Source organism: Bradyrhizobium sp. CAR08, assembly GCF_052871955.1.
Genome location: NZ_JBIXJX010000016.1, coordinates 111,490 through 168,348, shown reverse-complemented (window position 1 = coordinate 168,348; position 56,859 = coordinate 111,490). Strand labels below are relative to the sequence as shown.

Genomic DNA, 56,859 nt, shown 5'->3' with positions numbered 1-56,859 from the left:
TGGTCACGGTCCAGCACGGCTATGGGCTGAAGACTATTACCAACTTGCCGCGTTCATGGCGGATTACGCTAACCACATGGACCGGAGTTTTCGCCTCACTCCTGGCTATCGCCTTTACCATGAAGGTCAGCGACGAATTTTCTCGTGGCACGACAATCTCGTTCTATCTCTTCGGTCTCGTCACGCTCTCGTTTTGGAAGATCGCCGCCGCGCGCTGGACGACGAGATCGCTGCGAGCTGGCGCGTTTGCCAACAGCAAGGCAGTCGTTATCGCGGAGTGTGGGCTTCCAGCCTCTTCCGCCGCGATGATGGAGCTGCGGCAGCACGGCCACCGCATCGTGAGAACGATAGAGATCCGCGCCAAGGATTTGGGCTCTCCACTCCTGATGTCGCAAATTGGTCCTTCTTTCGACGACCTAATCTCCTATGCGCGGGAAAATAAGATCGAGCATATATTCTTGTTGATGAACTGGAGCCGGCAGCACGCAATTGACAGTATCCTAGACGGGCTGAAGATCCTTCCGATTCCGGTCCATCTCGTTCCGGATTCAAACGTGTCACATTTTCTGCGTTACCCGCTCGTCAACGCCGGGAATACCTTGACCGCCGAACTCCGGCGGGCGCCGCTTAGCTGGAAGGAGCGCGCGTTGAAACGCGTGCTCGACGCAGGCGGCGCCGCGGTCGCCCTAGTCATATTTGCGCCGATCATGCTGATCGCCGCACTACTGATCAAATGTACCTCGCCCGGGCCGGTATTCTTCCGCCAGACTCGCAATGGATTCAGCGGCCGCGCCTTCCTCATCTACAAGTTCCGGACCATGCGAGTTTTCGAGGATGGCCTCACCGTCGTGCAGGCCACGAGAAACGATCCTCGCGTGACGGCTATCGGCAAATGGTTGCGCAAGACCTCGATTGACGAGCTGCCACAGATCTTCAACGTGCTTAAAGGCGATATGTCGCTGGTCGGCCCGCGCCCACATGCCGCCGCCCACAATTCCGAGTACGAGCAGATCATCGGCAACTACGCCTTCCGCCATCATGTGAAGCCTGGCATTACCGGATGGGCCCAGATCAACGGTTACCGCGGAGAAACCCGGGCGCTCGAGCTGATGGAGAAGCGAGTGGAGCATGACCTGTGGTACATCAACAACTGGAGCTTGGCCCTTGACATACGCATCATCGCGCTTACCGCCGTTCGAGGATTCCGGCAATCTCAATCCTACTGAGCGCTATGTCTAATCAGCGAAAGAGACGTTTACTGTGACCGGGTTTCTCCCGTCTCTCTTGACGCTTGTACATCCGTCACAACACATTTGCGGACTAGCAAGGATATTCACAGGAGGAGTCAGCTCAGCAGCTTGTCGACAAAATTGATAAGTCGGGATTTGCGCTCCGATCGTTCCTCGCCTTTCCTGCAGTAATTAGAAGTGCGAAGCGAAGAAGCATACAGTGATATCTCCATGACGGATGCACTACTCACCGCCATCATTCTCACGAAGGATGAAGCGCTGCACATAACCCGGTGCATCAAAAGCCTTCGCGGCTGCGCGTCCCGGGTCGTGGTCGTTGACTCGTTTTCCTCTGACGGAACGGTGGAATTGGCGAAGTCCGCCGGCGCGGATGTGTATCAGCACGCGTTCCGCAACTACGCAGATCAGTTCAATTGGGCTTTAGATAACTGCGAAATTGCATCGGCCTGGACGATGCGCATCGATGCCGACGAGCATATCGATTCGGAACTCTCGTCCGCCATCGCCATGCAGCTCCCAGAGTTCCAGAGCAACGTTACCGGATTGTCCGTCACACGATACATCACGTTCGGCGGGCGCGTCATTCGGCATGGCGGCGTATCGCCCCAACAGCTGCTCAAAATCTGGCGAACCAATTGCGGCCGCATCGAAAGTCGCTGGATGGACGAGCACACCGTGCTCTCGCATGGCGACACCACCGCGCTTCCCGGCGCGCTGATCGATGACAACAAAAAGGACGTCAGCTTCTGGGTCGACAAGCATAATCGCTATGCGATCAGGGAGATGATCGACTTCCTGAACGCCGAGCACAAATTTTTTCAGGAAGATGCTTCCTTGGCCACGACAGGGGAAGCCAAGGCCAAGCGCTTCAAGAAACGATCGGTCTACAATCGGGCTCCACTGCTGTATCGCGCGCTCGCGCTGTTCGTTTATCGCTACATCTTCCGAATGGGCTTTCTGGACGGAAAGCAGGGCCTCTCGTTCAACCTCTTCCAGACCCTCTGGTACAGATATCTGGTCGACCTAAAGATCATCGAAGCGCGCAAGCTAGTTGCCCATTCCGGCATTGAAGAATTCAAACGAGTACTCAAACGAGATCACGGTTTTGAGCTTTGAGACTTCGGAGACCGGTTCACCTTGGTTTCAATTGCGGGAGGGCGCCGATCGCCCAGGCTGCCCTTCTCTCCAAAACCGCTGTCTGCATCAACCGTCCTTGCGAACCGGCATCTCTCTACCGTCCAAAGATCACGAATAGCGCAGCGCGTCGTATAAGCCCGGGAAAATCCGGCGAACAGAATTTGTGCCTACCTTGGCAATCCACAAGAACGCTGCCATGGCTCGGTTCATTTTGCTTTCTTCGACGTATATGCGCCAATGCTCCGCGTTGATTTGCCGCCGATGAGTGTCCCCTTGAGAAACTCCGCCCCTCTCGAACAGACAAACGTTGGCAGGGTACCGCAATGTCGATACCTTCGGATCGCTTAGCATTCGCGTCGTCAGCGCCCAATCAGATGAAAACTTGTACGAGAGATCGTATCCGCAGCCTAACGCACTCCGCAGGTAAAATATGGCCTGATGATGGGTGAACATCACGTAGAAATTCGCTTTGGGCGCTCGGGCTGGCTTCTGCCACCGCTGCTGCCCGTCCGTCTCGCAAGCATCACCGTATACAATCGTCGGGCGGCCATCATTGATGAGATGACTCACGCTTTGGAGGACGGACTGATCGAAGAAGCAGTCGCCCGCATTCATAAAAATGCAGTAGTCGCCGGACGACATTTTGATACCCTTATTCATGGCATCAAATATTCCGCGATCTTTTTCCGAGATGAATTTGACGCGCTTGTCATCAAGCTGCTCCAGCAACGCAGCCGTTCCGTCGGTGGATTTTCCATCGACGACTATCCACTCAAAGTTGTCGTAGGTTTGCTGAAGCACCGTTTCCAAGGTCTTCGAAAGACCTGGAGCATTATTAAAGGTGACGGTGATCACACTGAACTTGGGACTAGCGTCCGATCGAACCCGCATGGGATTATGACTCAAGATCATCATGCCCCCCGCGGGCACGCTTCGGCACCGCCGGATTGCCAACATATACCATTCGAGGTTCAAGGTCCTTGAATGTCACGCCACGGGCGCCCAATATTGCTCCCTCGCCCATCTTGACCCCCGGTCCTATGAAAGCCTCGGCCGCCACCCAACAGTTTCTCTCGATGACAATGGGTTTGGCCACAAGCTGGAAATTCGGATCGTCAATGTCATGCCCGCCAGCGCAAAGATGGGCTCGTTGAGAGATGATCGCACCAGATCGAATGGTAATCGGCGCCATGTTGTAACAGTTTACGCCCTCTGCCAAAATGCACCTCTCTTCCATCATCAGATGTGGAGGAAACCAAACGCGCGCGCTTCCACGAACGTCGGTGCGCTGTCCCATTTTTGCACCGAACAGTCGGAGCAAGGCACGCCTCCATCTGTGCATTGGTGCCGGCGTCCACGATGCCAGCAGTAGCCAGACCACATTCCACATCGCCCGTTGCAGGCGATTTGACAACGAAAAGCTTGCCCCACCATCCAAGGGTTTTGAGATCTTTGCGTCGATGATCGCCATATCGCTCGTCGCTCCCTGCGGCAACCGCTTCCCCAATCTAGACAAACTGCTCAATAGCGCCAAGCCGGGCAATCCCCCGCCACGGCACATGGGAGGATATAGTTACTTGGGTTACCGGACGCGCGGCAGAACCGAACCAGCGGCCGAACTTCGAAAGCAATTCCGACACCAACAAAGCCGGTCCAAATGGCGCCAGCCAACTGATGATTTCCGCCATTTATCCGGCACCTGGGCCATGATACAAGATGAGGCCGAAATCATTACTTGAATCCAGGGGATCGAAGCCGTTGTTGGCCCTAGTTCGCTGACAGATCGAGACAGACGGCCTTCGATGCTCGGCCGTCTTAAGAATAAACTGATCAATTGCTTTCAGTCATAAAGCACTGCTCTTAAATAGAAACTCTATACTTTCTGGATTGGCTCGCGATTCATGACGGCTAAGTACACTGTTTACCTCTGGGAGCCCGAAGTATCGCCCCACAAATTGCCCCTATACGAAGAATTGCTGCGCCACCCAAGGATTGCGCGTGCAACCTATATCGCCCAAGCGGACCTCCACGCCGGCCGCCAACGGGAGGGATGGCAAGTCGAAGTTGGGAACGAAATCCCTGTCTTGATCGCCCCAACGGCCGAACAGATTGACGAGATTGTTGCGAACTGTCCCAGTGACTCAATCCACATTTTCTCGGGCATGCATTGGGTCCCATGCATTGTAAGCGGACTACGAGCCGTCATAAAGCATCAGCGCAGGTTTGGCATTCTACACGAACCCCGCGTGCTGGAGGGGGTATCCGGCGTTGCGCGCCTGGGCCACTCTTGGCTGACAGAGGCCTCGCTCCGTCGACATGCGAGCTTCATCCTCGCGATCGGAGCTCACGGCCCAAGGTGGTTTCGGCTAACTGGCTATCCGAAAGCACGCATTTTCCCATTCGCCTACTTTTTAAGCAAACGCGCCGTGTCCGACGCCAGCTTCAACGTAGCGACCAACGCCGAGCCAGTCGTTACATTCCTGGGGCGATTGGAGGAGCTCAAAGGCATTCACTTGTTCTTGGCCGCCCTCAGCAAGATCACCAGCAAGGCGAAGTTCTACGTAGCGGGATTTGGGACCTGGTCTTCTCGGGTGGAGGATGCCCAACGCACGCATGCAAATCTTCAATTCCTGGGCGCGATCAAGATGGAAGAAGTTCCATATTTGCTGTCTAATACGGATATAATGGTGCTGCCCTCTATCACCATGGACGACGGGTGGGGGGCCGTCGTCAGCGAGGCACTTTTGGCCGGCGCGGCCGTCGTTTCCTCCAATAAGGTGGGCGCTTCAATGTGCCTGGCGGATCCAGCACGGGGGCGCATCGTCGACAGGCTATCGGGGGCTGACATTGCCCAGGCAATTGAGGATATCATCGATAGCGGATTGCTGAACGAAACCTGCCGTAAGGCCAGAGCCGAATGGGCCGACAAGCATCTGACCCAGCGCGCCGGTGTCGCGTATCTGCTTAACATTTTTGATCACGTTTTTAATGGGAAAGCTCGCCCGAATTCATTTGTCGCCGAACCATGACTTCTTCAGCACCAATTGACCCGCAGCAGAAATTGCTTCCTCGCAAGGTTTGGCCCTCGCCCTACCGAAGCAGCTCCAGCTCTGTGTCTTTCGGCCTGCGACATCTGGTTCTTTGCGCAGCTGCCGTCGTATTGATGTTTTCAAACGATGATAGCAATGCAGTCGCTTTCCAGGCGCTCGGCGTAATGCTTTTCGTCCTCTCGGGAGCCATGTTCTTTGTCACCGGCACCGACCTCACGCTGGAGATCACACCTTTCGATACTGTCGTGCTGATTTCGGTGCCTGTGTCCTACAGTGCGGCGGCCCTTTCCCAAGACAGCTATTCGCTGATGCACACGACGCTTTTCCTGGTCACCTACCTGTCCGCGATGATCATCGCCCGGCGCACGACAGCAGAAGAATTGATCATGTGCATACGTATTTCCACGATAGCCGTGCTTGCTCTTGTGGCTATCGTTTTCGGAGACACTTTGATTGCCGGTTTGATGCCAGGGCAACTCAAGCGCTGGGAACTGCGCGAAGCTCCGTTTGGAATGCACCCGAACCTTGCCGGCTTCAACTACGGCGGCTTCATCGTCATGGCCGCAAATTCTGGGCTGCTGAAGTGGCGATATAACTATTTGATTACCACAGCAATTATCGGCTTCTGCCTCGCCGTGATGCTCGTTGCATCGGCTCGCGGTGGCCTCTTGGCTGTCGCGCTGACGCTCGCGGTGTACGTATCAATAGAGATCCTCAGGGGCCAACGTTCGACAATCTATCTAATCATCATTGGCACGGCGTTCATCATCCTGTCGTTCTTCTACTGGGATAGCATCGTAGCCTATGCGTTCGAAATGCTGGATCTTGATTCAAAGCAGCGAGGGCTTCAATCGGGAGGGACCGGACGCTTCGAGATCTGGGCTCGCGGGATTGATTATATCTCCAACAGAAGCTGGGAGATATTCATTGGTAGCGGCCTGAGAACTGCCGGAAACATGGGCTTCCCTGTCGAGAGTTCCTACATTAACCTCGCCGTGGAGTCAGGTGTCTTCCTGACGGCGGCGATATTGATCAGCTTCTTGAGCGTATTAGCCAGATCTTATCGCAAACAGGGAAGCGGAAGTTCGTTTCATCGATTTGCGTTCTACACACTTCTCTTCGCGATGTTCCAGTCCATTTTCAATAGATATCTCATCGCAATCGGCAATCCGTTTTCATTGATGCTTCTGGTCATTGCATCGAAAGCTTCAATCAAGGGTAACCAGCGATATGGTGCAACTCCGGAGAACAATTTTACTGGCGAGCACGCTGCGGCTAAAGCCGATGCCGCAATCAACAAAGAACTTGATACTTCGACATGATTTGCAGCCAGCGGAATCAATTCTTGCAGATAAAATCAGCGGTCTGCTTTGTTCTTCTGACGTCACTACCGCAGCCTGCGATCGCGCACGACGATCGACCGCCACCAATCGGCGCGGTTACGCTTAAGTACACAAAAGTCGCCTTCGATTTCTATCCGCGTCTCGCTGACATCTCGCTTTCAGGACACGGAACGGCAGCAAAGCTATACAACGGACATTGGTGGACTAGATCGACTCCAAAGCCGTCGCTCTACAGCGAGAGCCCGGACGGTACCTTGGTGATTGCTCAGGGAGGCGCTGTGACTAGCGTACCCAAGACGATGGTCGAGGGTTCTCTACCTTTGCTCGCGGGTGACAAAGGCTTCTTCGTAGAATTCGAGGTTTCCCTTTCAGACGATCACGACGACCATTTTCCGGCCGTGTGGTTGATGCCGATTGAGCATAATCAACGACAAGAGGATAACTACCCACCAGATGAACGCGGCTTTGAGCGCTGGCTTGAAATCGACGTAGATGAGGGGGGCTTCACGCCGGGTCCAATGGCGACGGCGCTATCCTGGTCTGGAATTTGGCCGAACTACCAGCGGGTACGAAGCACCCCCAATCTGCGCAACGAAAAAATCGATCGTACCCAACGACACCGCTTCGGAGCTGGATTCGACCCCGAACATCTCAGGATTACGTTCTGGTATGACGACAAAATTCAATACGTCGCGTCAGGCGTATCCGTGCCCGAGATTGCCAAAAAGCAGCATTTTTATATCATCATGAATGCCGATGCCCACAAACTAAAACTCCCGTACGAACTCTACATACACAGAGTGCGCGCGTTCGTGCCCGAATGAGGAGATACGCCCAAGGCTTCGGCGGCCTCCTCAAAGGGAGTGAATAACTATCAAGCCGGCCGTTAGATTTCGCGCGTTAGCTCGAACGTTCCGTTCGTTAGCTCGAACGTTCCGTTGAAATGCTTCAATGAGAACCAAGATGGAGACATCGCGATCAGACCGGATGGAGTTTACCCAGCGGGGACCGACGAAGCCAAGAGGGCCCTCGCGGCACTTTTCGAGGAGCTACTGCGAATTCAGATAGCCAAGCTGGGGGGACCAACAACACGCTACACATTCTTCTCGACTAGGCTACTTGACAAACGTTCACTGGTCTATTGACGGAGCCCGCTTCGTTAGTGGTCTACACAATGAAATCAAAGTGCCACTAATCAATGGGTCTACAAATGATATCACCCAACGGCAGTTGCCCCGGTGCGAGATCAGGATAGAGCGCATCTTTTACGTTATATCCAGCTTCCGAATGAGCCCGATGACCTCACCTGCAGGAGCAGGGATGCCATATCATAGATCAATCGCAATCATCGGTCGAGCTGCATCCACCTATGAACCGTAGCAGCCTGATCCAGCCATCCGACGTACCCGAAGCCTGCCCTTCCCTTGGCCACAAGATCGGTTTTGGCATGCGATAAGATCGTTCGCAGGGTCTTGGTCATATGGGGCGGGACGAGCGGAAATCCCTCCTTGAAGATCACTTGCTGGTCGAGGCCCCCCTCGTATTGAGGCAGCCACGCGACCCAGCAGGGAACACCCAGAGAGGTAAATTCGCGGAGGCTTCCGGGAACGCCGCCCTCTGCCGACGACATCAACACGCCAACGTCGGAGCTCGCGATGATCTCCAGCAGCCTGCGCTTGTTCGAGACAAACCCGAGCGCATCGACATAGCTGCGTTTAGGTATCGCCCCTGGATCAGGACCAACAACGCGTAGCCTGATCCGCGCTTGCTCGGCGCCGGACAGAGCGTCCATCGCTTCAATGATCTGCGGGACCCCTTTGCGCGCGGCGTCCCGGCCTATGATCGTCAAGACCATCGGCCCAGCGGGCTGGACCGGGCGTCTATCGCGCATCGCGCAGGCGAGCTCGAAGTCGGCCCTGGACATGTTCAACCCGCGACCCGTCACGAAGATCTTCTTTTCGTCGACCCCGTATCGCTCGATCAGAGTGCCCCGGATCACCTGATCGTAGACGAACACACGACGTGCCCGTGTATATAACCTGGTCTCATTCTCGATGAGCTCTTCTCTCGCCTTATCTGTCAGAGTCCTTGCGTATTTGAATTTCTCAAGGAGTTGGAGGTACGTGGCGTCTCGATAGACGTAGAGTCGGCAATCGTCTGCAGCCTCTATCGCGCGCCACAACGAAGGTGCCATCAGGCTGGTGAAGCTGATGATGCTCGTGCCGCTCGATATGCCGATGGACGCGCCCCGGACGCTCGCCTCATGATAGTCCTTCGAAAAGAAGAATGCCGACTTCTCGAATGTTCCGGCCTTCATTCCCCAGCGCAGATAGCTGAACGGGATTTCAGTGATCCTCTTGAGCGGGATCGGCCGGATGAACGACCCATCGCGATCCCCGACCACCTCGCGCAGATTCTGCATGAAGTAGTACGGAGACCCCGAATAATGGATCGGGTCGCGCGCGGCGTAGATATAGACGCGATCGCGAGGTTTCAGCTCTATGTCGACGTTTCCGACCATCGTCCGTTTCTTGTTCTGACTATCAATGGGAAGCCGCACTGCGCGGCGGCATATCGTCCTGCACACCAAGGCAGGTCCGGAGCGTAGCCAACACCTCGGCCCCTGCTTTGGGATCGACGCGTTGCGCAAATTGCAGATAGGACGCGACCCTGCTCCTAGCCCGCGAACTGAAGAGAACGAGGCCGCGGGGATTTGCCGCAATTGCCGCCAACAGCAGAACCTTGGCGATGTCGTCAGGGGATCCGATCTCGATGCGGCAGAGCTCTTGCAGCCCTTCCCGGCAGCGTGCATCCGCCCGGACCCTGTCACCGACGGCTTCGATCGCGCCCAGGATGCTTCCATGGAATATCTGGTAGCGATCAGCGAACAGGTCCTCATCGGCCACGCGGACTGACCAAGGCCGTTGATACACCTCGACGTCCAGGCCAGCAGCCCTGATCTGCTTCATGCTTTCGACACTCGTCCCTATTCCCAGCCGCCGTACCTTTCCCTGGCGGACGAGCTTATGAAGCTTGTCGAGCAGTTCATCCGAGACGTCCCGCGGTCGCACCTCGTGGAGCAGCAGGAGATCGATGTAGTCGGTCTTGAGCTTCGCCAGCGACTTCTCGATCGATCGATCGATCGATGATGCTGAGAAATCCGTTTGGACCGGCGCGGAGTAGATTCGCTTGGCCGCAAGCTTCGATAGTCCCGGAGTCCATCGACGTAGCGGAGTGGCGACCAGGCGCAGGAGCTGCCTTCTGGAGCTCAGCTCGCCGTGGGGAATGCCGACCTTGGTCGCAATGGAGATATTGTGGCGCTCGCCCCGGAAGGCGGTCGCCAGCACCTCCTCGGATGTGCCGTGGCCGTACATCGGGGCCGTATCGAAATGCCGGACACCGAGATCATAGGCCAGGCGCAGCAGGCGCAGATTGGCTCGTGCCTCGAACCCCGCGGTGATGTGCGAACAACCAAAGCCGATCCGCTCCACAGCCCGTTCTGCCTTGACGTCCGTCAAAGTCATCGCTGCACCTGTCGCCTGATCGTCTCGGCCGTGCGTAGCGCCAGCGCCATGGCCGTGAAGGTAGGATTGGCAAAACCCGAGGTTGGGAATACCGCGGCACCCATGACATAGAGGTTCTCGCAGCCGAACACGCGGCACATTGGATCGACCACGCCATCGGATTCCGAGACGCCCATCCGTGCTCCGCCCATCTGATGAAACGTATCCACGAAGGAGGCGAGCAGCTCTGGCCCGCCGGCCAGCACCTGCTCCGGAATGGCGACCTTTGCGATCCCGCGACTCTCGAAATATCTCTTTGAGAGCGCCGCGGCGGCCTGGATGGTTCTAATCTCCGTTTCGCCGGATACGGCCCAGCTCAGTTCAGGTATCCGCATTCCATATTTGTCACAGACCTCCGAAAGCGTGATCGTGCTGCTGGGCAGCGGCACATGCTCCAGCATGACGCGAAGCTGGATGTTGCCGTTCATCGGCGACCAGATCCGCTGGTTCACAAGATAATGCCAAGCCATAGGAAACCCGAGACGTACAGCCGCCCAGATTTCCGAGGTCATCCTCCGCGGGTTGGACAAACGCCCCTTCAGCAGGCCGGCCAGGAAGATCTTTGCATTCTGTACATGCTCCTGCGCCTCGAACTTGACGTGGATTGCCGCGCCGAGAAGTTCGTCCTCGAGCTGACGCGCCTCGGACAATTTCAGGCGCGGCTGAAGCTTCATGCCTTGCAGGAAAACATTGTCGAAGAGACTCCTGAACAGACTCTTTTCGAGTGGCACGATGCTCGCGATCGTTCCCTCCAAATGGTCCATGAAACCGCGACCTAGCCAGGGATTGGCAGCCCACGGTGGCGCGTGACCGTCCGCGGTCTGATGCTGCAGCAGGCGGATCATTTCGATCGTGCCGTTGGCGAGGACGAGAAGGCGCGCGGCAACATCGACCGCCTTGGAACCGAATCCAACCGTTACTGCGGCGATTTCGCTGTTCGCGCCGATTCGCAGACTGGTGACCGGGGCATTCGTGACAACGGTGATGTTGGCATTGCCTTCGAGAAAGCGAGCGAAACGGAAGCGAAGGTTCTTCTCGGTCAGCCAACGCGTGTAGAAATATTCGAGATCGTCATCACGGTACTCAGCGGGTGTCTGCAGTTGCTTGATCACTGAGCGATCGTCGCTGAGCCCATGAGGCAGACCAAGCAGACTTTCACATTCGCCGTAGAACTGCTCGATGTCTTCGAGCTTGATGGGCCAAGCTGAATGCCCCAGCCAGGGACGCACTGTAAACACAGTACGATCGAAGCGGACCAGCTGCCCGCCCCAGAAGTTGGTTGTCCCCCCAAGTGCGCGGAAACGTCCCTGGTGCAGGCCCGCATGATTGCGGCCCCGCGACACCGCCGCATGGAAGATTGCTTGGGATTCCTGATCCAACTGCTCTGGTCCGGCCTCGAGCACCAAAACTCTGACACTCCGTGACGCCAGATACACCGCCGCCATTAGGCCGACCGCTCCGCCGCCGACAATGACAACTTCAGGCGAGAGCAGCGCCAAGTCGATCTGGTCAAACGTTACTATCACGATCGAACCAACGGCCATATTTGATAGCGCGTCCGATTGGGCCGATCATTCAACGCCGCGAAGGCCAGCAGTGTGGCGACCTCCAGCACGATGAGAGTAACAGCAATCCCGTCAAGCCCGAAAAGCTTGGCCGCCGGCCATGCCATGGGAGTAATTATGCAAGTGACGACGACGACCGCAAAACCGAACCTGACGTGCCGGTTGATGGACACCAGAAGGTTTGCGGAGAACGCCCAGCAGCCATGAAACAACGCGCCGATAGCGGTCAACCATACAAATGTCGATGGCGGATTGAGATGACCGTGCGTCCAGATGCCCACTAAATCACGTCCAAATAATCCGAATGCAAGACAGCCAGGAAGTAGGAGAAAGAGCAGCAGAAGCCGCATGATCCGGTCGATGACGTCGCGGGAGCGTTGGTTGTTAACGGCGACGCTAGCGGAATAGATCGGCATGGCAGCGCGGCTGAAAATGCCGACGAGTTGGATCACGACCCGGCTGGCTGTACGTACGGTAGCCAAGACCGCGGCGGCCGCCGGACCCATCGTGCTTCCCGCGATCCAGATCATACCTTGAAAGTTCAGGGCAAGCGCGATTGGCATAGCCATGGCCGCAAGCGCTGGCGCGAACAATTGCCGGAAGGTGCCCAAATCAAAGGCCTCGAAGCCCCAGGACAGCCAGCTCATCCGTCGGGAGATCAAGAAAATCAAATACCCGATATTCCCGACACGAATGCATACATAAAGGAGAGCGCAAACGAAAAACGACTTTCCTTCATAGGCTGCCCACAAAATCGCGACGCCCTCAAGGAACTGAATAGCATCGTAGACTAGGGTGGATTCCGCGTAGTGCTGGCCAGCTCTTAGCGAGGCGAGGAATAGCCTTGAGACTATAAGCAACGAGGAATAACAAGCGACAAGATAGAGTGCCGCCAGCGCGTCCGCGTTAAGCCGCACGCGCCCAATCTCGAAATGATCAAGATAGAGCACCGGCGTTGCGGCCGCGATAAGACCGACGCAAACGAAGAGGGTCATTGCCAATATGGTTTGAAATATCCGTATAGCCTCGGACCGTTGTCCCCTGGCGATTTCCATCGTCATCTGGGAGGCCGCCGCATCGGCAAATCCAAGATCAGCGACTGCGAGCAACGTGGGAAGCGACGTGATGAAAAGCCACTCACCGTACCTATCGCTCCCCCACCAAGCCAACAGAGCAGGCGGCAAGATCAACTGACCGATGATTCGCCAGAAGATGCTGCCGGCGCTCGCAATATTATTGGCCAGCATCTCCCTCTTCATGAGCGTTCCTCGCGTACCCCATAAAATATGCAAACGACACGCACGCTAGTTACTTCTGGAAAATGAAGAACTTGAAATGCGAAACTTTCGTCATCATTCCGAGAAACACGTCCTCGGTCTTGTAAGATCCCAAGTCGAAAGCCTTACAATGATCGTCAGTAAAATAGCAGACTTTTAGCTTTAAGATTCGAGGGCATCGATTCTCTAATCTAACCAAATGATCGACCAGGTCCGGGTTTACGGTGTGCGGACGAGAAACTCCAACCGCTTCGAGACAAGGGCGATTGAGCGCGTCTCTCACAGGGGCCGACCCAAAGCCTTCGGCCGGATCCTGGAATTGTGAACGAAGATTACCAAGCTGGGCTTGCGCCACCAGCTTTCCGTCCAACCCGAACAAAGCAACCCCAAAGAAAGCTACAACTAGATAAGTTCGCGCCAACATCGGAAAGAAGATTCTCATTCAGTTACGCCGCCAAGGCTGATCTGGAGTCGATACTCCGGGGACTTCGACATTGATGCCACTATTCCACAAAGCTCTCGCGAACATTTCACGAGCCGGCAGGTCAAGTCGTTCTAACGCAGCAAGAAGTCGTTCGCGGTGCATCCATCCGGCTCCCGTCAAGCTTGCTTGAGCCACCTCAAATAGCCCCGCGCCGACAAGCGCAGCGAATTCTGATACAGCCAGCTGCTGGTTCGTCGCGTCGAGAATCGGTAAAATGGCCAATGCTCGACGATTTCTTGATATCGCTATCCATCCCTCTCTTGGTCCCGTGGCGTAGGATTGCTGTAGGAGAGTTGCATGCTCGGCCGCAAACCCACTGTTCGCGTTCTGGAGCAGGTAGAGGTTGAGCCACAGAAATGAATCATCCGGATTTTGGGCTAACGAATAGCTGACCGCTCGCTCTGCTGTAAGCTTTCTTTCTTCGCTCTTACTGCCACCCAATTCAGTTGCACTGAATTCCGACGAATACAGAAGGATGACTGCTTGTGCTCGCGCGAGTTCGGGATCAGTTACATTTTTGACAACGTCGATCCAGGTAAAAATCTTCTCGATGTCACGAGGCCGGTAAGTATTGCCTCGGAGAAGCTGTGCAGCAACCTCTAGCTCTCCCCGACGCTTCCATTCATCGGGCAACACGGACATCGACCAGGTCACCCCAAAAACGCCGAAGCCGAGCAGCAAACACTGAAGCGTGAAGGAACGCTGACTTCTCACTCTACGTAGCCGTATCGGGAGTAATACTTCTGATAATAATATCTGCCGTGATATGACTCGTATCGCGACATTAGATTTGTATCAGCCTTGTTCAGCACTACGCCCAGAAGCTTCTCATGGATAGCGGGCGCGGTACGGAGATTGTGCATGACAACATCCGTCTTCGTCTTACCCCATTCGACCACAAACACGTATGAGTCGACGAACGATGATGTAACTCGCACATCAACCACCGGAGCCATCGGGGGAAGATCCAGCACAACGTAGTCAAACTGCGACCGCAGAATTGCAATCAACTCGCGCATGGCTTTCGATGCTAGTATTTCGTTAGTGTGAAGTAGCTTCGCGGTAACGACCGCTGGCAGCACAGCCAGGGCTGTTTCGGGGTCAATCGTCCACGCATCTTCCAATCGCGCTTTCTGCGCAATTACTTCGAGTAAGCCAATTTTCGCGTTGGGCAGGAGTGCGCGCGACAAGGATGGATTACGAAGATCAGCGTCAACGAGGACGACGCGAGCGCCACCATGAGCCATCAACTGGGCGAGATTGATCGAAAGGGTGCTCTTCCCTTCATTGGGCAAGGCAGAGGTCACCGCAATGACGCGGTTTTCTCGCGCAATCGAGTAAAGATCCAGACTTACCTTTAAAGAGCGGATGGCCTCTGAAAACCTTGAGAGCGGATGGTCCACGACGTAGCGGAGTAAACTTTCGCCGTCGGGGGATTTGTTTGCTCCGAGCAACTTCCGGGACGGCCGTCCGCCATAGATAGCAGGAACAATGGCAACACAACTCGCTCCCAGCTTTTCTTGAACCCTAGAAGTTGTTCGGAAAACATTGTCTGTGAGTTCGCGCGCAAGGGCTGCACCGAGGCCAAGCAGAAGGCCCGACAGAAGCCCCCCAGCGAGCACAACAAAAGTCTTTGGGTATGTTTTAGCTAAGGATGCGCTTGCCGACGTTATTACGCGTGCCTCGGTGATTGGGAATGACTGTTGCTGCACCGATTCCATATATTTCTGCAGGAAATTGTCATACATCGCCTGATAAGACTGCGCATTGCTCTCCAGTTCCCGCAACTGCACCTGAGCTTGATTGGTCAGTTGTGATTCAGACACAACATTGTTCAAACTCGTTTTGATGCTCTCCTCTCGTGTACCCGCAATATCGTAATCGCTCTTGTAAGACTCTTGGATGCGTTTGAGCTCGTCTGTGATATTCTTTTTGATTTCCGCCATTTGCCTGCGAAGATTCACAGCAGCGAGATGGTCGGAGCCATATTTCATTGACCAAATGGACTCCTTAGAGGCCATATCAACATACTGAGCGCGCAGCTTCACGATCGTATCGTTCTTGAGTGCGTCCGCGATGTTCGCGTCGGGAATATCTTGTCTAAGGATGTCATTCAAGCGATCAAGCCGGGCCCGGGCCTCGGCGGTAGATGCATGCGCTAGAATCAACTGACTATTCACCTCAGCGAGCTGCTGCTCATTCATAAGCCGACCACCAGTATCGACGATCTTGTTAGCAGTTTTGAAATCGACGACCGCTCTTTGCGCGGCGGAAGCTTGCGTCCGCAGCTCTTTGATACGATCTTGCAACCATACGCTCGCCCGTCTTGTTGACTGATACTTAGCTTCTAGCTGATCAACGATATACGCATCCGCGATTGCATTCGCGATGCGCCCCGCTTTTACTGGATCGCGGGAGGTGTATCCGATCTCCATCACATAGGTTTGACCAAGTCGCTTAACCGTACGACCAGCCTCAAATCGGCCCAACGCTTGCCGGGTCAATTGGAATTCGGACGACGCGCTAGCAGCCGAAAATAACTTTGAAATCCATCCGATAACGGACCCCACCAAACCTCCACCGCCCCCCGTAAACTCTTGATCATCGATAAGATGCAGGTCCCGGATAACTGCGAGGCTGACGTTCTCAGATTTTAGAATTTCCAGCTGAGTTTCGGCCGTCGCCGAGTCGAGAGCAACGTCTCCCAAGACTGACTGCTGTTGAAACAATTGCAGCTTCCGCGTGTCAATCACCATTGAGGCCGTTGAGGTGAACAGTGGCGCCGCGGTAAACAAATAAACGATTGATACGAGGAGCGCCGCCGCTGCGACGGCAAGCACCGTGGGAAACTGACGTCGAACGATGTCGACGTAAAATTTTATATCTTGGGAAGAGCTCTGCTCCCCTTCGGGGAAATCCCGGTTGATCTCGTTAGTCGGCCTATTCAATTGAAGCATATCCGAATCCTGAGACGAACCCCGTTTGCAAATCGCTAGAGGCAGCTGGCCTTCGCACGGGAAGAAAGAAGTACAATCCGCTGAGTAGAACTTATCTCACACGCAAAGACTATTAACATGGTCCATCCTCGAGCAGAACAGACTTGTTGCAGCGCAAACGCGTCGGCGCATCGAAAATCTTACGAAGCTTAATAGCTAAGATTAATAAGCAGCGGCGTCGGGGCGGCTTTAGTCTTATCAACCAGAGCAACGCCGGTTCGGAGCCGTTGCTGTTTGAGCATCGCTCTAAACGGTACGCGGTTCAGACCAACGAGGGTCGGCGCTATCCGGCGTACCGCTGATACACGCTCCAGTCGGGGTTGCTGGTCACCGCGACGGCTGCTTTGATCTCACTCGCAAGGTCACTATGGGCTCACGCTTGTCCCCGTCGAGCCGACGGATCCCGAAAAGCTCGGTGCCGTATTTGTATGGGGCGTCCCGCCGAACGTCGTAGCCGTCCCGCTCGATCCACCGTTTGCGGACCCGCTTGTGCCGGTGGCCCCGCCAGTGCCCGAACCACCGGCACCGCCGCCGCCGGTCGCGGCGATCGCCGCATCACCAGTTGCCGCCTGGTAGGCGGCGATCACATCTGCGTTCTGAGTACCAGCTATCGCGTTCTGGATCTCAGTGCCATAAGCTTGGTCAGTCTGCGCTGCCATGCGAGCGACCAGGGCAAGACCACCAACAATCGCCTTCATATGGTCCTTCGTGGTTGCCGGGTCCTTGAGTAGCGCGATCAGCCCCGGAAGCGTGGTGGGATCGGACGCGCCCAGGTCGGTCACACGTATGATCATCTGAGGGCCGCCGTTCGGATACTGCTGCAACAGGCTCTGCGGCGAGCCCTTGAAGTCAGAAATGACCTGGGCCGGCAGCTGACGCTGCGGCGGATAGACAGCGGCGTTCGCCACCGATGCAATCGTCACGACGAGGGCCACAGCCGCGGCCAAGCGAAGTGAAATCCTAATAATGCTCATAACATACCTCCGAAATCAGCTTTCCCTAGCTCGGGCAAAATGGCTGTGCAGTGCAGGAAAGTACCTGAAGACAACGGGATCGTCTACTTATTCTAAAGACTTCGTAAACGACGCAACTGCTTCAGATCTAGACACTTTTATGGATTTCCGAGACTCGCCGGCGACCCTCGCTGCAAGGTTTGGTCTCCGGCGGGTATACTCTACAAGTTCATTTTGGAAGCCTTGTGACCCTTTGCGTGTTCGGAAGGATTGAGCCAGCCCGACACCGAAAAGTGCAAAGAATGGAATAGCGTATCCGGAAATTTGGAGCGTGAAATCCAGACAGGAATGAAGCAAGGAGAGCGTCGCGGTGGCCGCTGCCGCCAAGGGTATAACGAGGTCTCTTCGCCGGCTAAAAACCCCGTTTGCGAGAACAGCCAACATACCAACCCAACCGGCCGCGATCAAAAGTGCCAAGGGGATGCCAACGTCGGAGGCTAACTCGAGCGGTGTGGAGTGAGCGCGATCCCAAACCCCGCTGATTGAGATGTTTGGGCTTCGATACGGAGGGAATGCCCATCGAAAGGTGCCCAGGCCGGTCCCGAACCAAGGGTTGTCAGCGATAATCCGAAGTGTCGATTTCCAGGCCTCTACGCGGCCCTCGTCGACCAGGCCTTGGCTATCGAAGCGGCTAGAGACCTGCCCGCCGAGCAATTGCAAGAGGCCAAGCGCAACGGCGACACCGGAGCCGAGCGATATCCAGATGCCAGTGCGTGGCGGCAAGTCCTTTCTAAGGAGAACGGTTGTCGAGACAATCATCGCGAGCAGCGAAAGACCGACGCCGGCACGCGAGGTCGTCATGAACATCGCCGTGAGGCAGATCAGGAGTGCCGCGAGCGGCGAAAGGACCTCGCGCGGCGGAATCGCACGCAACTCGAGCGGCAGACGTCGCCACTCGATGTGCCGTTCGGGCAAGCGATGGCGAACGTCCTCAAGGATCAAGAGCATCCAAATCACCGCGCAAGAGCCGAAGTAAGTTGCCGCCGTGTTACGGTTGATGAAGGTGCCGGTGACGCTGCCCATATAGGCCGTCTTGTCCCGCCACAGTATCATGGTTGGCTCGATCAGAAATGAGGCGATGCCGTAGAACGCATAAGCCGCGCCGGAAATCGCGATTACCCAGAGCAGCCATCGCGCCCGCTCGCGACTGGCGCCGACGGTGATGCCGAGAATGATGGCGAGGATGTTGGCGAGCGGAGCGCCGAGCGCGAAGAACGCCTCGTTCTTCACGATCGAGGCCGAAGGCGCGATCGGAACGCCCAAAAGGTCGGAAGCTTGCTTCCAGATTGGATTGAGTGGCGCCAGCCAGGGATGATCGGAGAGCTGCTCGTGCAGCATGAAGGCGTACCCCGCAACGATGACTCCTACGCCGGCGAGCAGCCAGACGTGCTGCCGGCGCAAATCGCCCGTCGGCGCGAAGATCAACGCAACACCGAGACAGAGACACCAGAACGCGATCGACAGGTCATTGGTCGAGCCGAATGGAAACGGCGCGCCGGCGACAACGAAGTAAAGAAGGAAGGCAGCCGGAAGGCTCCAGGACCAGCGGATGTGGGGAAGTCGAAGGCGCATCGTCGTCCAGGAGACCTTTGCTCTAGCTCTAGAGAAAGCAATCGATCGGATAGATCTTCAGATCCACGTTCAAGCGGCTAATCCGGGTCTGCGCCCGGAATGCATAGAATACCCCAAAGTTGTCACTCCCCGGCTCGAGTTTTATTCCAGGGGTTAATTCGTCGGGCGGGACTAGGACGCCGATGTGCCGGTTGACGGCGGAAATCTCGATCCGCCTCTCCCCCTCGGAAAAATGCCCGCCGAGCTGGGTCACGGTGACCTTCGGCAGGCCACGGCGCTGATGACAGAGATCCTCCTCCCAAAGTTTGGTCTGCGGGACCAGCGGTTTGCCTGCGCCATCGGGGACAACGATATCCGGGAATGAGGGGCGCAGCATGCCGAAGAACTTGCTCTCCTTGGAGTTCGCCGACAGCCGGACGGTGAACGACAGCTCCCCCTTGGCTCCGCGCAGGCGCGTTAGGCTCGGGGCATCAGGCTCGGCGGAGACCATCACGTCGATCCGGTGGCGGACGCCTAGCTCTGCAGCGGCTCCGCGAGCCTTCCCGTGCGGTGCAGACCCGAAGATGACTGGGACGAGAGCTAATAGACGCCAGAATATTCGAACGCGCATGAAGCCCCTTGCAACACTGCGGGGTGACCAATGACCCGGCGGGTCACCGCTCAGTGGCGCCTTGATCCTATTCCAAACTGCTCGCCGCAGCAGAATCGCTTGATTGCTAAACGAAAATAGCACCGGGACAAAGCCCCGGTGCCATCGTCTCGCGGATCAGGTTGGCTCCGGCCTTACGGCGCCAGCTTGATGTTGTTGCGGAAGATCAAGGCGTCGTTGGAGAGGTTCACGGCATCGCTGCCGGTCGCCATGATCACTCGCAGGAACTGCAGGAACTTGGCAGTTTCGACGTTGCGCGAATTCGAGACATAGAGCACGTCGCCATTCTTCATCATGACCTTGGTGGCCAGGAAGAAGCCACCCGGATCGCGGAAGTTCACGTTGAAGATGACCGGGATCGTCTCAGAGGTGTACTTGCTGACGTCGATGCCAAGCTGGGCAGCAACCTCACGCGGCTCGCGGCGATACAGATACACCGCAGCTGGATCGGCTTGACCATCCAAAAGACCGCCGGCCTTGCCGACCGCTTCGCCGAGGTTGATGCGCCAGGCATCGAAGTTGAATTCGCCGCTCTGACCGCTGGCACCGAACGCCAAGAACTTCTGCTGTTCGCGATAAACGTAAACGCTGTCGTCCGGACGAACATAGATGTTGTTCTCCGGGCTCATGACCAGGTTTTCGAACGGTACCGTCGCTCGCTTGCCGGCACGCTCCAGCATGACCCAGGTCTCGAAGCCCTGGCCCTTGATGCCGCCGGCGCGCGTGATCGCGTCTAGGACCTTGTCCTTGGCACCTGCCGCACTCGCCGGATAACGCGCCGGCGCGTTGACCTCGCCGAGCACGCTGATGAGCTGTGTCCGCTGCGACGACATCGCAACGACGACCTGCGGCTCGATAGCGCGATTGGCAATTTTCTCGACGATGGCACGTTGAATCGCGACCGCCGTAAGCCCGGCAGCCTTGACCTGACCGGCATACGGCACCGTGATGAAGCCGTCATTGTCGACGGCCTGGTCCGGAATCGTCACGAAGTTGCCCGGACGGACGCCGGCTTCCGCCGGAATGAACAGACCACCCGCGGCGGCTTCGAAGATGGTAACGCTGACAACGTCGCCGATGCCGAACACGATGCTCGCCGGCGGGCGACGGTCGGTAAATACGCCCGCGAGCCCCTTCGGCTCATGTGTGTGTAGGATCTTTACCGTGGCAGGATTGAGAGGGACCAACTCGTAAGCTGGCGCGCTGTCCGTCTGGATGTGGTTGTTGACGTCGTCGGTCAGGGGTCCCGACCCTGGGTTGGTCGAACAACCCCCAAGCGCCAAGCCCACGCTCAAAAGCGCCAGCGTCAAAACACGAGTCGTCGCAAATGCATGCATGAAGGCGCCCGGTGGTTCCCCAATTGACTCAATTGGTACGGTGCGCGGCGAACTGCGACAAGCCTTCGCAGCCCAAATGGCCGTTTGACAGTGCGATCGGACCGGGAGTGTTGCGCCCGCGCAACTAATCGGAACCCGCATTAACCCTTTGTGACCATTTGTTATATTCTGTGCTCGCCTTAATTAGGCAGCCGCCTATGGAACCGGCGCTCCCCAGCCGTCCAGGCATCTGCTAAAACTGAGCGCGTAACGATGGATGGTGTCTAAGTTGGTGCTTTTCGCAATTGCATTGCTCTTGGTGGGCTCGCAGGCCACATGTACCGGCGGGTCGGCTTCAAAGCAGGCTTGCCTCAGCCGACCTTTGATCCGGGTAGCCGCCCCATCCTCGATCTGGAAATTCACCCGCACCCAAGGCCCCAAAGAGGGCGAGAGCTTCGCTTCCATTTCCAAGACAGCCGAGACGATGCAGTCTGACCCGGAGTTCGCCGGCCTGATCGTCCGCTGCGCTCCCAAGGGCAAGATCGACGTGTTGGTCGCCTTGATCCGGCCGTTCCCGCCACGGAGCCACCCGCGAGTGACGATCTCCTCAACTGGCGGCGGTACCCAGACGTTCGAGGCCAGCATGGCGGCGGCCGGCGCTGCCGTCCTATTACCCGACGAAGTTTCTGCGTTCGCGGCCGGTAAGTGGCAGACGACGCCCTCGCTTTCCGTGGTGGTGAAGGAAAGTGACACCGAAATCAAAGGCGTGGTGACCCTGAGCGGGCTTCGTGAAGCCTATAATTCTCTGGCGGCAAGTTGCGGCCAATAGACAAAATTTAGCCATACGACTTAAGGGTCTTTTTAGGGTGGGGAACCTAAGGTCCGGAGCACGGAGTGTTTCGGATGACCGAGCTTTTGATCTTCAGCTTTCTCGTGGGCGCAGTTCTGGGCCAACGCTTTCGCGTCCTGGTGCTCCTGCCGCTGACATTCGTCATGCTGCTCGCCGCGATCCCGGTCGGCTGGATGGCCAATCTGGGCTTCCTTGACGGCCTGAAGGGCGTGGCGTTCGCGGCTATCGCGCTCCAGGCCGGCTATCTCTTCGGCTCGGCCGCCCGCTTTGCTCTCGCCGCCGGTCGTGCCGCCCGCGTGTTTGCCCGTCCGCTCAAGACCGCCCGCTGACCTCTTTGGCGCATCAAGAGTCCGTCTGATCCCCCGCACGCGACGCTGCCTTAATGTGGGGTTGGGTTGGGGTTGGGACCTGCGTTGGCTGCAGAGCTCTGTTTGAAAACTTGCCTCCGGCTTGTATGGTGGCCTGACCCTTTCAGGATTCCTTCCAGGCGCACGTTTGTCCTTCGCTTATTTTGCCCTCATCGTTTGCCTTGTTTCTGCATCCGCTCTCGACATTGCCGGCGCCAAATTCGGCGTACAGCTCGGGATGACGGCTACGGCCCTGGGGCTATTTGCAGCGGTCTTCAGCGCACGAAAGGCCGACTACGAGCACTATCTGCGTGCCACGGTCTGGGGCCGTTGGATCCTGATCGGCATTCCCCTTTGTATCGCGGCTCAGCTGGTGCCGCTGTGGCTGAGTTGGGCGCATCCGATCTGGGCGAGCAGCCACGATGCTCTGGCTGGCCTGTCGCTTGGGCCAGTGACGGCGGATCTCGGCCTCACCCTGAATGCGCTGTTTCAAGCCCTCGCAGCGATCTCGTTGCTCAGCGTGACCATCGTCGTGGTCCGTGACCGCAGCCGTGCCGAACTGGTGCTGTTCGTGCTGAGCGGGGTAACAGCGGTGTCGGCTCTGACCTTGGATTTGCGTCCGTTCTCATCCGCCCTTGCAACCGCCGTTCCTTCCGACCTGGCGACAACGATGGCCGGTCTTGGCGTCATGCTTAATATAGCCGTCATGCAGCTGGCCGCCGAGCGGGCCGAAACGCGCCACTCGGTCGTTCGGTCGGTCGCCATCGGCCTTTGCGGCCTTGTGGGCGCTCTGGCCAGCGCGGTCGCGGTTTTTGGCTTGTCGGGGACGAACAGCGCGATCGCCGCGGCCTTTGGCCTCGTGTTGATGTTGCTGATCCTTGTCATTCGAAGGATCGACCTATCCCCGTTGGCCGCAGGCGCGCTGTCCTTAGCCGCGCTGGTCGGAGCGATCATTGTCCTGAGCTTCTTGTTCGAAAAGAATGCAGGGCCGATTCTTTTGCGGCTCGTCGCGGAGGTGGGGGCCGAAACCAGAGCCGCGCTGGAGCGAATGTTGGCCGACACCAGGTGGTTCGGTGCGGGGGCAGGCACCTTTTCTGCCGTTGGCAGGATCTACCAAAGCGATTCCGGCGCGGCTTTGATGGCGCCCTCGACGGCTTTTGCCATCTTCGCGGATACCGGATGGATCGGTTTTTCCGCCGCGCTGCTGGCGGGCATGTTGGCTTTGGGCCGCTTGTTTTTGGGGGCTTTGCAGCGCGGCCGCGACTCGTTCTTCCCTGCGGCGGCCGCGGCCTGCCTTGTCTTCGCGCTGGTTGAGGGCTTCGCTGGTTCAGGACTGCTGCATCCGGCAGCAATCCTTTGCCTGTCAACGATCATGGGACTCGGCTTGTCCCAAAGCATCACCCAGTCCCCACGCGGCACGGGTCATTAGTCGTTCGTCGTTAGACGTCGCGATCAGCCAGTGACGCCCAGTAGGTCGGGTTCTTGGGCATTTGGATGCGGACCCACCGATAGGACTTTTTCGACCAGGGCAGGATGTGCCCGGTGAGGTTATCCAGCACGAGATCGCCGGCGAACGTGCGCACCACGACCACAAGATGATGCTCACCCCAGGTCGTCACGACCTCGCTGAGCAACACCGATCGCGCCGGGAAGCCCTTGGCAATCAGATCGTGGCGTTTTGTCACGGCGTAGTCGTTGCAGTCGCCGCTGGTGGGATGCAGCAGCCACTTCTCGCCGCGCAGCCCCTCCAAATTAGGCTCGGGTCGGATCGCGCTGTTGACCCGCCGATTGACCTCCTGAAGCTGGGCCATGCGCTCGGCCGTGAGCTTGAGACGTCCGCCCCTGAACACGATTTGCTGCGGTCGCGGCTTACACTCGCCCTCGTACTTCAGGCAAAAGAGCGTGAAAGCCATCGGCGCCAGGGTCGGCTGGTCGAACTTGATGTACTGGATGGCGCCGCGCAACGCCGACGGCGCACCGACAAAGGCGGCCTCGGCCTTGTGTTGAGCCGCCCCAGCCAACAGAGCGGCGGCAATCGCCAGGAACTTTAAAGTCTTGCGCATGTCGCGCTCCCCATTTCTTGTTGGGGAAACGCTACGGGACACGTCTTGAAATCCGGCTCAAAAGCCGAGCGATCCTTTAATCAAAACCGCTGCGACTCCGTCAGAAACAATTAAGAATACCGATGCGTAACTTGTTCTGCTATGAGCGACCATGCCCTCCATTCATGACGCCAGACCCGATTCGACCAGCTGATGGGCCTTTCCAAGCGTTTTCGTAAGAACGTCAAGCCGCGGCTCCCCGACGGCGTGAGGATCTATGCCATCGGCGATGTGCATGGACGCGCCGACCTGCTTCAGTCGCTCTTAACTGTCATCGACGCCGACCTTGCCCGCTCCGCTCCCGAACGAGCGATTCAGGTCTTTCTTGGCGACTACGTCGACAGGGGCCCGGACTCGCGCGCTGTGATTGATCTCCTGATCGAGCGCTCGAAGTCGCATGAGACAGTGTGCCTCAAGGGCAATCACGAGGTGTTCCTGCTCGAGGTCCTCAAGGACCCGGCGCGCCTGGAGGAATGGCGTCGCTACGGAGGCCTGCTGACCCTTGTTTCATACGGCATCAACCCGACGATGAATCCGACGCCGGAGCAGCAGATTGAATTGATCGAAGGGTTGAGGCAGGCGCTTCCGCGGGAGCATCTTTCGTTTCTTCAGCAGCTCCGCCCGTCCTTCGCGTGTGGCGACTTCTTCTTTGTGCACGCCGGCGTCAAGCCGGGCGTAGCCCTGGAACGTCAGAAGGAGGAGGATCTGCTCTGGATCCGCGAGGAATTCCTCGAGTCCGAAAGACGCTTCGGCAAATATATCGTCCACGGCCATACCCCGGTCAGCGTCCCGGATATCCGCTCAAACCGGATCAATATCGACACCGGCGCTTACGCGACCGGCAACTTGACCTTGCTCACGATCCAGGGCGATAGTCTGCTCGCAATTTAGGACTTTTGCAGAGTTGCTGGCCAACTCCTGCGCCCTTCCACACGGGCATCGAAATTCATCATGAGCCGCATGACCTTGCTTCGCATCATTGGCGCCTGCATCGCAGTGATGTTGCTGCTTTACGCAGCATTGGGGTTTTACGGCGATCTCACGCGGTCGAACTTTCGGGCGAGCGATTTGTTCTTGGGCGAGTTTCCGCCCGAGAAGGTCAACGTAGCCGCTTCGGGCGTTCTGGCGCCCCTTTCATTCGACGGCGACTTGCTGGCGAATTATGCGGCGGCCAAAGCCGCGGATTTTCTTCACCGTCCTGCAGCCGATGTGAACAGCAGGGCCGCCGAGAACAAGGCTGCCCAGGATGCCGTTGTTGCGGCTCTGAAAGTATCGCCCATCCGGCCCGCGCTTTGGCTGACGCTCGGCACGCTGAAGACGCAGGCGGGTGAGCTGGCGACGCCTGCAGTGAAAATGTCTTACCTGGCCGGCGCGGTGCCGATCGCCGTCGCCTTCGCACGGCTCCAAACCGTCACATCGAACGCGGCAGCAGCCGACGAAGAGATCAAGCTGCTGGCGCAATCGGACGTCCGCGCGGCGCTTGCCAACCGCTCTCGCTACGAGCAGCTCCTGATCGCTGCCTACCTGCAGGCCACGCCGCAAGGCAAGTCGCTGCTTCTGGAGACCACGCAGGGGACCGATCCCAAGTTCAATCAGATTTTGCGGCGGTACTGAAGTTCGAGCGCGAGTTAGCCTGCTGGCTTGCAGTCAATTTTTCAGCGCGTCGCTTTTGGTGCGATCGGCACGAAATCCCGCTCACGGCGCGGTTGATCCGGTCGCCCCTGGTAGACGAACATGCCCTTCTTGGTCGAGACGATGTCGCCGCGCTGCAGGCTGTCGTCGTTGAGGAGGCGTTCGGTCGCGACAAGGTCCGGATCCTCCGGGACCGGTTTATAGAGCTCTGGATGGTCCCGCCGCTCGCGCGAGAGCTCCTTGGCTCGTCGCCGCGCATCTTCGATGCGCTGACGCCACTCGTCACGGCTGACTTCCGGCTCGCTTGGTGGAAGATAGTCGCTGACCGAGGGCTCCGGTTCGGTCTGCGCAAAACACGAGGGCGGACTGGCGAGACCGAAGCCGATTGCACCGGCAACGGTCAGGACCACTCCGGCCAGCTGCCCAAGCCGCCTGGCATGAGCTAGAAAGGTGTGAGGTCGCGCGGTTGGCACGCTGTAACTCCAGGGCAGAGCGAGAAGAACGAGCAACCGCCGGAAACTTCTCGTCCATTCCCTTCAATCTATACGTTTGCCGATTGCACGAAAGCCAAATCGCGGGCAAGCTTCGTGCTTTAGCTCGCGAGGATATTGACCAGTGGTCCGCAACATTACTTTCCTGGTTCTGGTGATCTTTTTAGGCACTCACTTTGCGACAGCAGGCCAGATCGAATACCCGCAAGTGATCCATACGCAATACGAAGCCGTCGATCAAAAGACCGGGGGTCACTTCGTGCTGTGGTCAGAGCGGGAAAAGATCTTCTATGGCCTGGACCAGAAGCTTTTCCCGGGAGCTCGGTTTGTCGACATCACCCAGGTAACCCCAAGCGTGGTTCGATCACACTGACCTATGTCGAGGTGCGGACCGTCAGCAGCACGACGTCGGACTATCTGTATCTGGCAGGAAATGTCCGCTTTCGCGTCAGTGGGATGGCGCTCAAATCCAGCAACTTCCCCGCCGGCGGCGGAATGACACCCAACGCACAGTAGCCAGACTAACGCCTGCTCGACCCACTAGTCCGCGTTCTGTTGCCGTAATAGGGGCGCGCGCGCCCTCCACTGACCAGAGGCGGCTGAATCTGGCTCGGAATATTCCGCGTAGCCGTGCTCGGCGCGGGCTGCGAGGGATTGACGATAATTACATTTCGATCGGGGGTCGATGGATCATTGACCCCCTGGGCCCGAGCGCTGAGGGCCCACGTGCTTGCCGTCACAAGAAGCGTAAACGCGGTCAGGACTAATCGTTTCATAAGATGTCTCCCAAGCGAGAACATCGGGAGGCGATCACCGTTCCTTCACGGTTGCTTGGGTCGTCATTGCCGAGGCACGGCGATCAACTTGCCGTCTCTCCAGACCCCCTGAGCCGCCATCCCGCTCGGCAGCTTGCCCGGCGCCAGGTTTCGGGTGGCTGTGGGTCGTGAGGCGCTCTGGGCCGTTTGGGTTTTCTTCGTAGGGGTGGTCACGATACTGGTGCTCGTCAAATTGGCTTTGTCCTTGGTCCCTTGTGCAAAAGAAGGTTGCACCAGGAGAGCCACAAACGTGAGTGCTATGAAACCGTCGCGCATGATCAAAATACCGGAAAGAGGAGCTCATCGAACTGTCACAGCTTTCTGCCCAAAAGCAAGCCCCCGAAGCTGTTCGACATGGGCTCTTGCAAGGCTGGCGATCAGAGCGGCTTTCGCCGAGATAGGATTTTGACGCGGAAAAGCCTAGCGAAACAGCCTGTTCCGGGTTACTTGATCGGCCTTGATGACCGACCCCAGCGACACCGCCGCCGGCGCGCCAAATACGCACGCGATCAAGGCCGGGTTTGTGCGTCTCCTGTCCGGGCGGATTCGCGACATATCCAGCGACCCCCGGCAGATCCGCGAAATCGTATACGAGCTGGCTCGCATCAAGCTTCTGGAACAATTAACGCATGGCGACGCACGGGAGTCCCGCGAGCTCCAGCAAGTGCTTGAGCGCGCCATCCGGGAGGTTGAGCTTTCATTTGACCGTAGCGAGCGCGACGCGCTGTCCAAAGCGCCGGAGTTGGCGATAGACGTCGCTTCGCATCAGTCGCCACCCAGTCCCCCGGCTCCTCAGCCCGTTCCGCATCCGGCGCCCGTTCCGCCCTCGCCGCCCGTCCCGAAGCCTGCGGAAACAGGGCGCGGTTCTGTCGCACCGCCAAGCCCGCCCGACCAATCTCGGCGAAGCGGCATCCTCAACTCCCTCATCCGATTAGCCGCCATCCTGGTCGTCATTGCCGGTGCCAGCGCGGCGGTTACTTATTGGCCGCGGTTGAGGACACAATCCCTCGCATTGTGGCAGTCCGCGACGCTGTCCAAGCGCACCTCCACAAGCCCCGAGCCTCACCCCACCGGGGCTGTGACTCCATCGAGCGGTGAGAGCGTCGAACGGACACCGGATCAACCGAAGGAGCCGGTGACGCCTGCGCAACCCTCGATGCCGTTGCCAACGACCTTCGGCGTCTACGCCCTGAGCCAGGGCCAGCTCCAGGAGCTCAAGCCGGTCCCCGGGAAGATTCCGGATCGTCGTGTCGCGATCTCAGCAGCAATCACCACACCGAGCGCGACGACCCTGACAAGCGGAGATGTCAGCTTCATTGTTTTCAGGCCCGACGGTGGTGTCGATACAACCGGGACCGAGGTTCGAGTAGTCGCAAAAGTCTCCCGAGCGATGGGCGTCGATGCAACCGGGAAAGCGGCCATGGTCTCTGCCGGCGACACCTGGGTCATCCGCAGCATGTCCTTCCCTTACAAAGTAGGTCCGGTCGAGGATCAGCCGAGAATGCTATCGCTGCAGCCGGAGCAGGACGGCTTTACGCTTTCGCCGGGTCGCTACGTCGTGGTCGTCAAAGGTATGGGCTATGACTTCACGGTGGCCGGGATGCCGACTGATCCCAACCAATGCGTCGAACGCATCAATGCAACGAACGGCGCATTCTACTCCCCCTGCCCGCCGCGACGCTAAAGTGGCGCGACGCGTTCCGTTTATTTCTTGGCCTTGGCGTCTTTAGGCGCATCCGCGGGCGCATCATCGACCTTGCCGTTGTTCGTGACGCATTTGCTGAAATAATCGCGCCGCTCCTTGGCTGTCCCTGCGCTGCCGGCAGCGGGATTGCCGATTTGCTTTGGAGGAAAGGCCTTGGCCAAAGCTGCGTCGCATGCACGCGCTACTTCTACAGTGACGGCCGACGCCGTTACTGGCGCGCCAATAGCCAAAACAAATGCCAATCCCATAGACCTTTGCAAATTTCTGGAGATCACCTGGCTCGCTCCTTCAATCCGTCCGAGAACGCTGGACGGGACCATATCAAAACCGGCAGAAGAGCCAAACGGCAAAGCGGCGCCCGAATTGTCCCGTGGCAAAGCTGTTCAGCGAGAGATTATGCTTTTCGGACCGAGATATCCATCGTGCCCAAACCTGCTGCGTTTAGCAGACGGAAGGGTGCCGAGCCAAACCCTCGATCCTAGCTATTGAGCTGCGGCGGCTTCAGGTTCGGAAAGCGCGTGAGCATCGCGGTCCTGATAAACCTCAGATGAGCGATGGTGTTTGCCAATTCCTTGAGCCGCCGCTGGCCGTTGGAGATGTCGGCGGCAAAGAGATCTTGATGATGACTGTCGATCGGCTCCCGTTCGAGATATTCATCGGTGCCGTTTCCGAAGGTGACGGATGCACGCGCGAGTGCGTCATCAACACGTCGTCCGAGGCCGACCTGCTCCCTCTCCGCATCGCGCAATGCCGTATCGATCGCGACCATGACGGCATCGATTCGAACGCGGTCCGTCTCCGCATCGCGCTCGATGGTACGGGCCTTGAAGCCTTTGTCCTCACGGCGGGAGCTGAGAAAATTGTGTGCGCGCGCTCTCAGGAACAGCTGAAACATTTGGGCCATCCCACGTTCGAGATTTGGACCGCTAACATCGGTCAGACATAGTTAACAAAGCTTGAATCTTGTGGCTGCTCCGCCTGGCTTTGTACGATCCACGCCCGCCAGGCTCCTTCGTGTTTCGAATAAAGCTCAAGCCATCGAGCTTCGTGCGCCGCGGCGGCCCCATCGCCCGGACCGATTTGAACCGTCTCTCCCGATGTGATGTCCAGCGCTTCGAACTCCGCCGTTTCCGGAAGCGACAGCCCTATCAGCACCCGCTTCCCTTGCGCATCAACGAAATACCTGCGGGGCGCGTTGTGCCTTTCAGTCATTCGAATGAGCCTCGTCCATGATCCAAGGACCTGGAAGATCTTTCAGGTGTCGATCATAGGCGCGAACGAAAACCATCAAAATAACGATGCAAATTATCGCGCCTAGCAATGCAATCAGATACGTCATTTACGCCTACCCTAACGCGGGGCCCCGGAAAAATCGGGGCGGCTAAGCTTCCGCCGTGAATCGAGATGTTCTAGGTGGCATTGGCTAGGCTCTCAAGAATTGCGACAAGTTAACCTAACCGCACATGGTTATTTCGATAATGCTACAGAGATCGCTCGGCAAACAGGCCAGGCGCGAAATACCATCATTAGGAGGGCGACCGACTTCGTCCCGCCCCTGTTGCGGGAGTATAGGGCGCATAGAGACGATATCTTGCCGATCGCTTGCGTGAGCGCCACGCCCTCGCACCATAGCCGCAAGCAAAACCGCCCGCGAAGATCGAACCCAAAATCACAATTGCCAACATTTGAACGTCCCATTTTTTCGGCGCGTTCCTCCCATTGCATTTCATCTTGTCGTTGTGACGACTTCAAGATCGGCACCGCTGAAAGTGTTGCCAGCCGATGACGAAATTTGTGCAAGGAGCTGATTGAAGTTTGGTCGTTGCCGGACAGCCGCGGGCCGGGGAATGACAAAACGTCTCACTGATTGAAGTTGGATCCGGCCGGATGTTAATCGGGGTTCACGCAGTCCATGCAGCCTTCAGAACCGGCGCCCGACAATTCGGCTTCCAGCCATTCAAAGCGCGGTAACGGCCGCCGCTGATCAGCATTGACACCTCCGTGATAGTACGGAGCGACAAAGCCGGATTAGACGCGTTAAGGTTGAGCGGTTAGCTTAATCCGCGTTGTTTGTTGCGAATTCTCACTAATCACTTATCCCATCGTCTCACCGGGCTCCCCCAAGCTCGGCCCCACCCAAGCAAAGCCGTCGAGCGACATGGGTCCGCTTGGCGGCTTTGTCCTTGTCGCGACGAGAGGATGATTTCGGTTATGGCGCGCAAGCCCTGGTCGTTCAAGGAAGACCGCCGGCTGATGGAGTTGGCTAAGTCTTCGGCTTCATTGGAGGAGGCGGCGAAACAGCTCGGACGATCGCCCGATGCGATCAAGCGCATGGCCCTGCGCCTTGGTCTTTCGTTGAAAACGAAGGCGAGAAAAAAGGCCTAAGCGAGCGTGCGGCGGCGTTCCGCCAACGACGTCATGATGGCCGCGGGCGCGCGATCGCCGGTTCTGACGAAGAACGAATGCGTCGTGTTGCTGATCGGAGTAGAGCAAGGACCTCAAGGCAAGGTGAGGTCGCCGTCCGCCCCGAAGGCTAGACTCCGGCTACATGAAATAGATGCGCTCTAGCCCGGTTCGCCAGGGAACCGAACCAGCGCGCTCGCGTTGACTCCAACTTCGTCGCGAGGTCTGGCCGTGGCCCATCTTGCCATTTCCGTCATTCTGGTCTGGTTGGCTATCAATATCGCCTTCGTGGTCTTGCGCTTGCGAGCCACCCGGCCACAGCATGGTGGCAGCCCTCGGCAGGCTTCCATCGCGCCCTACAATCCCGCACCCGCTTCCCTCCGCCATCGAATGGGCCGCCAGAACTTGGGAGCGGAAGGTTAAGTAGCATTTTCGATAGGGTCCCCCGGTCCGGGGGCAGACGGGTCCCTCGCCTGCCCACCCCCAAAGGCCGGTTCCACATGCCTCGCCCGCGCATTAAACCCTATCTTAGCGCGTCCTGATTAGGATCGGCCGACGCTTCCCTCTGTTCCGCCGGGCCGAATGAGATTGCAGCGACCGACTTTCGTATTTGCGGCGTTCGTGCTCGCGAGCACGGCCGCGTTCGGCGTGGCTGGCCACTTTGCGGCAACTTCGTTCATTCGGTACCAGCAGGCCCACCAGCTCGACGAATTGACCGAGGTGGTTCTGCGTCGCGCCGAATTTGCGGTCGACTTTGCCGGCGCGAGCCTGGGCGAACTCGCGCGGCGCGATCTTGCCGATTGTGGGCCCGCGACGCTGCAGGCGATCCGGCTCCACGTCTACCAACGTTCCGCAATCAAGGATGTGCGCCTCGTCAACCCAGATGGCTCGGTGATCTGTTCGGCCTATTCCGAAACGCTGGAATTCGACAAGGGATGGATCGACCGCCGCGATATGCTTCCCTCGCACGACAAGAACCTTTCGCTCTTCCGTGTTGAGCAATTCGGCGGGGATGCTCTGGGCGTGCTCAAAGACATCAACGGCAATGCCGCATTGGTCGCCATTCTTGGCGTCAACGCCAGCCTGTTCGACATCATGCCCGCCGAGTTGCGCGCCCACAGCGAAGTGATCCTCGCGTTGAGCAACGGCGAGAAACTTGGCGAATTCCTGCTCGATCCCGACAAAGCCTTGCAGGCCCCGATCGATCTCGACAAAAATTCAGCTCGATTCCCACTCCATGCGACCATTCGCCTCGAACGCGGCATCCTCTCGACGTGGAACAACGAGGCTTACTGGCCGACGCTGGCCGTAGCATTTGCAATCGGCGCCCTTTTCGGCGGGCTTTTCGCGCGGAGCCGCCGCATGGAAGGGCCCGTCGCCGATCTCGACCGCGGGCTGGCCGCGAACGAATTCAAGCCGTACTACCAGCCCATCTTCGAGCTCAAGACCGGTCGGATCAAAGGCTGCGAGGTGTTGGCTCGGTGGCTCCTCAAAGACGGATCGGTCGTGCCTCCGATGAACTTCATCCCGCTCGCGGAATCCAGCGGCCGCATCCAGGTCATGACCTGGCAGATCCTGCGATCAGCGCTGTCGGATCTGCAGCCGCTGTTGAAAGCGAACAAGGATTTTAAGCTCTCCCTCAACGTCGTACCAAAGCATCTCTTGAGTGCGGGCTTCATTGAAACGCTCCGCCGCACGGTCATGGCGGCGCAAGTCTCCGCGCGCCAGATCGTCATCGAGGTGACCGAGCGCGACGAGCTCGACGACCTCGCACGCGCCGCAGCCGTAGTCAGCGAATTGCGGGACTACGGGTTTCGCGTCGCCATCGATGACGTCGGCGTCGGTCATAGCGGGCTATCCCGGCTCAAGGGCCTGGGCGCCAATACAATCAAGATCGACAAATTTTTCGTCGACACGATCACCGTGGACGCATCGACTGCCACGATCGTGGAGATGCTGGTCGCACTTGCGAAGGACCTCCAAATGACGGTGGTCGCGGAAGGCATCGAGACGGAGGAGCAGGTCCGGGCGCTTATTTCATCCGGCGTAGAGGAGGGGCAGGGCTATCTGGTCTCCGCCCCACTGCCCTTCCCTCGATTCAACGAGTTGGTCGAGTCACGCTGCTTGGCGCAGAGCGCTAAATTGCCGACCGACGCGGCGTTGGTGGCCTGAAAGGATTGAGCCGTTAACCCGGGACGGCAAACGCGCCGCGCCGCGCCCCTTGCTCAATCAGCCTTAACGATACTCTCATCTTTCAACGCGGCCTGGCTCCGGTCCGGCTATGGTCGTTCAATGCGCCGCAACCACCTTATCGCAGCCGCAGGCGTCTGCTTCGCGCTCATCGTCTATGCCACGCTTGCGAGACTGGCGGGGAGACCCGTGCTTATTGGCCATCACGACGCTTATTGGGTCGTCGTGATCGAGCGCTTCAGCGCCTACGGGTTGCTGGGATTTCTCTTGTCCTTCCTGTTGCCCGGTCGGCTCACCCTCGCATGCTCGCTTGTCGTGGCGGTCGCAATGGGGCTGGAAATCCTGCAAGCAATGACGCCCGATCGTGATCCGGGTTTCCTGGACGTGCTGCAAAAGGCAGCAGGCGGGACCGTCGGGGTCCTCCTCGCTCAAACAATCCTGGCCTTCTTACCGAGGCCGCCCTCCTGAGCAGATGCATGGCCTGCACGTCTGCATGGGAAGTGACCGTCCTTATTTTATCATTTGTCCGCGTAGTTCACCGCCCGGGTTCGCGGCCGTATGAATGTTGGCATACCATTTCCCAGCCAGCAGGTCCGCAGCCTGAGCTTCGGTGAGCGTTGCGCTCCCCTGAATCGGGCTTTGGACCGTCTTGAACGGCAGCACGATGCCGGCGTTCTTGCCGGGCTCCACCGGGCCGTGGAAATGTGCCCCCATGGCTGGCCCGGTCAAGCCGGCGAAGCTGACTGTGTAGGTCAGGGTTTTCGCCTCCGTATCGTAAGTCGCCTCGGCCTTGCCTGTTCCAGGCGAGTTGTTCGGAGGCACTTCATTGCTGCCTTTTAAATCGGCCTGCAACTTCACGAGCTCTGCATTTGCCGTTGCGGCTGTCATGATGATCAGCGCACCCAGCATCGCCGCTCCCAACAGTGTCGCGTAGCCTCGATCGCTGTCGTTCCTCATGGCATCCTCCTGCAGGCTCTACGGCCCGCTGCGGTTAAACCCCGGCCAGCAATGAAAATTCCGGATGGAGATTTATGCCTGATTCGGAACAACTATCGCGAGAATCTCGGCTCCCACACCCGGAGCCTGACCGATTGCGCGCGGGAGCTAAGCCGAGCGGCGCTGGCCCAGGAACTGGTTCGGCGTCAGGAGTTCTGCCATCTGCCGATGGGTGGCCTGGAGCGCCTCGATGGCACCGTCCAGATCAAAATCGGCGTCCCGGACAGAGGCGAAATATTTGGCCGTCAGCGCCAGATCGAGCTTGACGCGGGTTGCGCCGTCGCGGCTTTTGCGGCGGTCAAGTGACAAATGGATGGCCCGCATTCGTGCCTCGGCAGACGTGCAGCCGCTAAGCTCGGCGAGTTCGTCATAGGTCATCCAGATCTGTGCCATGTTTCAGTCACTCCTTTACTCGGCATCAGCTTAATTTTGGTGCTTAAAGCTTCGGTTGCCGCGATGCGCGCGCCCACCGTTTCGCAGCGATAGGGTCAATGCGAGCTAAACGAAGAAGGACGATCGTGCCGAGCCGCCGGTGGGTTGCATACAGCGAAGATCAATCTATGCTCACCAGATCGATCAACTATTGAACTGAGGCAATCGCATTGGGACAGGTCACTTCGGAAGCCCTCTCCTTGATTGATGTCGTGTCCCGTGGCGCCACGCGGCATGTCCTCGCCTTCCGCAAACGTCCCGCATGGCTGACGCTTGCGGTGCTCGTGCCGGGTGCCGATTTGGTGCTGGCCGCGGACGCATAGATGATCGTTGATTTCACCTCGAGGTAAGCAGACATGACCGACCGACCGACTGTCCTCGTTACGGGAGGCGCGGGCTATATCGGCTCGCATGCCTGTCGCGCCCTGACCGCCGCCGGCTATCAGCCCGTCGTTTATGACAATCTGTCGACAGGTCATCGCGGCTTCGTCGCCGGCCCGCTGGTAACAGGCGATCTGCTCGACGGCGCCACGCTGGCGCGCGCCTTCGCCGAGCACAAAATCACGGCGGTCATGCATTTCGCGGCGGCGAGTCTCGTCGGCGAGTCCATGACCGACCCGCAAAAGTACTACATCAACAATGTGCAGGGCACGCTGTCGCTATTGCAGGCGATGCGCAATGCGGGCTGCCATCGTATCGTGTTCTCCTCGACCGGCGCCGTCTACGGCAATGCCGATTCCAAGGAACTGCCGGAAGACTTCCCCTGCGCGCCGATCAACCCCTATGGCGCATCGAAGTGGATGATCGAGCGCATGCTCGCCGATTACCGCGCCGCTTACGGCTTCGGCGCGTTCTGCCTGCGCTATTTCAATGCCAGCGGCGCCGATCCTGCCGGCGGCATCGGCGAATTGCGTGACAATGAAACCCATCTCATTCCGCGCGCCATGATGGCATTACAGGGCCATGTCGATTTTGCCGTGTTCGGTCAGGACTACGACACGCCCGATGGCACCGCGATCCGCGACTACATCCACGTCACCGACCTCGCCGCAGCGCATGTCGCGGCGCTGAAGCTGCTGGAACAAGGGCATGCCGGCGGCAGCTTCAATCTAGGCACCGGCTCCGGCTTTTCGGTACGGGAGATCCTGACCGCCATCAGGCAGGAGACCGGGCGCGAGGTGCCCCACACCGTCAAACCGCGCCGCGCCGGCGATCCCACCTATCTGGTCGCCGATCCCTCCGCAGCGCGAAAAGCGCTGAATTTCGTGCCGCGATATTCGGATCTGCCGACTGTAATCCGCACCGCCTGGGCCTGGCACCAGAGGGCTCATCCGCTTAAGCAGCCCTGACAACATCCTCGAAGTCGATCAGGCGGGATAAGACGTGGCCTTATGGTCTATTCCGTTCTGAGCCGAGCGATCCCGGCGCAAACGGATGGCGCGATCGCGAACGGCCGTCGAGCCCCTTGGGCAGCTTGTCGGCGTTGAGCTTCACGACCGCACCTCGGGCGTCAACGGCCGGCACCTCGTCTTGGCTGTAGATGAGCGTCGCCTCGAAGGTCACATCGGGCGCCTGCTCGGCCGTTCCGGAACAGGTCGCCATCGCGCCGCTGCACACGCCCGAGAGCTTGACCTCGACTTCGTCGAGCCCGAACACGGTCGGCGGCCCCTCGGCATGTCGCCGCGTGGTCAGAACCGCCGTGAAACGCTGCTCGTCGATTCGGTAAGAGCCTCCATACGTGAAGAAGCTGTCGCTGCCGGAGATTCGTCCCTCCGCCAGATGCACGACGCCCGTGCCCTGACCGCGCGGGGTCCTGAACCAGGCCGCATATTTGCCGTCTCTCAGCATGAAAACATCCACCGTAAAACTCCAACGTATTTGCAACCAACTCTGGGGCGCGACAATGACCCGCGCGGGGAGCATTCTGCCACGGTTAACGCCCTGCAAAATCAACCCGTCAATTTGACGCCGAGGCGCAGCGACGCGGGCGCACGCTTCCCGTGCGGCGGGCAAGAAAGCTGGAGCTGGACCCTCGTTGCATACCGCGCTAAAAACGATCGGCGTGCCGACCTCGTTTGGCAGCACGCATATAACCGCTATCAACTCCAGCCAGCTCGTGACAGCTAGCCTGTCACGCTGGGAGGAAGTGGTCGAGATCGCCGCCGCTCAGCAGGCGACGCCGTATCAGAAGACCGAGGCTACGCTCGCGCCCATCATAGATATGGAGAGTGCAGCGGAGAGCCACCCGGTTGAGGCCGTCCCAGCCGAATGAAATTATCCATCCAGCTTGCCGGCGCACTGTCTTCTCGGGTCGCCGGCTTGAACCTCTTCCTGATAGAGTGCACCAATATCAAAGAGTGATTCCGGTCACACTTGCCTTGGCGTTTCGCTGCTAAGCATCGGGCCTGGATGGGGACCGGCAAATATTGGTCGAACTGGATGAGAATTGCCATGAAAAGCCTGATCGGCGCTGTTGTCGGCACATGCTGTCTTGCTGCTCCGGCTTTGGCGGAGAGCCCGACCGCCATCGTCGAGGACGTGCAAGGCAAGGTCGACGGTGTCGCGTTCATGGATTATGTGGTGCCGGGCAAGATCATCAAGCTGGGGCCCAAGGCAACCATTACGCTCAGCTATCTCAAATCGTGCCAGCGCGAGACCATCAGCGAAGGCGTCGTCATGGTCGGCACCGAGCAGAGCACCGTGCAACTCGGCGAGGTCAAGCGGGAAAAGGTCCCCTGCGATACCAACGCGGCAAAACTGTCGGAGCGCGAGGCGAACCAGAGTGCCGCGACGACCTTCCGCACCATGCGGTCGGACGCCAAGGGCAGCGCTCCGGCCAAGCTGCCGACGCTCTACGGTGTCGCGCCGTTGGTGCAGGCCAAGAGCGGCAGCACCCTGGTGATCGAGCGCACCGATGGCAAGGAGCCCACGATCAGCGTGCCGCTCAAGAGCGAGACCATGGTCGGAGGCAAGTTCTATGACTTCGCCAAGGCCGGGAAGTCGCTGACGCCGGGCGGCAGCTATCTCGCCATCCTCGGCACCAAGCGTTACGCCTTCCAGGTCGATCCCAGCGCCACGTCGTCGCCGACGCCGATCGTGGGACGCCTGCTGCGGCTCGAATAGGCAGCTAGCGACGGGGCGATGCGGCGGATCGGCAGACGGGACATCGTTGCAGCGATCCTGATTGCGCTTCTTGCAGGCGCCGTCGTCACGTCTCCGCCGTTCCAGACGCTGCAGGGCCTGTCGCTCGACATCCTCACGGCACTGCGCGGCAAGCTCGTCGGCGACCACCGCGATCCCGCGACATCACCGGTCGTCGTCGTGGCCATCGACGGCGAGACCTACGACACTCCGCCGTTCCAGGGGTCGCCGACGCTGACCTGGACGCGCGAGATCGGCCGGGTGCTCGGCAGCATTGCCGACGGCGGCGCCAAGGTGATCGGTTTCGATGTCATCTTTCCGAGCTCGATCGAGCGGTCGGAGATTCCCTTTGGCGATGCGCCGCTTGGCGCGCGATTGAAGGGATTCGACCGAGACTATCTCATCGCCTTGCGGAAACTCTCTAGTGACGGCAAGCTGGTGCTGGGCGAGGTCCTCAGCAGCGATCATCCGGACCGCGCACAGCAATTGGCTGTGGGGAATAACGTCCGCGGCCTCAACGTCTATACCGACACCGACCATGTAATCCGGCGAATGCCGCTGAGTTTTCCTGTCGGCGACATGCCAGCTCCCGCAATGGCCGTCGAACTCGCCACCCGCGCGCTCGGCGCAAAACCGCAGACCGCGCCTTCTGGCGTGACTGCTTTGTCCGGGTATACGATCCCGAGCGCGGTGCCGAACACGCTAACGCTCAATTTCCGAGGACTCGGCCGCGACGTGCCGACATATTCGTTCGCAGACCTGCACGCCTGCGTCGAGAAGAACGACCGCGACTTCTTCCGCCGCGCCTTCGGTGGCAAGATTGTGGTGCTCGGCACGATCCTCAATGTCGATGACCGCAAGATCACCTCGATGCGTCTTTCCGGCGGCTATGACGGAACGCCGGCCGCAAGATGCGCCCTGCCCGCACCGGCAACCACTGAACAAAAAGCCCGCAGCGACATCGCCGGTGTCTTCGTGCATGCCAACGCGGTGCGAAATCTGATCGAACGCGATGCGGTGACCGAGCTCGGCTTTCCACTGCGGAGCATTCTCACGATCGTGTTCGCAGCGATCGTGGCCTGCGCGGCCTGCGTGCTCGCACCGGGTGGCGCACTAATCGCCTGGTTCGGCCTCACCGCGGTATACGCCGCTGTGGCTGTCGGTGCATTCGTCCATGCCTTGGCGCTGCCGCTGACGGAGCCGGCACTCGCAAGCCTTGCCGCGCTCGCGATGATGATCGGCTACCGTTTCGTGCTGGCCGATCGCGACGAGCGTTTCCTGCGCAGGAGCTTTGCGTTCTATCTCGCCCCCGAAGTGATCGACACCATGGTTGCCTCCGGCAAGATGCCGGCGCTCGGCGGCGAAATGCGCAACGTCACCATGTTCTTCTCCGACCTGAGTGGCTTCTCCTCCATCGCCGAGACGATGACGCCGGGCGAACTGGTGACGCTGATGAACGAATATCTGTCGGCCATGACCGACATCATCGAGAGCCATGGCGGCTATGTCGACAAATATATCGGCGATTCCATTGTCGCCATGTTCGGCGCGCCCGCCGACGATCCCGCGCATGCGCGCCACGCCGTCCATGCCGCGCTGAAATGTCACGCAAAGCTGGCGGAGCTCAACGCCGGCAGCGCCGCTTTCGCCGGCCGCGGCCTGTCGCACCGCATCGGGCTCAACAGCGGCGAGGCTGTCGTCGGCAATATCGGCTCCCGCCGCCGCTTCAACTACACCGTGATGAGCGACACCGTGAACGTCGCCTCGCGGCTCGAAGGCGCCAACAAATATTATGGCACCGCAATCATGGCTTCAGAAACGACTGTCGCGCAGACAGGCAATACTTTCACCTGGCGCGAGCTCGACGCCATCAAAGTGATAGGACGCGGCGAGGCGATCAAGGTGTTCGAGCCCCTCGCGGAGAAGGGCACGGAGAGTGCCGGGCAGACGAAGGTTGCCGCCGCGTATGCGGAAGGGCTGGCGTGCTGGCGGGCAAGGGAGTTTGCGAAGGCGGCTGATGCGTTCGGGCGAATGGCGGAAATGGATCCGGCGTCAGCGCTTTTTGGCAAGCGCGCGACTGCGCTCGCTACAAATCCACCGGGGGCGGATTGGACGCCGGTGAACATCCTAGAAGGAAAGTAGCGCAGCGTCCCACCGCTTTTCGGGTCCACTCCCCGCTAGAACGGCAACCCCACGTAATTCTCCGCCAGCAGACGCTGCGCCGTCTCGGACGACAGCAGATACTCCAGCTCCGTCTGCTGAAGCCTCTCTTCATACTCGGAACGGTCGGGGAAGCGATGCAGCAGCATCGTCATCCACCACGAAAAGCGTTGCGCCTTCCAGATCCGCGCCAGCGCCTTGGCGGAATAGCCCTGGAGCCCGGAATCATCGCCGTTCTGATAATGCGCGAGCATGGCGTGGTAGAGATAATAGATGTCGGAGCCGGCGCTGTTCAGCCCGCGCGCGCCGGTCGGCGGCACGATGTGGGCGGCATCGCCGGCGAGAAACAGGCGACCGTAGCTCATCGGCTCGGCGACGAAGCTGCGCAACGGCGCGATGCTCTTCTCGATGGACGACCCCGTGATCAGGCGGTCGCCGACCTCGTGCGGCAAACGGCGCTTCAGCTCGGTCCAGAACGCATCGTCGCTCCAGTCCTCCACCTTGTCGGTGAGCGGCACCTGGACGTAGTAGCGGCTCAGCACTTGCGACCGCAAGGAACACAGCGCGAAGCCGCGCTCGTGCTTCACATAGATCAGCTCCGGCGACACCGGTTTCGTGCGCGACAGCACGCCGAGCCAACCGAACGGATAGATCTTCTCGTATTCCCGCAGCACGTCCTTCGGGATCGACTTCCTGCTGACGCCGTGAAAGCCGTCAGCGCCGACGATATAGTCGCAATCGACTCGGACGGTTTCGGCATTCGAACGATAGGTCACGTACGGCTGGTCCGAGGTCAGGTCATGCGGCGTCACGTCCTCGGCATTGTGCACGACGTTGCCGCCAAAGCGATCGCGCGCCTCGTAGAGGTCGCGCGTCAGCTCGGTCTGGCCGTAGACCAGCACCGAATTGCCGCCGGAATGCTTGTGGAGGTCGATCTGGGAGAGCACCCCGTCATGGGCGATCTCGAATCCCTTGTGGATCTCGCCCTCGCGGTCCATCCGCTCGCCGCACTGTGCCTCGCGCATCAGCCTGGCGAAGCCGTGCTCGAGCACGCCGGCGCGGATCCGGGCAAGCACGTGGTCGCGGCTGTACTTTTCCAGCACGACCGTGTCGATGCCCTTGAGGTGCAGGAGCTGGGACAACAGCAGCCCGGACGGCCCGCCGCCGATGATACAGACCTGGACTTTCATTTTTGCGTCCTCCTCGGCGCTTTCTTGCAGATTCAGCGCCGCTGACGGATGGAGGCTTTCGTCTTTGTCTTGTACTATTCGAACATGAGAAACCCAGCCCCCGCCCCGGCAATCCGGGTCTACAATTTGTTCGGCGAATCCGGTGATCTGCCCGATGTCGTGCATTGCGAGACGATAGCGTCGCGCTCCGTGCTGCACGATTGGACGCTCGCCGTGCACCGCCATGCCCGGCTGCACCAGGTGCTGCTGATCGAGCGCGGCGGCGGCGAAGCGACGCTCGACGGGCGCGTGGTGCAGCTGAAGCCGATGCAAATCGTCAACGTGCCCGTCGGCCACGTCCACGGCTTCCGTTTCGTGCCTGATACCCAGGGCTGGGTGCTGACCATCGCCGCGGAAATATTGGACGAAGCGCTGCTCGCCTCCGAAGGGCTGCGAGGTGCCTTGTCGCGCTCGGCCGTGATACGCGGCACGCCGCAGATTCGGACCACCATGAAGCAGATCTTTGCCGAACACGCCGCGCGCGATTTCGGCCGAGCGCATGTGCTGCGTGCACTTTCGGCGGCCATGATCGGGCTGGTGGCCCGCGCGCTCACCGGCGAGAGCGGTGGCAACGGCACGGCTGAAAGCGGACTATTCCGCCGCTTCGAGGCGCTGCTGGAACAGCATCATCTGGAACGCTGGAGCGTTGCGGGTTATGCGGGCGCGCTGTCGATCACGCCGACCCATCTCAACCGTGTGACCCGGGCAGCAACCGGCGACACCGCCTCGCACCTGATCCTCAACCGGCTGATCCGCGAGGCGCGGCGCAATCTCGTCTACACCAATTTACCGGTCTCGACGATCGCCTATGCGCTTGGCTTCGAGGACCCCGCCTATTTCAGCCGGGTCTACGCCGCCGCCACGGGCGTGTCACCGCGGGCCTTTCGTGCCCAGCTTCATGGCGATGAAGGCTGACACACCGGCCGATCGATCAGCCGCGCCTGTGGTCGAAGGCCACGCTGGGAACCGCAATGGCCTTTGTTGCCAGCGCTGCCACTTAACCTTCGTATATGGGGCCCTATCCTTTGGATAGGCGCCCTTTACCTCAGTACAATTGAGTAGGGAATGCGCGCGCCTTAGCCTGGCTGCATTCGGCGCCCTGGCGCCGGTGGCATTGTATCCTCCCTAACCTGGGCGCAAGACGGCCGCCCCTGTCCGGTCGTCTGCGCTTCTTTTTCGGCAAGCCATCGGTGCCTTCAATGTTTTTCCGGCCGACACACCGCCCCCGGCGGTTGGACCGGCCACCTTTCGCGTACAACTGGAGATTTGTGCATAATGTCTTCGATTGAGAAGATCGCACTCTTTATCGATGGCTCCAATCTCCATGCCACCTCCAAGGCGCTCGGCTTCGACATCGACTACAGGCGACTGCTCGGCGAATTCCAAAGCCGAGGTGCGCTGTTGCGGGCCTTCTACTACACGACCGTCGTCGAGGATCAGGAGTATTCGTCAATCCGTCCGTTGATCGATTGGCTCGACTATAACGGATACACCGTCGTCACGAAACTCACGAAGGAATTCGTCGACGCCATCACCGGCCGCCGCAAAGTGAAGGGCAGCATGGATGTCGACCTCGCCGTAAATGCGATGGAGCTCGCCGAGCACGTCGATCAGATCGTGTTGTTCTCGGGCGATGGGAATTTTCGTTCGCTGGTGGAAGCCCTGCAACGCCTCGGTGTCCGCGTGACGGTCGTCTCCACACTCTCCACTCAGCCGGCAATGGTCGCTGACGAGCTGCGCCGACAGGCGGACATATTCATCGATTTGGCAGAACTGAAACCAAAAGTGGGGCGCGATCCGGCCAATAGGCCGGGATCGCGCGAGATGCGTCAGTCACCGCAATTCCACGCGCGCGTAGCGATCGATCGCAGCGACCAGGTGGAGTGAACCTTCGGGCGGCGGCTCTCAGACGTCGAAGAACATCGTCTCCTCCGGCCCCTGCAAATTGATCGTGAAAGCATACACGATCTTGCCGCCACGCTCGCTGCGCTTTGCGATCAACGTCGAACGTCGCACCGGCTGCTCGATCAGGCTGAGCACGGGGTCGGCGGCGTTCGCAGTTCCTTCATCGGAGAAATACACCCGGGTGTTGAGCCCGATATTGATGCCACGCGCGACGATCCAGATGTTGACGTAAGGCGCGCATTTGCGGCCCGCCTTGTCGGTGATGGCCCCGGGCTTGATGGTCTCGAACGTCACCAGCCCGCTCTCGAAGTCGGAGCCGGCGCGGCCCCAGCCACGAAATTCCTCGTCGAGCGCGCCGGTCGACCGATCGGCCGGATGGTTGTAGCGGCCGGCCGCGTTCGCCTGCCAGATCTCCAACAGCACGTCACGCAGCGGCGTGCCGCTGCCGTCGAACACCTTGCCCTCCAGCGTGATGCGTTCGCCTTGCGTGTTCGGCGTCACCAGCACGTTGGAAAAGTTCTTCTCGAAGATGTCGAAGCCGGCCATCGCCGGCATCAGGCCGATATGGACGTAGGGCCCGGCGGTCTGCGAGGCGGTTTCCTTGAGGTAGTTGAGCGGCTGCGGCATGGACCTAGTTCCCTGCGGTGCGATTTTCAAAGTAAGTGGAGCGCTGGCCGCGCAAGACGATGTCGAAGCGGTAGGCGAGCGAGTCGAACGGGGTCGATGCGTTGAGGTCGAGCGGCGCGATGAGGCGCTCCAGCGCATCCTTGTCCGGGATCGTCGTCAGGATTGGGCAGACCGGGATCAGGGGATCGCCCTCAAAGTACATCTGGGTGATCAGACGCTGTGCAAAGCCCGAGCCGAACACCGAGAAGTGGATGTGAGCGGGACGCCAGCTGTTGACGTAGTTGCGCCAGGGATAGGGTCCCGGCTTCACGGTGCGGAAATAATAGTAGCCGCTGTCGTCGGTCAGCGCGCGGCCGCAACCGCCGAAATTCGGATCGATCGGCGCCAGATACGTGTCCCTCTTGTGCCGGTAGCGGCCGCCGGCATTGGCTTGCCAGAACTCGACCAGCGTGTTCGGCACGCCGCGGCCGGTCTCATCCAGCACGCGGCCGTGGACGATGATGCGTTCGCCGACGGGATCGCCGTCCTTGGCGTAGTTGCGGATCAAATCATTGTCGAGCGGGCCGAGATCGTTGTGCCCGAACACCGGCCCCGTGATCTCCGAGACCGAGTTCTCAAGCGACAGCAACGCCTGGCGCGGCGAGCGCAGCACCGAGGATTTGTAGCCCGGCGCGTGCGCCGGCGGATGCATGGAACGGTCGCGCTGGAAGAAGCCGCCGTCACCGAGCGGCGGCGTGAACGGCTCGGGACGGTTGGGGCGGGATTCCCGCAAGGCTGGCGCCTGGGCATGCATCGGCGTTGTCTCTCCCTCTGGCGCTCCCGTTGGGGCGCACGGCTTATCGGGAGATGATGGCGCCGGCTATTCTCAAGATAAATAGATCGATTATAATGCATTCCATGAATAAAATCGATCATTTGGCGCTCGATGGCCACGCGCTGGAGCTGTTCCTGGCCGTGTTGGAAGAAGGTTCGGTGACGGCGGCCGCAACGCGGCTCGGCCTGACGCAATCCGCGGTCAGCCACGCCCTGAACAAGCTGCGGCGGATCGTCGGCGATCCGCTGTTTGCCAAATCCGGCCGCGGCATTGTCGCTACGGCGCACGCCCAGGCGCTCGCGGCAAAGGCGCGAGCGCTGATCGACGAGATGCGCAGCTTTGCCGGCGGTGTCACGTTCGAGCCGGCGAGCGCGCAGCTTTCGCTGACAATCGCCGCCAATGACTTCCAGCGCGACCTGCTGCTGCCGCGGTTCTTCGATCATGTCGCAGCGCAAGTGACGAGCCTGAACCTGCGCGTGATCCCCTCGCAGTCGCCCTCGCCGGCGATGCTGCGCGAAAACCGCTGCGATCTGCTGATCACGCCGCTGCCGCCATCCGGCGTGGACATCGTGCAGAAGCGCCTGCTGCAAGACCATTACGTTTGTTACTACGACCCCAAAGCGCGCGCGGCGCCGGCTACGCGCGGCGACTATCTCGCGGCGCGTCACGTCACGGTGGTCTACACTGACAATGAGCGGCTCGACTTCGATCGCCGGCTTGCAGCCAACGGCTTCCACCGCGACATCGCGATCTCCGTGCCGAGCTTCTCCGGCGTGCCGTCCTTCCTGCGTGGCTCGCAGATGCTGGCGAGCATGCCGAGCCTGCTGGCGCCCGGCGTGATGCACGGCTTCGCGCGTGTGCGGATTCCGCTGGCCTCGCGCACGCGAACCCTGGCTGAGTTGCCGATGTTCATGGTCTGGCACCAGCGCTATCAGAAGGACCCCGCGCATCGCTGGATCAGAAGCCAACTCGAGACCGTGGCGGCGACGGCCTCGCACCCCGCCCCCGCGAAAACCTGATCCCCGTCAAACCCACTGGTTGCGCCGCGGCCGCCACGCTAGAATTCCCCCATGACAGTGACCGACATTGCGAGCCGGACCTACAATCACAGCTGGCGGCTGGATCCCATCATCCGCAGCCTGCTTGATACCGACTTCTACAAGCTATTGATGTTGCAAATGATTCGGGAAGCTTACCCGAATCAGCAGGTGACATTCTCGGTCATCAACCGATCGCGCCATGTCCGGCTCGCCGAAATCATCGACGAGGGCGAGCTGCGCGCCCAGCTCGACCACGCCCGCACCATCCGCTTCACCAAGAAAGAGCTGATCTGGCTTGCCGGTAACACTTTCTACGGCAAGACCCACATGTTCTCGGCGGACTTCATCCGCTGGCTCGCCGAATTCCGGCTGCCCGAATACGAGCTGCGCAAGGTCGAAGGCCAGTACGAGCTGCACTTCCACGGGCCGTGGAGCCATACCACGATGTGGGAAATTCCTGCGCTCGCCATCCTCAACGAATTGCGCTCGCGGGCGGCGATGAAGGGCCGCGGCCGCTTCGAGCTCGACGTGCTCTATGCCCGCGCGAAGGCCAAGCTGTGGACCAAGGTGGAACGCCTGCGCAAGCTGGATGGCCTCCGGCTCTCCGATTTCGGCACCCGTCGCCGCCATGGCTTCCTCTGGCAGCGCTGGTGCGTGGAGGCCGTGAAGGAAGGCCTGGGCCCGTCCTTCATCGGCACCTCCAACGTGCTACTCGCGATGGACAATGATCTCGAAGCCATCGGCACCAACGCCCATGAACTGCCGATGGTCGCGGCTGCGCTGGCCAAGGACGACGAGGAATTGCGCTGGGCGCCCTATCGCATCCTCGACCAGTGGCGCCAGACCTATGGCGGCAACCTCCTGATTGCGCTGCCCGACGCTTTTGGCACCAAGGCTTTCCTGCGCGATGCGCCGGAATGGGTTGCCGACTGGACCGGCTTCCGCCCCGACAGCGCGCCCCCGATCCAGGCCGGCGAGGAGATCATGAAATGGTGGGAGCAGAAGGGCCGCAATCCCAGGGACAAGCTGCTGGTGTTCTCCGACGCTATGGATGTGGGCTCGATCGAGGAGACCTACCACCACTTCGCCGGCCGGGTGCGGCTCTCCTTCGGCTGGGGCACCAATCTCACCAATGATTTCGTCGGCTGCACGCCGGACGGCTCGTTCAACCTCGATCCGATCTCGCTGGTCTGCAAGGTGTCGTCGGTCGACGGACGTCCGGCCGTCAAGCTTTCCGACAATCCCGAGAAGGCGACCGGCCTGCCTTCGGAGATCGAGCGCTATTTGCGCGTCTTCGGCGACGCCGGCCGCGTGCGCAAGCCGGTGCTGGTCTAGCGCCAGAGCAATCTCTCTCCATCAAGTAAACCATCTGGGGCAAATGCGCGACATCGGCTCGCCGATGCCGCGTCAGTTCCGGTTCGACGGCATTTGCGACGATCTGCAAGCATCCACTTCACAACGCCTTCACCCTGCGACGCAGTCTCCTGGCATTTTCAAGTCGAGTTAAGCACCTTTCGCGCGTAATCCGCGTTATGAGCGGATCGCTCCGCTGGGGTCGTTGAGCGACTTGGGGAACGCAAAGTGTTTCGCAGAACAGCGCCGTCAACGAAGGGACGAAGCTTCCTTCATGTCATCAAGCTCGTTTCGCCTTTCGTCACGGTCGTTCTGCTGCAGGCGGCGATCGCCGGATTCAGCCTGGAGGTGATGTCCTCGGTCCGCGCCTATGTCGCGGGCGAAGCGTTGTGGTCGCGCTCGCAGAAGAACGCCGTCTATTTCCTCAATCTCTATCTGCATTCGGGCGACGCCAGCCAGTTTGCGCAATATCAGACCTCGCTGGCCGTTCCCATCGGCGACGAGTTCGCGCGCTGGGCGCTCGAGCGCGATCCGGTCGACGTCGAGGCCGCCCGCATCGGCTTCCTGCAAGGCGGCAACCATCCCGATGACGTGCCGGGACTGATCTGGCTGTTTCGCTACTTCAAACAGGTCAGCTTTCTCAAGGAAGCGATCAGCGAGTGGGCTGCCACCGACCCCATGCTGCTGGAGCTGAGCGTTTTCGGCGAGGTCATCCGGTCAGAGTTGAAGAGCGGACCGGTTCAGGACGGCAACCGCCTGCAATTATTGTCGTCGCGGCTTTCGGAGCTCAACACTCAGTTCACGGTGCACGCCAAGCGGTTCTCCACCGTTCTCGGCGAAGGCTCGCGCGCCATCAAGATGACGCTGACTGGCGTCAATATCGTCACAGCCATGACGCTGATCCTGCTCCCGATCTGGCACACGCGGCGATTGGTGCTGCAACGACAGGCGTTTGAGGATGCCCTGCATGCCGAGAAGGAGCGCCTAGTCTGGCAGGCGTCGCACGACTGGCTGACCGGCTTGTCCAACCGGCGCGCGTTCGAGGCCCGCCTGCAAAGCGAGTTGGACGACACCGCGGCGGGTTCGCTGGGCCTGGTCCTGCTCGATCTCGACCAATTCAAGGACGTCAACGACAGCTGCGGTCATCTCGCCGGCGACCGCCTGCTCTGCCAGATCTCGCGTCTCCTGCAACAGGAACGACGGCCGCATGACCTGGTGGCCCGGCTTGGCGGTGACGAATTCGGCCTAATCCTTCCACAAAGCACGCCGTACGACGCCGTGGATATCGCCGAACGGCTGCGCCGGTCGCTCGAGCTATCCGTCTTCGCGTGGGACGATCGTTGCTTTGCAGTGACCGCCAGCATCGGCGTTGCCTGCATCACCGACGGCAACACCACGCTCGAGGACGCGATGCGGCGCGCGGATGCCGCCTGCTATCGCGCCAAGGAGAACGGACGCAACCGTGTTCAGGTCGACAACGGGACGACGGACGTCGTCGTCGTCACCTCGCGGCACCGCAAGGCCGCCAGCGCGTAGCAGCGCTCCACACTTTATCGTACTGGCACAATCCCGAGCCCTGCGAGATGCGCATCCAGAAACTGATCGACCTGCTGGCGCAGCATCTGCGGCGGCACGGCTACCATGCGTTCTTCGAGGCCGAGCGAGATGATCCCGTGCACGGCGGAAAACAGGGTGCGTGACAGCAGCGCGATCTGCACGTCGTCTGCATTCGGAAGCAGCCGCACCAGGGGTGGATGCATCAGCGCGAAGGCGTCCATCACCATCTGAAGGATGTCATCGGGGTAAGGGCGGTCGTCCTCCATCCGATGTTCGAACAGCGAGCGCAGCAGATTGGCGTGCTCCGCAAAAAATTCGAGGTAGGTCGCGGCCAGCCCGTAGAGCTGGCGAACGGGATCCTCGGCGGGAACCTGGCCCAGCCGCACCGTCAGCTCCTTAACGGTCTCCCGATTCACGGTCAGGATCACCCCGTCGAAGTCGCCGAACTCGTTGTAGACGCTCCCAACCGAGCAGCCTGCGGCGTCCGCAACATCCCGGACTTTCAACGATTTCAGCCCCTTAGTCGCGATAATGCTGCGAGCGATCTCCACGATCTGCTGCCGCCGGCGAGATTTTTTTCGGTCTCGTAACGATTCGTCTTGAACATTGTTCATTTTCAAGGTACTCATTTGAACAATGTTCAAATTAACCTGGAGATCTGCAAAATGCAAACCCTCGCTGTTGATATCGCCTCCACCTTCGTCGATGACGCCACAGCTCTCGTGACCGGATTTGGCCGCGCCTTCCTGCGGTTCGCGACGGGGCCGATCGATCGCATTGCAAATGCCTGCGACATTGCCGGCGTCCTGACCGAGCGCCGCGTGACCTTCCCGATGTGGCGGGCCAACCGCGACCGCGCCCGTCATGAGGGCCGCCGCATTAGCCTGCTCGGCCGCCTCTCGCCCTTTCGCCGCCTTGCCCACCTTACCTGAGGCGCGCACGCCTCCTTGCCGGGGCGTGATAGAGCCGCGACCAGCCATTTGCGAACCAAACGTCGCCACGCGGAGACCAACAGGATCGGAAGGTAAAGGCGCAGAGCAGGCCGGGGCGATCGTTCGTCAACCCGCAAATGCCCGTCGCATCTCCTCGGGTCCCGACGCCCATCCGACAATGAAACAACCTCAGACAGCGTTTCCAAAACAGGACTAGTCATGATCAGGGATTTGATGTCGTCACGCCGCTTCGCGCCGCTGTTCTGGGCGCAATTCTTCTCGGCGCTGAACGACAACGTGCTCAAGAACGCACTCGTCATCATCCTGCTTTACACTGCCGCGACCGGCCACGGTGATGCGCTGGTGACGGTCGCGGGCGCGGTGTTCATCTTCCCCTATTTCATCCTGTCCGGGCTCGGCGGCCAGCTCGCCGACAAATACGTCAAATCCGTCGTCGCAAGGCGGCTCAAATTCGCCGAGATCTTTGCCGCGGGCTTTGCCGCGGCCGGCTTCTTCCTGCACTCGGTGCCGCTGCTGTTCGCAGCGCTCGCACTGTTCGGCGTCATCGCCGCGCTGTTCGGACCCGTGAAATACGCGATGCTGCCGGACCAGCTCGAGCTCGGCGAGCTCGCGACCGGCAACGCGCTGGTCGAAGGCGCGACCTTCATGGCCATCCTGCTCGGCACCGTTGCCGGTGGCCAGTTCGTGGCCGGCTCCGCGCATATGGGCTGGGTCGCATCGGTCGTGGTCGTGCTGGCCCTGCTGTCCTGGGCCTTCGCCTCCCGCATACCAGCGACGACGCCGTCCGCACCCGATCTGCCGGTCAATCGAAATCCCTGGACCTCGACGCTCGGCCTGTTGAAGACGTTGCACGCCGATCACCGGCTGTGGGACGGCACCGTGATCGTGTCCTGGTTCTGGCTGGTGGGCGCCATCGTGCTCTCGCTGCTACCGGCGCTGGTCAAGGAAGTCATCGGTGGCACCGAGGGCGTGGTGACGTTGTGTCTCGCGATCTTCGCAATCGGCATTGCCATCGGCTCGCTGTTCGCCGCGAATCTGAGCCACGTTCGCCCGAACCTCGCGCTGGTGCCGATCGGCGCCATCATGATGGGGTTTGCCGGCCTCTACCTCGCTTGGGCGATCGGCGTGACCACCAAGGGGCAGGACATCACAGCGGGCGACTTCGCAACCTCGTTCGCGGGATTGCGCATGCTGGTCGATTTCGTTGCCTTCGCATTCGGCGGCGGGCTGTTCGTCGTGCCGTCCTTCGCCGCCGTCCAGGCCTGGTCCGCCCCCTCCGAGCGCGCCCGCATTATCGCCGCCGGCAACGTGCTGCAGGCCGCCTTCATGGTGGCCGGCTCGCTGTTCGTCGCGCTGTTGCAGGCCGGCGGATTGCACATCGGCTGGATCTTCTTTGGCCTCGGCGTCATCAGCTTCGGCGCAGTCTGGTTCGTGCTGACCAAGTGGGGCAAGGAAGGCGTGCGCGACTTTGGCGGGCTGCTGTTCCGCGCGCTGTTCCGCACCGAGGTCCGCGGGCGGGAGAACCTGCCGCCTGCTGGCACGCGCATGCTGATCGCGCCCAATCATGTCAGCCTGATCGACGGCCCGCTCCTGCACGCCGTGCTCCCGATCGACGCGAGCTTCGCGGTTGATACCGGCATCGCCAAGGCCTGGTGGGCCAAGCCGTTCCTGCGGGTGGTCAAGCACTACACCATGGACCCCACCAAGCCGCTGGCGGCGCGCGACCTCATCAAGCTCGTCGCCGCCGGAGAGCCGGTGGTGATTTTCCCGGAAGGACGCATCACTGTTTCCGGCTCGCTGATGAAGGTCTATGACGGCACCGCGATGATCGCGGACAAGGCCGACGCAGTCGTCGTCCCGGTCCGCATCGAAGGCGCCCAGCGCTCGCATCTCAGCTATCTCAACGGCAGCCAGATCAAGCGCTCGTGGTTTCCGCGGGTGACCGTCACCATCCTGCCGCCAGTCAAGCTTCCGGTCGATCCGTCGCTCAAGGGCAAGGCGCGCCGCAACGCCGCGGGCGCAGCACTTCAGGACGTGATGATCGACGCCATGGTGAAGAACGCCATGCTCGATCACACCCTGTTCGAGGCGCTCGGACACGCCTATCGCGACCGCGACACCGGCAAGGTCATCGTCGAGGACGCGCTCGGTACCAAGCTGACCTATCGCAAGCTGATCCTGGGCGCGCAGGTCTTGAGCCGGAAGCTGGAGAACGGCACCGCTATCGGTGAGAATGTCGGTGTGCTGCTGCCGAATTCCGCTGGCGTCGCCGTCGTCTTCATGGCGCTGCAAAACATCGGCCGGGTGCCGGCAATGCTCAACTTCTCGGCGGGCCCGGTCAACGTGCTTGCCGCCATGAAAGCCGCGCAGGTCAAAACCGTGCTGACGTCGAAAGCTTTCATCGAGAAGGGCAAGCTCGACAAGCTGATGGCGGCGATCTCCGCGGAAGTTCGCGTGGTCTACCTCGAGGACGTCCGTGCTTCGATCGGCACGGCCGACAAGATCAAGGGCCTGCTCGCCGGCACCGCGCCCCGCGTCGCCCGCCAGGCGAGCGATCCGGCGGTCGTGCTGTTCACGTCGGGCTCGGAAGGCACGCCCAAGGGCGTTGTGCTGTCCCACCGCAATATCCTTGCGAACGCCGCACAGGCGCTGGCGCGGGTCGATGCCAACGCCAATGATAAGGTGTTCAACGTGCTGCCGGTGTTCCACTCCTTCGGGCTGACCGGTGGAATGATGATGCCGCTGCTCGCGGGCATTCCGATCTACATGTACCCCTCGCCGCTGCACTACCGGATCGTGCCCGAGCTGATCTACCAGACCGGAGCCACGATCCTGTTCGGCACCGACACATTCCTCACGGGCTATGCACGCTCGGCCCATGCCTACGACTTCCGCACCTTGCGCCTGGTGATCGCCGGCGCGGAGGCGGTCAAGGATCGCACCCGGCAGGTCTTCATGGAGCGTTACGGCATCCGCATCCTCGAAGGCTATGGCGTCACCGAGACGGCACCGGTGCTGGCGATGAACACGCCGATGGCCAATCGTCCAGGCACGGTCGGCCGCCTGTCGCCGCTGATGGAAAGCCGCCTCGACCCGGTCCCCGGCATCGAGGAAGGCGGACGCCTGTCGGTGCGCGGACCCAACGTAATGCTCGGATACTTGCGGGCCGAAAATCCCGGCGTGCTCGAGCCGCTCGCCGACGGCTGGCACGACACCGGCGACATCGTGGCGATCGACCCGGCCGGCTTCATCACCATCAAGGGTCGCGCCAAGCGCTTTGCCAAGATCGCCGGCGAAATGGTCTCGCTGTCGGCGGTCGAGAACATCGCGACAACGCTGTGGCCGCAGGCCGGTTCAGTCGCCGTGTCGATCCCGGACCAGCGAAAGGGCGAGCGCATCGTGTTGCTGACGACGGAGAAGAACGCCGAGCGCAGCGCCATGCAAGGCCACGCCAAGGCGATCGGCGCGTCCGAGCTGACCGTTCCCGCTGCGATCATGGTGGTCGACAAGGTGCCACTGCTCGGCACCGGCAAGACCGACTACGTCACGGCAACGACGATGGCCCGCGAGCAGGCGTCTGGACCAGAGCGCGAGGTGGCATAAGAGAGATGCACGAGGCGCCTCAATCAGGCGAGGCGCGGTGCCCCGATCGGCCGCTTCCGCGCCGCCTGAATCTCAAGAACCGGCTTCTCCGCGTCGCTCCTGCGCATAACGCACCAGCGCCGCGAAGCGATAGATGCCGTGCACGAACTTGCCGTAGGGCATGGTGATGAACAGCGCGAACACTGCACCTAAATGGAGTGCCAGCAGCGGTCCCATGGCGGCAGTCTCCCGCAGAATCAGAAGCAGCATGCCGGTGAACCCGGTCAGGAACAGCATGGCGATGAAGCCGACATCCATGCCGTAGCGCTGCTCGTCGAGCAGCGCCGGATCACGCCGCATCTTGGCGACGAACAGGCCGATCGGCCCGATGATCAGGCCGATGCCGCCGAGCGTGCCGAGAACCACCGGCAGATCCCACCACGGATACGGCGCCTCGCGGCCGAGCAGATAGTGATACAGCGTTGCGGCCGAGGTCGCGGCGAAGCAGAGCAGGAAGCCGTAGAAGGTCAGGTGATGGAAAAGCTTGCGCCGGTCGGTCGGCTTGTCATCCTCATTGTAGCAGCCGACGCCGCCACCATGGAGGTAGCGCAGCTCACCAGCGTCGCGCATCGCCTGAAAGATCGAGCCGCCGTCCGCACGGCCGCCGATCGGCGGGCCGATATCCCGCCAGAAGGCACGCACGCTCATCACCAGCGCGAAAATCGCATAAAGGAAGGCGGCGCTGAACAACGCTGCCATCGCGTTGTGCGGCATCAACTTGTAGAACGCGCCGGGGCCAGTGTGCACGCCAAACAGCACGCTGCGGTCGTTTAGGGCAGCGAAGCCGAGTATGAAGGCGGCCATGCTGAGCGCGGCGACGATGCTGATGACGAGACCATTGCGGGCGAAGGCACCGGACAGCGCCTGCGGCCAGGCATAGGTCGCATAGGATTCCGCGCGCGCGATCGCCAGCGTCTGCGGGACGTTGACGTTGAATTCGTGCGGCGGCGAGAACTGGCAGTCGACGTAGCAGGCGCCGCAGCCATGGCAGAGATTGGCGAGATAATTGAGGTCGCCGTCGGAGAAGGCGCGGCGCATCTCCATGGCGGGAAAAACCGCGCAAAGGCCTTCGCAGTAACGGCAGGAATTGCAGACCGTCATCAGGCGGTCGCCTTCATCCAAAATTCTGCTTCCGTGCATGGCTTTACTTCGTCAGGCCTTTGCCCTCGAGCCATTTCTGGATCAGGGCCGCGACCTCGAGATTGTTCTTGTCCATCATCACCATATGCGAATTGCCCTTGATGCCTGTCTGCGGGAGATCGATGATGTCGACGCTGCCGCCGGCCGCCTTGATGGCGTCCGCAAAGGCGATGCCGTTGGCGCGGATCTTGGGCCAGCGCGAATCGCGCTCGATATAGTCGCCGTAGATGATGAGGGTCGGGACGTTCTTCAGCACATCCGCTTTGGCGGGATCGCCGATGCCGGCCGGCTCGATCGCAATCAGCGCCTTGACCTTGTCAGGGCGGGCTTGCGCGACCTTGAAGCCGAAGGTGCCGGCCTGGCTGTGGAACAGAAGCACCGAGGGGCCGACGCGATCGATCTCAGCGATATAGGCGGCGATGGTCGCATCGTCGGTCGTGGTCCAGCGCGGTACGTTCTGCTTGACGAAATTCTCGTAACCCTCGACGGGGAACTGGTTGCCCGGCAACAATTTTCGCTTGGCGGGATCGGGATCGTACGAGTTCGGCCCATCGCCGATGCGGAAACGCTCGAACGGGTTGGCCGTGGTCAGGAAGACCGGCTCGCCTTTGAAGATATCGGGATATTGCGCCCAGCCCGCGCGTCCGCGCTCTACTGCGTCGGAGTTATAGACCCCCCACCCCATGCGTAGAAAATAATTCAGCCAGCCTTCGCGTCCGTCAGGCGTGGTCTCGTAGGTGACGCCGGTCAGTCCGCCGCCATGCCACATCAGCAAAGGATAGGCACCCTTCTCGTTTGCCGGCAGGAAATACTGAACATACATCTGCTCGACCTGATACGTGCCGTTGGGATCAACCTTGGCCGGCACTCCGCCGGGCGCGAACACGACCTCCCTCACCGGCTTGCCCGAGATTTCGACAAGACGGCCACCGACATGGAACGAGCCCATGTCTCGCAGCGTGATCGGCTCGGCCGCGTGGGCGTAGCCGACGGTCAGCAGCGCCGCGATCGAAGCAATGGCAATGCGTGACATGGTTCCTCCCTCGTGTCTGTTCTTCCGCCTAATTCTTCGCGTGGCGTGCCGCTTCCCGTCCTGCGATCCGCCCGAACACGCTGCCGATGGTCATGCCCATGCCGGCGGCATAGCCCTTGCCGAGCACGTTGCCGGCCATGATCTCGCCGGCCGCGAACATGTTGGCCGACGGCTTGCCGTCAGCCATCAGCATGCGCGCTTCCCCGGTCACGCGCGTGCCGAGATAGGTGAAGGTGATGCCGGGCCGCACCGGATAGGCAAGGTAGGGCGGTGTCTCGATCCGCCGTGCCCAATGCGTCTTCGGCGGCGTGATGCCTTCCGTGCGGCAATCGTCCAGAATGGTGTGGTCGAAGGTGCCGGGCTGCACCGCGGCGTTGAATTCGGTGATCGTCTTTTCCAGCGCGGCCGGATCGAGCTCGAGCTTGCCGGCAAGCTCAGCCACCGTCTGCCCTGCGATCGGCGGGAATAGCGTCGGCATGAAGCTCGTGACCACGGTGGAGTCGAAGATGATGTAGGCGATCTGTTCGGGCTGCGCGGCCACCAGCCGGCCCCAGATCGCGTAACGCTTCGGCCAGATGTCCTCACCTTCATCATAGAAGCGCTGCGCGTGCTTGTTGACGACGATGCCAAACACGACAGAATCGTGCCGCGTGATGATGCCGCCGTCGAATTTCGGCGCGCGCGCGTCGATCGCGACCGCATGGCACTGGGTGGGGTCGCCGACCTCCTGCACGCCCTTGGCGAGCAGCATCTTCAGGATCGAGCCGCGGTTATAGCGGGTACCGCGGATCAGGAAATTGTCGGCGGCCTCACCCCAATATTGCTTCAGCCATTCGATGTTGGCCTCGAATCCGCCGGCGGCGGCGACCAGCGACGTCGCGCGGATCTCGGTGTCGCCCTTGATCGGCCGCCTGAGGTGGGCGGCGAGAAACATGCCGTCTTCGATCATGAGGTCGATAACCTCGGCGTCGTATTCGATTTCGACGCCGAGCTTCTCGGCGGTGAGATAAAGTGCGTTCAACATCGCGCGGCCGCCGCCGAGGAAGAATGAGTTGGTGCGGCCGAGGCCCAGCGTGCCGCCGAGCGA

At 60.0% G+C, this 56,859-nt stretch carries 54 protein-coding genes (2 of these 54 cut by a window edge); 26 read left to right on the top strand and 28 right to left on the bottom strand.

What is annotated here, in order from left to right:
- A protein-coding gene (locus ACIPUD_RS29865) for an undecaprenyl-phosphate glucose phosphotransferase (RefSeq protein ID WP_446482055.1) crosses the window boundary here: on the top strand, positions 1-1,226 show its 3' portion. Its footprint begins 274 nt before the window's first position; only the last 1,226 of its 1,500 coding nucleotides appear in the window; its start codon lies beyond the left edge, outside the window; its stop codon occupies positions 1,224-1,226.
- A 234-nt stretch (positions 1,227-1,460) separates the two neighbouring features.
- Positions 1,461-2,366 carry a glycosyltransferase family 2 protein gene (locus tag ACIPUD_RS29860; protein ID WP_446482054.1) on the top strand — a complete coding sequence of 302 codons (906 nt, stop codon included), beginning with the start codon at positions 1,461-1,463 and terminating at the stop codon, positions 2,364-2,366.
- A gap of 129 nt (positions 2,367-2,495) precedes the next feature.
- Here ACIPUD_RS29860 and ACIPUD_RS29855 read toward each other — a convergent pair whose 3' ends face one another.
- Genes ACIPUD_RS29855 through ACIPUD_RS29845 form a run of 3 tightly spaced genes read right to left on the bottom strand, consistent with a single transcriptional unit; the run spans position 2,496 to position 4,075 of the window.
- Positions 2,496-3,242, bottom strand: a complete 747-nt coding sequence (locus ACIPUD_RS29855; protein WP_446482053.1) for a glycosyltransferase family 2 protein — start codon at positions 3,240-3,242, stop codon at positions 2,496-2,498.
- Between the two features lie 40 nt (positions 3,243-3,282).
- Positions 3,283-3,858: a putative colanic acid biosynthesis acetyltransferase gene (locus tag ACIPUD_RS29850; protein ID WP_446482052.1), complete on the bottom strand. Its 576-nt coding sequence runs from the start codon at positions 3,856-3,858 to the stop codon at positions 3,283-3,285.
- Between the two features lie 37 nt (positions 3,859-3,895).
- Positions 3,896-4,075, bottom strand: coding sequence for a hypothetical protein (locus tag ACIPUD_RS29845; protein WP_446482051.1), 180 nt, complete (start codon positions 4,073-4,075; stop codon positions 3,896-3,898).
- A gap of 738 nt (positions 4,076-4,813) precedes the next feature.
- Here ACIPUD_RS29845 and ACIPUD_RS29840 point away from each other — a divergent pair.
- From ACIPUD_RS29840 to ACIPUD_RS29830, 3 genes are read left to right on the top strand one after another with little or no spacing between them, the layout of a single operon-like run.
- On the top strand, positions 4,814-5,416 hold the full coding sequence (locus ACIPUD_RS29840; protein WP_446482050.1) for a glycosyltransferase family 4 protein: 603 nt from the start codon (positions 4,814-4,816) through the stop codon (positions 5,414-5,416).
- Positions 5,413-6,759 (top strand): O-antigen ligase family protein, encoded by a 1,347-nt coding sequence (locus ACIPUD_RS29835; protein ID WP_446482049.1) that lies wholly within the window; start codon positions 5,413-5,415, stop codon positions 6,757-6,759. The genes ACIPUD_RS29840 and ACIPUD_RS29835 overlap by 4 nt, the downstream gene beginning before the upstream one ends.
- A gap of 23 nt (positions 6,760-6,782) precedes the next feature.
- Positions 6,783-7,604 (top strand): hypothetical protein, encoded by an 822-nt coding sequence (locus ACIPUD_RS29830; protein WP_446482048.1) that lies wholly within the window; start codon positions 6,783-6,785, stop codon positions 7,602-7,604.
- A gap of 521 nt (positions 7,605-8,125) precedes the next feature.
- On the opposite strand, the gene ACIPUD_RS29825 is transcribed toward ACIPUD_RS29830, so the two are convergent.
- From ACIPUD_RS29825 to ACIPUD_RS29780, 10 genes are all read right to left on the bottom strand, one after another.
- Positions 8,126-9,301, bottom strand: coding sequence for a glycosyltransferase (locus tag ACIPUD_RS29825; protein ID WP_446482047.1), 1,176 nt, complete (start codon positions 9,299-9,301; stop codon positions 8,126-8,128).
- A gap of 22 nt (positions 9,302-9,323) precedes the next feature.
- Positions 9,324-10,298 carry an aldo/keto reductase gene (locus ACIPUD_RS29820; protein ID WP_446482046.1) on the bottom strand — a complete coding sequence of 325 codons (975 nt, stop codon included), beginning with the start codon at positions 10,296-10,298 and terminating at the stop codon, positions 9,324-9,326.
- A 2-nt stretch (positions 10,299-10,300) separates the two neighbouring features.
- The gene (locus tag ACIPUD_RS29815; RefSeq protein WP_446482045.1) at positions 10,301-11,887 is read right to left on the bottom strand and encodes an FAD-dependent oxidoreductase; all 1,587 of its coding nucleotides are present in this window, start codon (positions 11,885-11,887) and stop codon (positions 10,301-10,303) included.
- The gene (locus tag ACIPUD_RS29810; protein ID WP_446482044.1) at positions 11,866-13,167 is read right to left on the bottom strand and encodes a lipopolysaccharide biosynthesis protein; all 1,302 of its coding nucleotides are present in this window, start codon (positions 13,165-13,167) and stop codon (positions 11,866-11,868) included. Before ACIPUD_RS29810 ends, ACIPUD_RS29815 begins: the two co-directional genes overlap by 22 nt.
- Positions 13,168-13,627: 460 nt before the next feature.
- A complete protein-coding gene (locus tag ACIPUD_RS29805) occupies positions 13,628-14,350 on the bottom strand; it encodes a hypothetical protein (RefSeq protein WP_446482043.1) in 723 nt (240 codons plus the stop codon).
- Between the two features lie 29 nt (positions 14,351-14,379).
- On the bottom strand, positions 14,380-16,626 hold the full coding sequence (locus ACIPUD_RS29800) for a polysaccharide biosynthesis tyrosine autokinase (RefSeq protein WP_446482042.1): 2,247 nt from the start codon (positions 16,624-16,626) through the stop codon (positions 14,380-14,382).
- 404 nt (positions 16,627-17,030) lie between these two features.
- Positions 17,031-17,639 (bottom strand): hypothetical protein, encoded by a 609-nt coding sequence (locus tag ACIPUD_RS29795; RefSeq protein ID WP_446482041.1) that lies wholly within the window; start codon positions 17,637-17,639, stop codon positions 17,031-17,033.
- An 87-nt stretch (positions 17,640-17,726) separates the two neighbouring features.
- Positions 17,727-19,250 (bottom strand): O-antigen ligase family protein, encoded by a 1,524-nt coding sequence (locus tag ACIPUD_RS29790; protein WP_446482040.1) that lies wholly within the window; start codon positions 19,248-19,250, stop codon positions 17,727-17,729.
- 28 nt (positions 19,251-19,278) lie between these two features.
- On the bottom strand, positions 19,279-19,740 hold the full coding sequence (locus tag ACIPUD_RS29785; RefSeq protein WP_446482039.1) for a hypothetical protein: 462 nt from the start codon (positions 19,738-19,740) through the stop codon (positions 19,279-19,281).
- Positions 19,741-20,033: 293 nt separating this feature from the next.
- Positions 20,034-21,236, bottom strand: coding sequence for a polysaccharide biosynthesis/export family protein (locus ACIPUD_RS29780; RefSeq protein WP_446482063.1), 1,203 nt, complete (start codon positions 21,234-21,236; stop codon positions 20,034-20,036).
- Between the two features lie 271 nt (positions 21,237-21,507).
- Between ACIPUD_RS29780 and ACIPUD_RS29775 the strand changes: the two genes are divergently transcribed.
- The 3 genes from ACIPUD_RS29775 (at position 21,508) to ACIPUD_RS29765 (ending at position 23,841) form a co-directional block, all read left to right on the top strand.
- Positions 21,508-22,044: a hypothetical protein gene (locus tag ACIPUD_RS29775; protein ID WP_446482062.1), complete on the top strand. Its 537-nt coding sequence runs from the start codon at positions 21,508-21,510 to the stop codon at positions 22,042-22,044.
- 74 nt (positions 22,045-22,118) lie between these two features.
- Positions 22,119-22,394 (top strand): hypothetical protein, encoded by a 276-nt coding sequence (locus ACIPUD_RS29770; RefSeq protein ID WP_085359811.1) that lies wholly within the window; start codon positions 22,119-22,121, stop codon positions 22,392-22,394.
- Between the two features lie 166 nt (positions 22,395-22,560).
- On the top strand, positions 22,561-23,841 hold the full coding sequence (locus tag ACIPUD_RS29765) for a hypothetical protein (RefSeq protein ID WP_085359809.1): 1,281 nt from the start codon (positions 22,561-22,563) through the stop codon (positions 23,839-23,841).
- 10 nt (positions 23,842-23,851) lie between these two features.
- On the opposite strand, the gene ACIPUD_RS29760 is transcribed toward ACIPUD_RS29765, so the two are convergent.
- Positions 23,852-24,475: a transglutaminase-like cysteine peptidase gene (locus tag ACIPUD_RS29760; protein ID WP_085359807.1), complete on the bottom strand. Its 624-nt coding sequence runs from the start codon at positions 24,473-24,475 to the stop codon at positions 23,852-23,854.
- A gap of 192 nt (positions 24,476-24,667) precedes the next feature.
- On the opposite strand from ACIPUD_RS29760, the gene ACIPUD_RS29755 reads away from it, so the two are divergent.
- The gene (locus ACIPUD_RS29755) at positions 24,668-25,405 is read left to right on the top strand and encodes a metallophosphoesterase family protein (protein ID WP_085359805.1); all 738 of its coding nucleotides are present in this window, start codon (positions 24,668-24,670) and stop codon (positions 25,403-25,405) included.
- A gap of 183 nt (positions 25,406-25,588) precedes the next feature.
- A complete protein-coding gene (locus ACIPUD_RS29750; RefSeq protein ID WP_231188850.1) occupies positions 25,589-26,128 on the top strand; it encodes a hypothetical protein in 540 nt (179 codons plus the stop codon).
- Between the two features lie 41 nt (positions 26,129-26,169).
- Here the strand turns inward: ACIPUD_RS29750 and ACIPUD_RS29745 are convergent, their stop codons facing one another.
- Positions 26,170-26,619, bottom strand: coding sequence for a hypothetical protein (locus tag ACIPUD_RS29745; RefSeq protein ID WP_446482038.1), 450 nt, complete (start codon positions 26,617-26,619; stop codon positions 26,170-26,172).
- 142 nt (positions 26,620-26,761) lie between these two features.
- Here ACIPUD_RS29745 and ACIPUD_RS29740 point away from each other — a divergent pair, with 142 nt between their 5' ends.
- Both ACIPUD_RS29740 and ACIPUD_RS29735 read left to right on the top strand, forming a co-directional pair.
- Positions 26,762-27,010, top strand: a complete 249-nt coding sequence (locus ACIPUD_RS29740; protein ID WP_446482037.1) for a hypothetical protein — start codon at positions 26,762-26,764, stop codon at positions 27,008-27,010.
- Between the two features lie 902 nt (positions 27,011-27,912).
- On the top strand, positions 27,913-29,136 hold the full coding sequence (locus ACIPUD_RS29735; RefSeq protein WP_446482036.1) for a hypothetical protein: 1,224 nt from the start codon (positions 27,913-27,915) through the stop codon (positions 29,134-29,136).
- A gap of 20 nt (positions 29,137-29,156) precedes the next feature.
- Here ACIPUD_RS29735 and ACIPUD_RS29730 read toward each other — a convergent pair whose 3' ends face one another.
- The 3 genes from ACIPUD_RS29730 to ACIPUD_RS29720 form a co-directional block, all read right to left on the bottom strand.
- A complete protein-coding gene (locus ACIPUD_RS29730) occupies positions 29,157-29,432 on the bottom strand; it encodes a hypothetical protein (RefSeq protein ID WP_083926416.1) in 276 nt (91 codons plus the stop codon).
- A gap of 203 nt (positions 29,433-29,635) precedes the next feature.
- Positions 29,636-30,052: a hypothetical protein gene (locus ACIPUD_RS29725; RefSeq protein ID WP_018456120.1), complete on the bottom strand. Its 417-nt coding sequence runs from the start codon at positions 30,050-30,052 to the stop codon at positions 29,636-29,638.
- Positions 30,053-30,093: 41 nt separating this feature from the next.
- A complete protein-coding gene (locus tag ACIPUD_RS29720; RefSeq protein ID WP_018456121.1) occupies positions 30,094-30,369 on the bottom strand; it encodes a hypothetical protein in 276 nt (91 codons plus the stop codon).
- A 999-nt stretch (positions 30,370-31,368) separates the two neighbouring features.
- On the opposite strand from ACIPUD_RS29720, the gene ACIPUD_RS29715 reads away from it, so the two are divergent.
- From ACIPUD_RS29715 to ACIPUD_RS29705, 3 genes are all read left to right on the top strand, one after another.
- Positions 31,369-31,542, top strand: a complete 174-nt coding sequence (locus tag ACIPUD_RS29715; RefSeq protein ID WP_162847250.1) for a hypothetical protein — start codon at positions 31,369-31,371, stop codon at positions 31,540-31,542.
- A 600-nt stretch (positions 31,543-32,142) separates the two neighbouring features.
- Positions 32,143-33,732 (top strand): EAL domain-containing protein, encoded by a 1,590-nt coding sequence (locus tag ACIPUD_RS29710; protein WP_317245025.1) that lies wholly within the window; start codon positions 32,143-32,145, stop codon positions 33,730-33,732.
- Positions 33,733-33,852: 120 nt separating this feature from the next.
- Positions 33,853-34,218 (top strand): VanZ family protein, encoded by a 366-nt coding sequence (locus tag ACIPUD_RS29705; RefSeq protein ID WP_204513754.1) that lies wholly within the window; start codon positions 33,853-33,855, stop codon positions 34,216-34,218.
- A gap of 42 nt (positions 34,219-34,260) precedes the next feature.
- Here ACIPUD_RS29705 and ACIPUD_RS29700 read toward each other — a convergent pair whose 3' ends face one another.
- Together ACIPUD_RS29700 and ACIPUD_RS29695 are read right to left on the bottom strand one after the other, a co-directional pair.
- Positions 34,261-34,707, bottom strand: coding sequence for a CHRD domain-containing protein (locus ACIPUD_RS29700; RefSeq protein ID WP_085359795.1), 447 nt, complete (start codon positions 34,705-34,707; stop codon positions 34,261-34,263).
- A 147-nt stretch (positions 34,708-34,854) separates the two neighbouring features.
- The gene (locus tag ACIPUD_RS29695; protein WP_247475214.1) at positions 34,855-35,139 is read right to left on the bottom strand and encodes a hypothetical protein; all 285 of its coding nucleotides are present in this window, start codon (positions 35,137-35,139) and stop codon (positions 34,855-34,857) included.
- 239 nt (positions 35,140-35,378) lie between these two features.
- Between ACIPUD_RS29695 and ACIPUD_RS29690 the strand changes: the two genes are divergently transcribed.
- Positions 35,379-35,501 carry a hypothetical protein gene (locus ACIPUD_RS29690; protein ID WP_256474595.1) on the top strand — a complete coding sequence of 41 codons (123 nt, stop codon included), beginning with the start codon at positions 35,379-35,381 and terminating at the stop codon, positions 35,499-35,501.
- A gap of 33 nt (positions 35,502-35,534) precedes the next feature.
- Positions 35,535-36,527: a UDP-glucose 4-epimerase GalE gene (galE, locus tag ACIPUD_RS29685; protein WP_018456129.1), complete on the top strand. Its 993-nt coding sequence runs from the start codon at positions 35,535-35,537 to the stop codon at positions 36,525-36,527.
- Positions 36,528-36,567: 40 nt separating this feature from the next.
- On the opposite strand, the gene ACIPUD_RS29680 is transcribed toward galE, so the two are convergent.
- Complete coding sequence (locus ACIPUD_RS29680; protein WP_085359789.1) at positions 36,568-37,026, bottom strand: hypothetical protein; 459 nt, start codon at positions 37,024-37,026, stop codon at positions 36,568-36,570.
- A gap of 187 nt (positions 37,027-37,213) precedes the next feature.
- Here ACIPUD_RS29680 and ACIPUD_RS29675 point away from each other — a divergent pair, with 187 nt between their 5' ends.
- From ACIPUD_RS29675 to ACIPUD_RS29665, 3 genes are all read left to right on the top strand, one after another.
- Positions 37,214-37,450 (top strand): hypothetical protein, encoded by a 237-nt coding sequence (locus tag ACIPUD_RS29675; protein WP_446482035.1) that lies wholly within the window; start codon positions 37,214-37,216, stop codon positions 37,448-37,450.
- 179 nt (positions 37,451-37,629) lie between these two features.
- Positions 37,630-38,301, top strand: a complete 672-nt coding sequence (locus ACIPUD_RS29670; protein WP_085384366.1) for a hypothetical protein — start codon at positions 37,630-37,632, stop codon at positions 38,299-38,301.
- Between the two features lie 18 nt (positions 38,302-38,319).
- Positions 38,320-40,461, top strand: a complete 2,142-nt coding sequence (locus tag ACIPUD_RS29665) for a CHASE2 domain-containing protein (protein ID WP_446482034.1) — start codon at positions 38,320-38,322, stop codon at positions 40,459-40,461.
- Positions 40,462-40,496: 35 nt separating this feature from the next.
- Here ACIPUD_RS29665 and pobA read toward each other — a convergent pair whose 3' ends face one another.
- Positions 40,497-41,669: a 4-hydroxybenzoate 3-monooxygenase gene (gene pobA, locus ACIPUD_RS29660; RefSeq protein ID WP_018456134.1), complete on the bottom strand. Its 1,173-nt coding sequence runs from the start codon at positions 41,667-41,669 to the stop codon at positions 40,497-40,499.
- Between the two features lie 48 nt (positions 41,670-41,717).
- Here pobA and ACIPUD_RS29655 point away from each other — a divergent pair, with 48 nt between their 5' ends.
- Entirely contained in the window at positions 41,718-42,623 is a 906-nt protein-coding gene (locus ACIPUD_RS29655) for a helix-turn-helix domain-containing protein (protein WP_446482033.1), read from the top strand.
- A 360-nt stretch (positions 42,624-42,983) separates the two neighbouring features.
- Positions 42,984-43,595: a LabA-like NYN domain-containing protein gene (locus ACIPUD_RS29650; protein ID WP_018456136.1), complete on the top strand. Its 612-nt coding sequence runs from the start codon at positions 42,984-42,986 to the stop codon at positions 43,593-43,595.
- Between the two features lie 18 nt (positions 43,596-43,613).
- On the opposite strand, the gene pcaG is transcribed toward ACIPUD_RS29650, so the two are convergent.
- Positions 43,614-44,240: a protocatechuate 3,4-dioxygenase subunit alpha gene (gene pcaG, locus ACIPUD_RS29645; protein WP_377827884.1), complete on the bottom strand. Its 627-nt coding sequence runs from the start codon at positions 44,238-44,240 to the stop codon at positions 43,614-43,616.
- A gap of 4 nt (positions 44,241-44,244) precedes the next feature.
- Complete coding sequence (gene pcaH, locus ACIPUD_RS29640; RefSeq protein WP_039799636.1) at positions 44,245-45,033, bottom strand: protocatechuate 3,4-dioxygenase subunit beta; 789 nt, start codon at positions 45,031-45,033, stop codon at positions 44,245-44,247.
- Between the two features lie 95 nt (positions 45,034-45,128).
- Between pcaH and ACIPUD_RS29635 the strand changes: the two genes are divergently transcribed.
- The 3 genes from ACIPUD_RS29635 to ACIPUD_RS29625 all read left to right on the top strand — a co-directional run bounded on the left by ACIPUD_RS29635 (position 45,129) and on the right by ACIPUD_RS29625 (position 48,983).
- Complete coding sequence (locus tag ACIPUD_RS29635) at positions 45,129-46,073, top strand: LysR family transcriptional regulator (RefSeq protein ID WP_446482032.1); 945 nt, start codon at positions 45,129-45,131, stop codon at positions 46,071-46,073.
- 51 nt (positions 46,074-46,124) lie between these two features.
- On the top strand, positions 46,125-47,429 hold the full coding sequence (pncB, locus tag ACIPUD_RS29630) for a nicotinate phosphoribosyltransferase (RefSeq protein WP_446482031.1): 1,305 nt from the start codon (positions 46,125-46,127) through the stop codon (positions 47,427-47,429).
- A gap of 246 nt (positions 47,430-47,675) precedes the next feature.
- Positions 47,676-48,983 carry a GGDEF domain-containing protein gene (locus tag ACIPUD_RS29625; RefSeq protein WP_446482030.1) on the top strand — a complete coding sequence of 436 codons (1,308 nt, stop codon included), beginning with the start codon at positions 47,676-47,678 and terminating at the stop codon, positions 48,981-48,983.
- A gap of 14 nt (positions 48,984-48,997) precedes the next feature.
- On the opposite strand, the gene ACIPUD_RS29620 is transcribed toward ACIPUD_RS29625, so the two are convergent.
- The gene (locus tag ACIPUD_RS29620; RefSeq protein WP_162496297.1) at positions 48,998-49,618 is read right to left on the bottom strand and encodes a TetR/AcrR family transcriptional regulator; all 621 of its coding nucleotides are present in this window, start codon (positions 49,616-49,618) and stop codon (positions 48,998-49,000) included.
- Positions 49,619-50,155: 537 nt separating this feature from the next.
- Here ACIPUD_RS29620 and ACIPUD_RS29615 point away from each other — a divergent pair.
- Positions 50,156-53,560 carry an acyl-[ACP]--phospholipid O-acyltransferase gene (locus ACIPUD_RS29615; RefSeq protein ID WP_446482029.1) on the top strand — a complete coding sequence of 1,135 codons (3,405 nt, stop codon included), beginning with the start codon at positions 50,156-50,158 and terminating at the stop codon, positions 53,558-53,560.
- Between the two features lie 72 nt (positions 53,561-53,632).
- Here the strand turns inward: ACIPUD_RS29615 and tcuB are convergent, their stop codons facing one another.
- The 3 genes in view from tcuB to tcuA are tightly spaced (at most 28 nt apart) and all read right to left on the bottom strand, a layout consistent with a single transcriptional unit that may run on beyond the window.
- The gene (tcuB, locus tag ACIPUD_RS29610; RefSeq protein WP_026233095.1) at positions 53,633-54,739 is read right to left on the bottom strand and encodes a tricarballylate utilization 4Fe-4S protein TcuB; all 1,107 of its coding nucleotides are present in this window, start codon (positions 54,737-54,739) and stop codon (positions 53,633-53,635) included.
- 4 nt (positions 54,740-54,743) lie between these two features.
- Complete coding sequence (locus ACIPUD_RS29605; protein ID WP_018456146.1) at positions 54,744-55,772, bottom strand: esterase; 1,029 nt, start codon at positions 55,770-55,772, stop codon at positions 54,744-54,746.
- Positions 55,773-55,800: 28 nt separating this feature from the next.
- Positions 55,801-56,859: the 3' portion of an FAD-dependent tricarballylate dehydrogenase TcuA gene (gene tcuA / locus ACIPUD_RS29600; RefSeq protein WP_085394780.1), read on the bottom strand. The gene runs 333 nt beyond the window's last position; 1,059 of the gene's 1,392 nt are visible here — the last part of the coding sequence; its start codon lies beyond the right edge, outside the window — the gene reads right to left on this strand; the stop codon is at positions 55,801-55,803.

Coding starts and splice junctions, on each gene's coding strand:
- ACIPUD_RS29860 (WP_446482054.1), top strand. CDS start 1,461: ATGACGGATGCACTACTCACCGCCATCATTCTCACGAAGGATGAAGCG.
- ACIPUD_RS29850 (WP_446482052.1), bottom strand. CDS start 3,858: ATGGCGATCATCGACGCAAAGATCTCAAAACCCTTGGATGGTGGGGCA.
- ACIPUD_RS29845 (WP_446482051.1), bottom strand. CDS start 4,075: ATGGCGGAAATCATCAGTTGGCTGGCGCCATTTGGACCGGCTTTGTTG.
- ACIPUD_RS29835 (WP_446482049.1), top strand. CDS start 5,413: ATGACTTCTTCAGCACCAATTGACCCGCAGCAGAAATTGCTTCCTCGC.
- ACIPUD_RS29825 (WP_446482047.1), bottom strand. CDS start 9,301: ATGGTCGGAAACGTCGACATAGAGCTGAAACCTCGCGATCGCGTCTAT.
- ACIPUD_RS29815 (WP_446482045.1), bottom strand. CDS start 11,887: ATGGCCGTTGGTTCGATCGTGATAGTAACGTTTGACCAGATCGACTTG.
- ACIPUD_RS29810 (WP_446482044.1), bottom strand. CDS start 13,167: ATGAAGAGGGAGATGCTGGCCAATAATATTGCGAGCGCCGGCAGCATC.
- ACIPUD_RS29800 (WP_446482042.1), bottom strand. CDS start 16,626: ATGCTTCAATTGAATAGGCCGACTAACGAGATCAACCGGGATTTCCCC.
- ACIPUD_RS29795 (WP_446482041.1), bottom strand. CDS start 17,639: ATGAGCATTATTAGGATTTCACTTCGCTTGGCCGCGGCTGTGGCCCTC.
- ACIPUD_RS29790 (WP_446482040.1), bottom strand. CDS start 19,250: ATGCGCCTTCGACTTCCCCACATCCGCTGGTCCTGGAGCCTTCCGGCT.
- ACIPUD_RS29785 (WP_446482039.1), bottom strand. CDS start 19,740: ATGGTCTCCGCCGAGCCTGATGCCCCGAGCCTAACGCGCCTGCGCGGA.
- ACIPUD_RS29780 (WP_446482063.1), bottom strand. CDS start 21,236: ATGCATGCATTTGCGACGACTCGTGTTTTGACGCTGGCGCTTTTGAGC.
- ACIPUD_RS29770 (WP_085359811.1), top strand. CDS start 22,119: ATGACCGAGCTTTTGATCTTCAGCTTTCTCGTGGGCGCAGTTCTGGGC.
- ACIPUD_RS29760 (WP_085359807.1), bottom strand. CDS start 24,475: ATGCGCAAGACTTTAAAGTTCCTGGCGATTGCCGCCGCTCTGTTGGCT.
- ACIPUD_RS29755 (WP_085359805.1), top strand. CDS start 24,668: ATGGGCCTTTCCAAGCGTTTTCGTAAGAACGTCAAGCCGCGGCTCCCC.
- ACIPUD_RS29735 (WP_446482036.1), top strand. CDS start 27,913: ATGACCGACCCCAGCGACACCGCCGCCGGCGCGCCAAATACGCACGCG.
- ACIPUD_RS29725 (WP_018456120.1), bottom strand. CDS start 30,052: ATGTTTCAGCTGTTCCTGAGAGCGCGCGCACACAATTTTCTCAGCTCC.
- ACIPUD_RS29720 (WP_018456121.1), bottom strand. CDS start 30,369: ATGACTGAAAGGCACAACGCGCCCCGCAGGTATTTCGTTGATGCGCAA.
- ACIPUD_RS29715 (WP_162847250.1), top strand. CDS start 31,369: ATGGCGCGCAAGCCCTGGTCGTTCAAGGAAGACCGCCGGCTGATGGAG.
- ACIPUD_RS29710 (WP_317245025.1), top strand. CDS start 32,143: ATGAGATTGCAGCGACCGACTTTCGTATTTGCGGCGTTCGTGCTCGCG.
- ACIPUD_RS29705 (WP_204513754.1), top strand. CDS start 33,853: ATGCGCCGCAACCACCTTATCGCAGCCGCAGGCGTCTGCTTCGCGCTC.
- ACIPUD_RS29700 (WP_085359795.1), bottom strand. CDS start 34,707: ATGAGGAACGACAGCGATCGAGGCTACGCGACACTGTTGGGAGCGGCG.
- ACIPUD_RS29695 (WP_247475214.1), bottom strand. CDS start 35,139: ATGGCACAGATCTGGATGACCTATGACGAACTCGCCGAGCTTAGCGGC.
- galE (WP_018456129.1), top strand. CDS start 35,535: ATGACCGACCGACCGACTGTCCTCGTTACGGGAGGCGCGGGCTATATC.
- ACIPUD_RS29680 (WP_085359789.1), bottom strand. CDS start 37,026: ATGCTGAGAGACGGCAAATATGCGGCCTGGTTCAGGACCCCGCGCGGT.
- ACIPUD_RS29670 (WP_085384366.1), top strand. CDS start 37,630: ATGAAAAGCCTGATCGGCGCTGTTGTCGGCACATGCTGTCTTGCTGCT.
- ACIPUD_RS29665 (WP_446482034.1), top strand. CDS start 38,320: ATGCGGCGGATCGGCAGACGGGACATCGTTGCAGCGATCCTGATTGCG.
- pobA (WP_018456134.1), bottom strand. CDS start 41,669: ATGAAAGTCCAGGTCTGTATCATCGGCGGCGGGCCGTCCGGGCTGCTG.
- ACIPUD_RS29655 (WP_446482033.1), top strand. CDS start 41,718: ATGGAGGCTTTCGTCTTTGTCTTGTACTATTCGAACATGAGAAACCCA.
- ACIPUD_RS29650 (WP_018456136.1), top strand. CDS start 42,984: ATGTCTTCGATTGAGAAGATCGCACTCTTTATCGATGGCTCCAATCTC.
- pcaG (WP_377827884.1), bottom strand. CDS start 44,240: ATGCCGCAGCCGCTCAACTACCTCAAGGAAACCGCCTCGCAGACCGCC.
- pcaH (WP_039799636.1), bottom strand. CDS start 45,033: ATGCATGCCCAGGCGCCAGCCTTGCGGGAATCCCGCCCCAACCGTCCC.
- ACIPUD_RS29635 (WP_446482032.1), top strand. CDS start 45,129: ATGCATTCCATGAATAAAATCGATCATTTGGCGCTCGATGGCCACGCG.
- pncB (WP_446482031.1), top strand. CDS start 46,125: ATGACAGTGACCGACATTGCGAGCCGGACCTACAATCACAGCTGGCGG.
- ACIPUD_RS29620 (WP_162496297.1), bottom strand. CDS start 49,618: ATGAACAATGTTCAAGACGAATCGTTACGAGACCGAAAAAAATCTCGC.
- ACIPUD_RS29615 (WP_446482029.1), top strand. CDS start 50,156: ATGATCAGGGATTTGATGTCGTCACGCCGCTTCGCGCCGCTGTTCTGG.
- tcuB (WP_026233095.1), bottom strand. CDS start 54,739: ATGCACGGAAGCAGAATTTTGGATGAAGGCGACCGCCTGATGACGGTC.
- ACIPUD_RS29605 (WP_018456146.1), bottom strand. CDS start 55,772: ATGTCACGCATTGCCATTGCTTCGATCGCGGCGCTGCTGACCGTCGGC.